The following is a 41,635-nucleotide window of genomic DNA, read 5'->3' on the forward strand; positions in this document are numbered from 1 at the left end:
GGGTGAGGGCGGGCGCCTTGCGCGAGCCGTCGGTCTGCCCGGCGGTGTCACGGGCGGCCTGGAAGCCGGAGCGCCCGGCCTGCTGGGCCTTCACGGCCCACGGCAGGGCCGGCGGCGCGGCCTTCAGCGGGCCGTGGCCCACGTTGTACGAGGGGCCCGCGCCGCTGGTCTGCGGTGCGCCGACCTGGGCGGGGCTCGGGGCGGCGTGTCCCGCGCCGTGCCCGGCGTGGGCGGACGGGTCCTGGTGCGCGGAGCCGTGCCCGGCGTGCGCCTGGGCGGCGGCGGCCGAGCGGCCGTTCTCCCAGCTGCGCTCCTCGATGGTCAGCTTCACCGTGGCGGGCTTGTCGGCGATGCCGAAGAGGTCGCGGTACTTCTTCGCGACCCCGACCTTGGCGGTGTAGGAGCCCGCGGCGAGCTTCACGGGCTCGGTGTAGGAGCCGCCGTAGGTGTTCGCGGCCCACCCCTTCTCGACGCCCCACACCGAGCCGAGGGTGAACGGGTTGGTGGGGCAGCTCTCCGGATACTTCGAGGTGGCGGGCGCGTCGGGGCGGACCCGGCCGCTGGCGTTGTTCGGGCAGAAGCTCTCGGCGCGGGTGACGACGACCTTGCCGTTCTTGTCCTTGATGGTGATCTCGGCGAAGCCGGGGAGCCCGGAGAAGTCCTTCACGGTGCCCGCGGGCAGCGCCTTCGCCTTGGTCTTGCCGCCCTCGAGGACGGTCTGGGTCACCGTGACCGGGTCCTTGTAGGACTTCCGGGTCACCTTCAGCTCCAGCGGCTGCCCTTCGGAGGTGAGGTACGTGCCCAGGTCCAGGTAGACGCCCGGCTCCTCCTTCCAGGAGGTGAGCGTGACCGAACCGGTCGCCGCGATGAGGCTCAGCTTCGGCCCGGTCGGGGCCGCCGTCGCCTTCTCCGGCGCCGCGGCCATGAAGCCGACCGTCACGGCCATGGCGGCGACGGCGGTGGTCCCCGCGAGCAGCGGCCGCCGGAGCCGGTGGGTGCGCGTGGTGCTCATCGTTCTCTCGTCCTCCGAATGCTGTGGAAAAGCAGATCGGCCGCGGCCCGGCGGGAGTTCCCCCTCCCGGGGCTGACGCGGTGCGGGGCGCTCGGTGCACCCGCGCAGTGAGAGGAGGGCAGTGGGCATCCGGTTGTCCCGGGAGTCGAAACACCCTGATGTTGGCCGGAAGAAGCTCCCCGGGCGCGGGCCCGACACGGCTGCCGGAAGGGCACTTCACCACGGGAAAGAGGAGGCGGTGCGAGAGAGGGCGGTCAGGTGACGGGTGGCCGAAAGGGCCGTACTCCGAACCGGTGTCCCGGCGCATGGCGAGGCCCCGGCGTCCCTGAGGACACCGGGGCCCGGCCGTGCTGCGTGGAGGTGTGCGCTCAGCCCGGGTTGCGGGCGCCGGCGCGGCGGCGCTTCCGGATGAGGACGCCCGCGGCGGCGCCGCCGACGAGCAGGGCGCCGAGGGCGTACGGGTGGGCGCTCTCGGTCTCCTCCGCGCCGGCCGCCCATCCGAAGCCCGCCTCGACGGCGCCGTTCGGCCGGCCGGAGATCTGGTAGGTGACGGTCTGCTTGATCCGCGGCGGGCACTTGAGGGTCACCGTGTCGGTGCCGGAGGCGGCGTCCTGCGGGAGGGTGAACGTGCCGACGAGGACGCCCGCGCGGTCACCGGGCAGCAGGTGGAACTTACCTCCCGCCACCGACTCGCCCTTGCCGTAGGTCTCCTTGCCGCAGGCGGTGGTGGTGACGGTGACGGTGCTTCCGGGGGCCGCCTTGCCGGGATTGACCCGGGCGTCGCCGCCGGGGGCCGCGACGGCGGAGGGCGCGGACAGGACGAGGGCTCCCAGGACCAGGGCGAGGGCTCCCAGGACCAGGGCGAGCGGGGGAACCGTACGAGCGAGACGCATGCTTCTTCTCTCCTTCGGCGGAGCTTTCCTGGCCGGCTGGGCCGCGCGGCGCCTGTGCTGTGCTCCGTGCACGAGGAGATCGCCGCCCGGGGGGCGACGCAACGGGAGGAGGGGGGCCGGTGTCCCCCGGTCGGGGGCTTGATCATCCGTACCGATGATCATCACCGCAGGTCACGGCGGCCCGTGCGGTGCGGGAGAGGAATCCGTGCTCTGCCCGCGAACGGGTGAGGGCCCCCGGCGACGAGCGCCGGGGGCCCCGGATCCGCGTCCTGCTCAGCGGGCGGAGAGCCGCCCGGGGGCGGTCCCGCGCGGCCTCCCGAGCAGGGAACTCCCGCGCCCGGCCGGCGAACGGACTCACCGTCCGGCGGCCGGGCTCTCGACGCATACCCGCCGCGCGGACGGCGGGCAAGCGGTCAGGGCCGGCTCAGGATCGTCGTGAGGGCCTCGCGCAGGGCCGCGGCGGGGTCCTCGGACGCTCCTTCGGACCGCCAGGCGACGAAGCCGTCGGGGCGGACCAGGACGGCGCCGTCCACGGTGACCCCGTGGGCCTCCGCCCAGTCCGCCCCGCCCTCGGGAACGAGGTCCGCCTCAGGCCCGTCACCGATGCGGTACGAGTCGAGGGGCACCGCCAGTCGCGGTCCGACCTGGCCGGCCGCCGCGTGCCACCCGCCGGCGCCGTCCGCGGAGCTGAGCAGCACCAGGGAACCCTCGTACAGGTCGAGGGTGGAGAGCCGGGTGCCGGCGCGGTCCAGCCACAGGTGGGGGGCGCGGCTGCCGGGTTCGCCGGTCAGGCTCAGTCCTTCGAGCACGACCGGGCGGGCGGGGTCGGTGCCCAGGACGGCGCCCCGCTGGTAGCGGTAGCCGAGCACCTCGTTGAGGATGCCGCCCTTCCTGCCCCTGGGGCCGCCGCCGGCGGAGGGGCCGGGGGTGTAGCCGGGGTGGCTGTGCTCGACCGACCGTGCCGCGGCCCGGGCGCTGGTCGTCTCCGCGACCGGGCGGCGCTCCGCGTCGTAGGACGCGAGGAGTTCGGGGCCGGCCCAGCCGTTCAGGACGGCGGCGAGCTTCCAGGCGAGGTTGTGGGCGTCCTGGATGCCGGTGTTGGAGCCGAACGCGCCGGTGGGCGGCATCTCGTGGGCGGAGTCGCCGACGAGGAACACCCGTCCGTCCGCGTACCGTTCGGCGATCCGCTCGGCCGCGTGCCAGGGGGCCCGCCCGGTGATCTCGATGTCGAGGTCGGGGACTCCGACGGCGCGCCGGATGTGCTCCCGGCACCGCTCGTCGGTGAACTCCTCCAGCGTCTCGCCGTTCTCGGGGTGCCAGGGGGCGTGGAACACCCAGCGCTCCTGGTTGTCGACCGGCAGCAGGGCGCCGTCGGCGTCCGGGCTGGTCAGGTAGCAGACGATGAAGTGCCGGTCGCCGACGACGTCGGCGAGGCCGCGGGAGACGAAGGTGATGCTGACGTTGTGGAACAGGTCGCCCTGACCGTTCTGCCGGATGCCGAGCTGTTCGCGGACCGGGCTGCGCGGGCCGTCCGCCGCGACGAGGTAGTCCGCGCGGATGGTGCTGTGCTCACCGGTGACGCGGCTCTTGACCTGTGCGGTCACCCCGTCGGCGTCCTGCTCGAAGGACATCAGCTCCGCCGAGAACCGGAGGTCTCCGCCGAGTTCGCCGGCGCGTCGGACCAGGACCGGTTCGAGGTCGTTCTGGCTGCACAGGCACCACGCGGAGGGGCTGAAGCGGGCGAGGCCGCCGCCGGGGTCGATCTCCTTGAAGAGCCACTCGCCTGCGTCTCCCACCAGGTCCGGGGCCTGGAGGATGCCGTTGTTGGGCGCCAGCACCGACGCGGCCTCCTGGATCGGGTCGACGACCCCGGCGCCGCGGAACAGCTCCATGGTGCGCACGTTGTTGCCGCGGCCCCGGGGGTGGATCGAGGTGCCCGCGTGGCGCTCGACCAGGATGTGCGGCACGCCGAGACGGCCCAGGAACAGCGCGGTGGACAGGCCCACCAGCGAGCCGCCGACGATGAGTACGGGCGTGCGGTGTCCGGTTGCTTCGCCGGCCACGTCGAATCGGTCCATGTTCGTCTCCGGCGTCACGTGCGACGCGAATCGGGGATGGGATGCAGATTCATGCCCTCCTGGGAAGCCTCCGCCTGCCCGAGGCACCCGGATGGCCCGCGTTTCACTCGTCCGATCCACGCGGACTCGCGCACTCTCGGCGCTGCTGTCAAGGATCGACACATGACGACCCCGGCGTGTCGTTCACGTCGGTCGTTCCCCCCTCCCCACCGAGAAGAGAAGAGGTGTGCCGGATGGCCCCCTCGGGACGCATCTCGCAGTCCGTTTTCGACGGCTCCAGGCTGCGGGTGATCCTGCTGCTCGACCTGTACGAGGGAGCTCAGCAGCAGTTCCTCGACGCGTACGAAGTGATGCACAAGCAGGTCGCCTCCATCCCCGGTCACATCAGCGACCAGCTCTGCCAGTCCATCGAGAACCCCTCGCAGTGGCTCATCACCAGCGAGTGGGAGAGCGCGCCGCCCTTCCTCGCCTGGGTGAACAGCGAGGAGCACGTCGAGATCGTCAAGCCGATGCACAGCTGCGTGCGGGACACCCGCTCGATGCGCTACAGCGTCCTCCGGGAGACCGGCGCGCCCCAGGCGGCGGTGACGACGACCCCGGCCGACGCGCAGCTCAGGGCCCGGGTGGGCGAGGGCGTGGCGCGTCACGCCCTCACCTTCACCGTCAAGCCGGGTTCCGAGTCCAAGGTGGCGGAGATCCTGGCCGGGTACGAGTCGCCGCGGGCCCAGGTCGACGAGACCACGCGGCTCCGCCGCACCTCCCTCTTCATGCACGGCAACCGCGTGGTGCGGGCCGTGGAGGTGGAGGGCGACCTCCTCGTGGCGCTGCGGCACGTCGCCCGGCAGCCCGAGGTGCGCGCGGTCGAGGAGGCCATCAACCCGTACCTGGAGCAGGACCGGGACCTCACCGACCCCGAGTCGGCGCGGGTGTTCTTCACCCGTGCGGCGCTGCCCGCCGTCCACCACGTGACGGCCGACCGGCCGGCCCCGGCGGACCTGAAGCGGCACGCGCTGTACTACCCGGCGAAGCAGGGCCTCGGCATGGACCTCGCCCGGCTGCTCGCCGACCAGGACCGGGCCGCCGCGGACGACCCGGAGAGCCCGGTGCACGCCAGCACCGTGTTCCAGCGCGACGACATCGTGGTGCGCCTCGTCGACGTCGCGGGCGAGCTCGACCTCGACCCGGTCGCCTCCCTCGGGCTCCGGGGTGCCGGGAGGGCCGCGGAACTGGAGCGACTGCTCGACGGCGCCGCCATCGGCGTCGAGGGGTCCCTGGAGACGGAGCGGAACGTCAACCGGCTCCTGTCGCACGCCGACATGCTGCCCGTCACGGACCGCTCGGCGCAGTCCTGACGCCGCTCGCGGCCCCCACCGCGGTCCCCCAGCACGTCACTGCCACATCTGGAGGTACACACCATGCTCAAGCCACGCATCGTGACCCTGAGCGAGACGGAACCCAACCGCAGGCGCGGGGGTGATCTGCGGGCCATGCTCACGCCGGCCACCGTGGGTTCCACCAGCGGCTTCATGGGTCTGGCCATCGTCCAGCCGGGCGAGCGCATCGGCGAGCACTACCACCCGTACTCCGAGGAGTTCGTCTACGTCGTCTCGGGTGCCCTGGAGGTGGACCTCGACGGCGAGACGTTCGCGCTCCGGCCCGACCAGGGCCTCCTGATCCCGATCGACGTGCGCCACCGGTTCCGCAACGTGGGCGACGTGGAGGCCCGGATGGTCTTCCACCTCGGCCCGTTGGCCCCCCGGCCGAGCCTCGGCCACGTCGACACCGAGGTCAGCGAGGAGGCGCAGCTGGCCGCCGCGGGCCCGCACCCGGCCGTGCACGCCCCGGGCCAGGTGTCCGAGCGCAGCGGGGCCATCGAGTGAACCGGCGCGTGGCCGTCACCGGCATCGGTGTGGTCGCTCCGGGTGGCACCGGGGCGGCGGCCTTCTGGGACCTCCTCTCCGCCGGCCGCACCGCGACCCGCGGCATCACCCTCTTCGACCCGGCCGGGCTGCGCTCGCGCATCGCCGCCGAGTGCGACTTCGACCCGCTGGAGCACGGGCTGGACCCGGAGCTGAGCAGCCACGCCGACCGGTACATCCAGTTCGCCGTCGTCGCGGCCGGGGAGGCCGTCCGCGACTCGGGGCTCGACACCGACGCCGAGGACCCCTGGCGCGTCGCCGTCTCCCTGGGCAGCGCGGTCGGCGGCACCACCCGCCTGGAGCACGACTACGTGCTGGTCAGCGAGCGGGGCCAGCGCTGGGACGTGGACCATCGCGCGGCCGCCCCCAAGCTGCACATGGCGTTCGCGCCGAGCACGCTGGCCTCGGTCGTGGCCGAGCGGTTCGGTGCCCGCGGCCCGGTGCAGACGGTCTCCACCGGCTGCACCTCCGGCCTGGACGCCGTGGGCTACGCCTTCCACACGATCGAGGAGGGCCGGGCGGACGTCTGCATCGCGGGCGCGTCGGACTCCCCCATCTCCCCCATCACCATGGCCTGCTTCGACGCCATCAAGGCCACGTCGCCCGACAACGACGACCCGGAGCACGCCTCCCGGCCCTTCGACAACAACCGGAACGGTTTCGTCATGGGCGAGGGCGCCGCGGTCCTCGTGCTGGAGGAGTACGAGCACGCCCGGGCCCGCGGTGCGCACATCTACTGCGAGATCGGCGGCTACGCCACCTTCGGGAACGCGTACCACATGACCGGTCTGACCGGCGAGGGACTGGAGATGTCCCGGGCGATCGACACCACGCTCGACCAGGCCCGGCTCGACCCCACGCTGATCGACTACGTCAACGCGCACGGCTCGGGCACCCGGCAGAACGACCGGCACGAGACGGCCGCGGTGAAGCGGTCCCTGGGCGCGCACGCCTACGACACCCCCATGAGCTCCATCAAGTCCATGGTGGGGCACTCGCTCGGGGCGATCGGGGCGATAGAGGTGGCCGCCTGCGTGCTGGCCCTGAAGCACCAGGTGGTGCCGCCCACCGCGAACTACGAGACCCCCGACCCCGAGTGCGACCTGGACTACGTGCCGCGCACCGCCCGCCCCCGGAAGCTGAGGAACGTGCTCTCCGTGGGCAGCGGGTTCGGCGGCTTCCAGTCCGCGGTGCTCCTGACGGGAACGGGCGGGAGGACACGATGAGCACTCAGCGTCCACGGCGCGCGGTCGTCACCGGCATCGGGGTGATCGCCCCCAACGGACTGCGGTCCGACGCGTACTGGAAGTCCGTCCGCGAAGGGCTCGGCGTCCTGGACCGGATCACCCGCGAGGGCTGCGGGGACCTGCCGCTGAAGGTGGCCGGCGAGGTGCGCGGCTTCGACGCCGCCGCCCTGATCGAGGAGCGTTTCCTCGTCCAGACCGACCGGTTCAGCCACTACGCGATGGCCGCCGCCCAGCTGGCCGTCGACGACGCCGGGCTCGGCCACGACGACCCGGAGGAGCCCTTCTCCATCGGTGTCGTCACCGCGGCCGGCTCCGGCGGCGGCGAGTTCGGCCAGCGGGAGCTCCAGAAGCTCTGGGGCCAGGGCTCCAAGTTCGTCGGCCCGTACCAGTCGATCGCCTGGTTCTACGCGGCGAGCACCGGCCAGATCTCCATCCGGGGCGGGTTCAAGGGCCCGTGCGGCGTCGTCGCGAGCGACGAGGCCGGCGGACTCGACGGGATCGCCCACGCCGCCCGGGCCGTACGGCGCGGGACCGGCGCGGTCATCGTCGGGGCCGCCGAGGCGCCCCTCGCCCCGTACTCGATGGTCTGCCAGCTCGGCTACCCGGAGCTGAGCACCGTCGAGGACCCGGACCGGGCCTATCGGCCCTTCACCGCCGGAGCCTGCGGCTTCGTCCCGGCGGAGGGCGGCGGGATGCTCGTCGTGGAGGACGAGTCCCGCGCCCGGGACCGAGGGGCGGTGGTCCGCGCCGTCGTCGCCGGGCACGGTGCCACGTTCACCGGCGCGTCCCGCTGGGAGGAGTCCCGGGAGGGGCTCGCCCGGGCGATCCGCGTCGCGCTGGACGAGGCCGGCTGCGCCCCGGAGGAGATCGACGTGGTCTTCGCCGACGCCCTGGGCGTACCGGACGCGGACCGCGCCGAGGCGCTGGCGATCGCCGACGCCCTCGGCTCCCACGCCGCCCGGGTACCCGTCACGGCCCCCAAGACGGGCATCGGCCGTGCCTACTGCGGCGCTCCCGTCCTGGACACCGCCGCGGCGGTGTTCGCGATGGAGCACGGTGTGGTCCCGCCCACCCCCAACGTGTTCGACATCTGCCACGACCTCGATCTGGTGATGTCCCGCGCTCGGCCCGCCGAGCTGCGCACGGCCCTCGTCCTCAGCCGGGGACTGATGGGATCCAACGCGGCGCTGGTCGTGCGCCGCGGCGACGACTCCGCCCGGTAGGACCGGGCGGGAAGGAGAGCACAGATGATCACCACCGCACTGACCTTCGACGAACTCGCCGCGCTGATGAAGCAGGCGGCCGGCGTGACGGTCGAGCCCCGGGAGCTGGAGAAGGCGCCGGACGCGCCGTTCACCACCCTGGGCCTCGACTCGCTCGGGCTGCTCGGGATCGTCGGTGAGGTCGAGAACCGGTACGGCGTGGCGCTGCCCACGGACGCCGAGCGCTGCAAGACGCCCGCCGAGTTCCTCGGCCTGGTCAACAACGCCCTCAAGACGGGAGTCTGACGTTGTCCGGTCACACTGACAACAGCATCACCATCGACGCGCCGCTCGACCTCGTCTGGGACATCACCAACGACATCGAGAACTGGCCGAGCCTGTTCAGCGAGTACGCCGCGCTGGAGGTGCTCTCGCGCGAGGGCGACTCGACCACCTTCCGTCTCACCATGCACCCGGACGAGTCCGGGAAGGTGTGGAGCTGGGTGTCGGAGCGGACCGTGGACCGCGCCGCGCGGACCGTCCGCGCCCGCCGGGTCGAGACCGGTCCGTTCGCCCACATGGACATCCGGTGGGAGTACGAGCAGACCCCGGCCGGCGTCCACATGCGCTGGGTGCAGGACTTCGCGATGAAGCCCGACGCCCCGGTCGACGACGCGTGGATGACGGACAACATCAACCGGAACTCGCGGACGCAGATGGCCCTCATCCGGGACCGCGTCGAGCAGGTCGCCCGGGACCGCCGCGGCGCCCCGGTCCTGCCCGGCTGACCGGCCGCGACAGCGTCCGGACCCCCTGTACTCCGAGGAAGGAAGCCCCATGCACCACGCTCTGATCGTCGCCCGGATGGCGCCCGGTTCGGCGCCGGCGATCGCGGACGTGTTCGCCGCGTCCGACCGTGGCGAACTCCCCCACCTGGTCGGCGTCAACCGGCGTCGCCTGTTCCAGTTCGGTGATGTGTACCTGCACCTCATCGAGTCGGAGCGGGACCCGGCCCCGGCCATCGCCAAGCTGACCGGCCACCCGGAGTTCCGGGACGCCAGCGAGCGGCTGTCGGCGTACGTCAGCGCCTACGACCCGGAGACCTGGCGGGGCCCCAAGGACGCCATGGCGCAGTGCTTCTACCGCTGGGAGCGCGACGGGGGTTCCTGATCCCGAGGCAGCACGGCGGAAACCCGAGGCCGCCCGCCCCGCGTACGACGCGGAGCGGGCGGCCTCGGGTGTGCCTGCCGGGTGCGGATCAGGCGGGCACGGTGCACTCGAAGGCGTGGAGGTACGCGTTGACCGGGCGGATCTCGCCGATGACGAGCCCGGCGTCGGTCAGCCGGTCGACCATGCTCTGCCGGGTGTGCTTCGCCCCGCCGACGTTGAGGAGCAGCAGCAGGTCCATCGCGGTGGTGAACCGCATGGACGGGGTGTCGTCCACCAGGTTCTCGATGACGACGACCCGGGCGCCGGGGCGGGCCGCCCGGCGGACGTTGGCGAGCGCCCTGCGGGTGCTGTCGTCGTCCCACTCCAGGATGTTCTTGATGATGTACACGTCCGCCTCGACCGGGATGTCCTCGCGGCAGTCGCCGGCGACGACGCGGACGCGGGAGCTCAGCCCGCCGCCGTCCCGGAGGCGCGGATCGGCGTTCTCGACCACGCCGGGGAGGTCGAGCAGGGTGCCCCTCAGGTCGGGGTGGCGCTCCAGCAGACTGGCCAGGACGTGGCCCTGGCCGCCGCCGATGTCGGCGACGGAGGAGGCCTCCCGCAGGTCGAGCAGGTCGGCGACGTCCTGGGCGGACTGCCGGCTCGACGTGGTCATGGCCCGGTTGAAGACGTACGCGGACTCGGGCGCCTCCTCGTTCAGGTAGGGGAAGAACTCCCTGCCGAACACGTTCTCGAAGACGTTGTCGCCGGAGCGGACGGCCTCGTCGAGCTTCGGCCACACGTCCCAGGTCCACGGCTCGGTGCACCACAGGGCGATGTAGCGGAGGCTGCGCGGGTCGTCCTCGCGCAGCAGCCGGGACATCTCCGTGTGGGCGAAGGTGCCGTCGGGGTTCTCCGTGAAGACGCCCTGGCAGGACAGTGCCCGCAGGAGGCGCAGCAGGGTCCGGGGCTGGGCCTGTACCGCGGTGGCCAGGTCCTCCGCGGTCATGGGGGTGTCGCCGAGGGCGTCCGCGACGCCGAGGCGGACGGCAGCGCGGACGGCGGCGGCGCAGGCCGCCCCGAACACGAGCTCCCTGAGCCGCATGGGCGGCGGAGGGGCCGGATCGACGGTCCGGGATACCGGGTCAACAGTGGTCATCTGTCGCCTTGTCTGTGCGGTGGTGCCGTGGATGGGGTGCGGGGGGGGGCAGTCGTCAGCAGAGGCCGGCGGGCTCGGAGACCCCGCAGGTGTTGCCGCGGAAGGTGTTGCCCTGGCCGGTGTCCCGGTTGGCGAGGTCGGCCGCGCCGTTGCGGAGCACGACGTTGTCGCGGATCTCGTTGCGCTCGTTGAGGGCGCCCACGAAGCTCTTGAAGAGGACGATGCCTCCGGACAGGGGGGAGGTGCCGACGTTGTCCTCGATCCGGTTCTCGGCCACCAGCGTCTCCTCGGCGCCGGTGAGGACGATGCCCGAGCCCTGCAGGAAGGGCAGGCGGGGCGTCTTGGGGCACAGCTTGTTGTTGGCGTGGACGTGGTTGCGGCGCAGGGTCATGGCGCCGGCGCGCGGGGTGGACTCGTCGCCCACGACGAACACGGCGGCGCAGTTGCCGGTCGCCTCGTTGCGTTCGACGGTGAGGTTCCGCAGGCGTCGGACGGTGACGCCGATGCGGTTGCCCGAGACGCGGTTGTGGCTGATCACCGTGCCGCGGGCGTCGACGGCGCCGGCCTCCGTGTCGGTGGTGTTGGAGACGAACAGTCCGGCGTCGGCGTTGTCACGGGCGGTGTTGTGGGTCAGGGAGCTGCGGACGGACCGCTCCAGGGCGATGCCCCAGTTGCCGTTCTTCTCGGCGGTGACCCGCTGGACCCTCAGCCGGTCGGTCCGCGAGGCCCACAGTCCGTTCTTGGTGAAGCCCTTGAGGGTGAGCGAGCGTACGGTGACGCCCTCGGCGGGCCGGTCGGCGGTGCCGGTCACACAGACGCCGTGGCCCGCCTTCGCGCAGGTGTCGGCGCCGTCGCCGGGCACGAGGACGGTGGGGAAGACGGTCGAGCCCCGCAGGGTCAGGTTCGACGTGGTGATGCGGACGCTCTCGCGATAGGTCCCGGGGGAGAGCACGACCGTGTCCCCGGGCTTCGCCGCGTCCACGGCTTTCTGAATCGATTCGCCGGGCTTGACCCGGTGCACCGTCCGGTGGTCGGCCGTCGGAACGGCGGCCCCCATCCCCGAGACCACGAGGGTCACGGTGCATGCCAGGTAGGCGATCTGTCGTCTGGTCATACGGGGAAGCTAAGAGCGGGTGCACGGCCCCGCCACCGCTGATCCTCCAGGCGGACCTAGGCATACCTCCCTGCGGTCCACGCGCCGGGCGTGGCGCGCGGCCGCGGGGCCGGATCGATGCTCCGGCGCGGAGCACGGTCGGCCGGGGGGCGCGTCCGGAGTGGAGGGGGTGGTCGGATGCGCTCGTGGTGGGTGGTGGTGGCGGTACGCCTGGGCACGGTGCCGACCGGAAGCGGAGACGGGCGGGGCGGGGAGATACAGCTTGTTGTGCCCCTGCGGCGCGTTCTCCGTGGCGCTCGTCGCTCTCGCGCAGGCGGCCGGGATCTCGCCGTCCATGCCGAACCCGGACGGTTCGCGGTCCGACGTCAACGGAGACTTCCGCTCCCAGGGATACGCCAACCTCCTCGGCGGCCTGTTCCAGGCCCTGCCCTCCGGCGGCTCGATGTCCCGCACCGGCGTCGCGGTCTCCGCCGGGGCCCGCACCCGCTGGGCCGGGGTGATCTCCGGCGTCTTCCTCGCCCTCGTCGTCCTGCTGTGCGGGTCACTCGCCGAACGCATCCCGATGCCGGTCATCGGCGGCCTGATCCTCGTCGTCGGCGGCGAGCTGATCTGGGGCAAGCTCCGGGACATCCGCCTCGTGCTCCGCACCTCCCGGATGTCGTCGGCGGCGATGCTCCTCACCTTCCTCGCCACCACCCAGCTCCCCCTCCAGCAGGCCATCGTCCTGGGCGCCGTCCTGTCCCTGCTGCTCTTCTGCGCCCAGGCAGCGCGCCAGGCCAAGGTCGTCGCCCTGGACCGGGGCGAGGACGGCGCCTGGCGCACCGCCGACCCGCCGAAGCTACTGCCGCCCGGCGAGGTCACCGTCCTCGACTACGCCGGCGTGTCCTTCTTCGCCGAGCTCCCCCGTATCGAAGCCCAACTGCCCGACCCGGCCGGAGCCCGCGACGCCGTCCTCGTGCTCGTCGTACGGACCGTGCCGGACGTGCCGTCCTCGGCCGTGATCAAGCTCCTCGACCGCTACGCCCGCACGCTCGCCGACGCCGGAGGCCGGCTCGTCCTGGCCGGGGCCACGCCCCCGCTCGTACGGGCCCTGGAAGCGTCCGGACTGAGCGAGCGGCTCGGTGAGGACGGAGTCGTACCCGCCCAGCCCGAGCTGTTCGCAGCCCTGCGCACGGCGGCCGCCTACGGGCACGCCTGGATCGCCGCGCGGCAGCGGGCGGGCCGCGACCCCGGAGCTGCCTCGGACAGCGAACCGACCGGACGTTCATAGCAAAGTGCGCATACCGTCATCCGGTGCTGAGATGGACCGAACGCCGCCGCAGAACGGAGCAAGAGATGAGCGCCCTGCCCTTCGAGGACACCACAGACTTCGACAACGCCGACCGCGGATTCATCGGTGCGCTGACCCCCGGCGTTGTCGAGTCGGCGCAGGGCCGCGTCGTCTATGACAGCGACGCCTACGGCTTCCTCCAGGGCGAGTGCCCCGACACAGCGAACCCGAGCCTGTGGCGACAGGCACAGCTTGCCTCGAAGCAGGGCCTGTATGAGGTCACCGACGGGATCTACCAGGTCCGAGGCCTCGACCTGTCCAACATGACGCTCGTCGAGGGCGAGCGCGGTGTGGTCGTCATCGACCCGCTGATCTCAGTCGAAACCGCTGCCTCCGCACTAGCCCTCTACCGCGAGCACCGCGGTGACCGACCGGTCACCGGGCTGATCTACACCCACTCGCACGGCGACCACTTCGGCGGCGCCCGCGGGGTGCTGCCGCGCGGCACCGAGGAAGGAGTGCCGGTCCTCGCCCCGGCCGGTTTCCTGGAGCACGCGGTCAGCGAGAACGTCTACGCGGGCAACGCCATGACCCGTCGCGCGGTCTTCATGTACGGCGACCGGCTGCCCAAGGCGCCCGACGGCCAGATCGGCGCCGGCCTCGGCATGACCACCTCCACCGGAACCATCACGCTCATCCCGCCCACCGTCGACATCACCGCAACCGGTCAGCAGGAGACGGTCGACGGCGTCCGCATCGTCTTCCAGCTCACCCCCGGCACCGAAGCCCCTGCGGAGATGAACTTCCTCTTCCCCGACCACCGCGCCCTGTGCCTGGCGGAGAACGCCACCCACAACATGCACAACATCCTGACCCTGCGCGGCGCCGTCGTGCGCGACTCCCGCATCTGGTCGCGCTACCTCGACGAGGCCGTCGACCTCTTCGACGGGCAGTACGACGTCGCCTTCGCCTCCCACCACTGGCCGACCTGGGGCCACGACAACGTGGTGCGGTTCCTCTCCGAACAGCGCGACCTCTACGCCTACATGCACGACCAGACCCTGCGCCTGCTCAACAGCGGCCTGACGGGACCCGAGATCGCCGAAGAGATCCAGCTCCCGCCCGCCCTGGAAAGCGCCTGGCACACCCGCGGCTACTACGGATCCCTCAGCCACAACGTCAAAGCGATCTACCAGCGCTACCTCGGCTGGTTCAACGGCAACGCCGCCACCCTCTGGGAGCACCCGCCCGTCGAACTCGCCAAGCGGTACATCGACCTCGCCGGCGGCCCCGAGCGGGCCCTGGCCAAGGCCCGCGACTACATCGAGCAGGGCGACCTCCGCTTCGCCGCCACCCTTCTCAACCACCTCGTCTTCGCCAACGGCGGCGACGAGGAGGCCAAGGAGACTCTCGCGCAGGTCTACACCCGGCTCGGCCACGGCGCCGAGAACGGCACCTGGCGCAACTTCTACCTCACCTCCGCCATGGAACTACGCCACGGCGAGAACACCGCACTGCTCGACGCCGCCAACCCCGAAATGCTGATGGCGCTCACTACCGGCATGCTCCTCGACTCCCTCGCCATCCGCATCGACGGCCCGCGCGCCTGGAACGAGGACCTCACCCTCGACCTCGTCCTCACCGACGAAGACGCCCGCCACCGCCTCACCCTCCACAACGGCGCCCTCACCCACCGCACACTGGGCCGCGCCCCCCGCAGCCCCGCCGGCCTCACCCTCACCCTCACCAAGCCCCAGCTCCTGGGCGTCCTCGCGGGCAAGGGCCTCGACGGCATCACCACCGGCGGCGACCCCGCCCTGCTCGACCGCCTCTTCTCCTACGTCACCCAGCCCGACCCCGGCTTCCCCATCGTCACCCCGTGAGAACACTTCCGCCGTAGCCTGACGACCGTTCGCGTAGAGCCCTGCGACCGGGTTGAAGTCGGCGATCGCCGCGTACGCACGGCCTTCCGGTCCAGAACGAGTTCCGTCACTGGCCCGGAACCCACCTCCGCAGGCTTCGGGCGGCTGGGACGGCGCCGGAGCCGACGGAGGGGAACGTGCACCCTCAGGCCGTCAGACCGCTCACCGCGTCGCCGATGTACTTGGCGCCGAGGACGATCAGGACCGTGGTCATGATGGCGGCGTTGTGGGTGGCCATCCATGCCTTCCACTCGCCGAGCACCTTCACCGACTTCTCGCCGCCGAGGAAGTAGACGCCGAGTGGCAGCAGGGTGCACAGGGACGCGATCAGCACCATCAGGGCGGCGGCGACAGTCTTGCCGCCGGCGGAGGCGGTGCTGGCGGCGATGGAGACGGCGCCGCCGACCGCCAGGACCAGGTTCTTGGGGTTGGCGACGGCGAGCGCGGCGGCGAGTCCGGCCGATTTGCCCGGGGTGAAGGTGTCGATCGCCTTCATCCAGCCAGGCGGCTCGGCCGCGCGGCCCTCCCGGGGCCGGTCCTTCCACTGCTTGACGCCCATGAGCAGGAACAGCACGCCAAGTCCCAGCTTCAGCCACAGCGTCCAGGAAGCCGGCCCGTCGTCGCCGCCCGAGGCGTCCCCGCCCGAGCCGGCGAGGACGACCACGGTGACGAGCGCCGCGAGCGAGACCACCCAGCCCGCCGTGAAGGCGACGCCGTTGCCCCGGCCCTTCGGGGTGGCCAGCATCAGGATCACGGCGATCAGCGGCAGGGGGCTGATGGCGATGCCGACCGCGGAGGCGAGCATCCCTCCGATGGCGTCTCCCATCGTTACCTCACTTCCTCGCGGTGATGGGCGGCAGCCTGTAGGTGCCGTCGAGGACGGACGGGCCGGGCGTGTAGAGGCGGATCATGGGGCGGAAGTCGCCGGCGGGGGCGGGCAGCCAGTTCGCCGCCTCGGCCGGGTCCTCGGGGCGCTCGCGCTGGATGACGACAGTGAGGGAGCCGTCCTCGCCGTACACCAGGCCGGGGGTGCGGTCTCCGAGCGAGTACCGGCCGGCCGGGTTGTCGACGAGGTAGTAGTCGGGGGTGTCGTACATGGTCACCGACCAGAACGACTCGACAGGCGGCGGCTGTTCGAAGCGCAGGGTGTAGGACCGGGATCCGTTCAGCTGCTCGCCGTCGGCGTCGGTGAAGGTGTGCGCGTACACCGCTTCGTAGCCGTGGTTGCCCCACAGCGCGGAGCGTGCCGCGCCGGCCCGGACGAGGTAGGACGCTGCCCGGTCCGCGATCCGCCACTGCGGGGTGTCCAGCGTTCCGACGCCGTGGTGGTCGAGGTTGTAGTCGAACAGGTGTGGGTTCATCACCCAGGCCCCCGGAGGGCGGTCCCCTTCGGCGGGCGGATTCGCCGCTGCCTCGACCCGTGCCTTGCCGGTCACGAGCCCTTCGGTGAGGGCTTTGACGAGGGCGGGTTCGGCGTTCACGTACGGCGAGGGTCCCTCTTCGAGGAGCCCCAGCGGCTGGAAGCGTTCCTGGTGGTCCTGGTCGGGGCCGGCGGGTGGGAAGTCGGCCATCCACACGCGCAGCTGCTCGTAGAAGCGCAGCTCTTCGGGTACGTCGGGATCCGGCGTCGGCAGACCGGTCCGGTGGGTCGCCTTGTCGAGCGGGGTGAGCGTGAGCTGTTGCTGGAGGGCGCGTACGCGGGGCATGTCCTCGGGGCCGTCGCAGGCGTTGCGGCCGACGACGGAGATCACCGCGGTCGGGGCCTCGATCACCCCGCGCACCCCGTCGGGTGCGGTGCCGGACCAACCGGGCGGAGCGATGAGCCAGTCGCCTTCCTCCGTCCCGGTGGCGCGCTTCCCGAGGTAGGCGAAGTTGTTGCTCCACACGTCCACGAACTGCAGGACGTAGTACGCACCGGCGGTGTCCGGGACATGAAGCAGGACGGGGCCGCCGGAGAGGTCGACCTGGGCGATCGAGTACACGGTGTCGTTGTTCACGGACACGAAGTGGGCGTCCGGGGTGGCCAGTTTCGTGGAGTGGCCGAACCGGTTGAAGGGGGTGGGAGGCAGCGAGCCGAAGCCCTTGTGCATGAAGGCGGAGATCATCGATACGTCGAAGACGAGGGGGTAGCCGTAGACGTACGCGTCTGCGGCCAGGTCGGCCAGGTTGCCGGTCGGGTGGGGCACGACGGGGTCCTCTCTCAGGTTTCGACGCTCAGGGCGGGCAGGGACCAGGAGCCGTCGAGCACGGAGGCGTCGGGGCCGTACACGCGGATGGCGATGGTGAAGGGGCCGTCGGGCGCGGGCAGCCAGTTCGCCGCCTGCTTCGGGTCGGTCGGGCGGTCCTTGCGTACGTACAGGGTGAGGCCGCCGTCGTCGTCGACCAGTCCGGGGGTGCGGTCACCGATGGAGTAGCGGTCGATCTCGTTGGCGACGAGGAGCCGCTCGGGCAGTCGGTACATCGTCGCCGACCAGAAGTAGCGTGCCGGCGGCAGCGCCCCGGGGGCGAAACGAATGACGTGGTCGTGCGTGGCGGCGTTCGGCGGCCGGTTGCCCTGGTCGTCCCGGGCCCAGCCCGCGTACCAGGCCTCCGCCGCCGGCAGTCCGTAGAGGCCCTTGTCGACGCCCACCGCGCGGGTCAGGTAGTCGGTGCCGTGCTCGGCGCGGGTGCCGAACCAGTGGGTCGAGTCGGCCGCGTCCTTCTTCGCCTCCTCCAGGCGGGCACGGGCGTCCTCGATGCCCTCCTCGACGGCGGCGCGGATCTCCGGCTTCAGCGCGGCGGGCTCGAACTCCCCGCTGCCCCGCACACCGAGCGCGGCCAGCCGGCCGCGCAGTTCCCGCTCGGCGCCGAGGATGGGGAAGAACTGGAGCAGGAAGTCCAGGAGGGTGAAGAACTCGACGGTGCCGAGGTCCTCCTCCCGCCAGACGGGCCACACCGGTTCGTCGACCGGCGGTGGTGCGCCGGTGCCGGTGAACTCCGACAGCGGACGCAGCCGGTACCGCTCCTGGATGTCCCGCAAGGCCGGTACGTCGTCGGGGCCGGCCACAGACGTACGGCCCAGGATCCCGACGAGGAAGGTTGCGGCGCGCAGCACGCCCGTGACGCCCTCGGGGGCCACGCCGTCCCACCCGGGCCCGGCGACCAGGTAGTCGCCCGCCTCCGAGCCGGTCGTACGGGCGCCGACGTAGCCGACGTACGAGGTGTCCAGGTCGTGCAAGGGCAGGACGTAGTACCGGTCCACGGCCGGAACCGAGACCACATAGGGCTCCGCCCTCAGGTCCAGCCACGCCCACGAGTACGGAGTGTCGTTGTTCGGGGTCACCACGTCCGTATTGGCCGGGGTGAACGGCTCCGCGTAGTGGCGGAAGCGCCCGAACCCGCCCACGTACCGGGGATCGTCCTGATCGACCGCCTGCGGATACATCGTCCGGTAGTTCTGCAGGAGCGCGTATCCCCAGGTCCAGCCCTCGGCCGCGGCGCTCCGCGCCTCCTCGACGGTCAGCTCCGGCACAACGCTCTCCTCACCTTTTTATGATGTTTTGCCGTAAACTTTCATACTTGCCCCCCGGCCGCATCCGGAGCTCGCCCCGCGCCCCGCCGCGCCACGCGCCGAGCCGACGGGGCGCACCCCTCAGCGGACGACGGGAGCCGCTCCCGGGGACCCCGCAACGCCAAGGCGCCGGGCGTCCCGGTCCGGGCGCACGAGGAAGGCCGCCAGGAGGCCGGGTGACGGCAGCGAGCACGATCCGAACTCTTCGTCCTCCTGGACGGGACCCCCGCCGGGTACGACCGCGTCGGCGACAGCCGGCCCGACTACTCGGCCAAGCACCGCCGGCACGGCGTGAACGTCCAGGTCGTCATCGACCCCGCCGGCGAGATCCTGTGGGTGTCGACCACGCTGCCCGGCCGCACCCATGATCTGACCGCGGCCCGCACCCATCGCATCATCCAGACCTGCGGGCGTCAGGGCGTGCGGTCCTCACCCACGGCGCATACCAGGGCGCCGGCCCCTGGGTCACCACCGGACTCAAACGACCACCGGGTGATGAGCTCATCCTCACCCAGCGCACCGTCAACCGGGCTCTGGCCGCAGCCCGGGCACCAGTCGAACGCGGCAGGGCACTGCCGAAGTCCTGGCAGATCCTCCGCAGATCCCGCGTCAGCCCGAACCGCATGACCGTCATCACCAAAGCCGTCCTCACCCTGGAGAGGCAACGCTGAGAACGCTCACTCTTTCGGGAGGAACGCCCCGAACGGAGCCTTTCGTGGCCCCCCTCAGGTCTATAGATTCACAACGTCCGCGGCAACCCGAATGGTCTGGGAGAAGCTATGCCTGAAGAGAGCGCTGGAGATCGAAACCCGAATCAGTATGCTCGGATCATCACATTGGCTGTGGCTCGCATGCAGATGGCCGATTTGCTCGGGCGTATCCAAGGGAGGCGCTCCGGGTTCGTGAGTGCAGAGCTGGACAGAATCATCGGTGATATGCAGCCGATGGGCGACAGTCTTCGAATCGGCAACGCGACCGGTCTCTTCGCCTACCCTGCCGCCTTCGGTCCGGGAGAGGCGAGCGAAGATGCTGCCGCCGACCTTGCTGCGTTCGGGGATATGCTCCGCGAGGCAGCCAGCGACTTCGCAGACTTCGTTACGGATGTTCTGGCAGCTGGCAAGATCCTTCCTGCGGAAGGGGCAGTACCCGAACTCGTGGCCCTGGCGCACTTGGCCGATGAAGTGAGCCGGGGGGCGAGTGTCGAGGATCTCGCGGAGATCAAGCAGCAGATCATTTCGTCCTATTCGTCGCGCCTCTCCGGAGAGGGAAAGTAGGTCCCTCGGGGCCACTGATTCGGTAGCGCAGGAGGCGGCCAGTGGTGACTTTCTGGGAACTCGCGGTGTGCGTCGTACTGGCGGTCTGGTGGACGGCTTCAGCTGTCGCTCAGCACAAGAGATCACGCATACTGCTGCTCTCCTGGTGGGACAACTGCTGGATCAGCCCGCTCCTTCCAGTGTTCACCTTCTTTGCGCCACGCCCAGCCTCTCGCGACCTCTACCTTCTGATCCGGTCGTGGAACGACGGGGAGGCCGGGCCGTGGCGCGAGGTCGAGGTGGGTTCCTCGTGGCGGTGGTTCCACTGTGTCTGGAACCCAGGCAAGCGCCAGGGTAAGGCCCTCTCCGACATCGTCAACAACCTGCTGGCCGACCCGCCGAAATCGGACGTGCAGTTTGTCCTGCACAACTCCTATCTGCAGCTGCTCTGCTTGGCTTCTTCATTCCATGAAGGAGCATCGTCCACGCATCTGCAGTTCCTCGTAATCGGCGCTGGCGGATACAACTCCGGTGCGGCTCCTGCGGTCACCCTGCTCTCAAATCTGCACCGGACGAATGCAAAAAGGGAGACGCGCGATGACAACCGAGTCCGCGCTTGATCTGACGCAACGCCTCATCGGCTTGGCCGCGTGCATCACAGCTCTCGAGGCTGCCGGCGCCCGAACACTGCTGCCCCAACAGGGGCTGCTGTCGTGGAGAATCTCAAAACTCCGCCGGGTCAGTACAGCCACCGGTTTCACAGGAGGCCTCCTTGGATTCTTCTTCGACGGCAACAGGGTCTGGGCAACCTTTCTCGCACGGGCCTCCCTCGGCTGCGCCCTCATGCTCACGGACCAGACCTCCGTCTCGGCGCTCCTCTGTGGCGCTCTCGTCACTCTGATCCTCCTGTCCCACCTGGCCACCCCCCAAGGGAACGACGGATCCGATCAGATCACCCTCATCGCCGCAACCGCACTATTCCTGGCTCGCCTTTCACCCGCAGACTCTCTAGCGCAGCAAGCATGTCTGGCCTTCATCGCTGCCCAACTGACACTGGCGTACTTTGCTGCCGGCGTGGCAAAGACATTCGGCCCATCCTGGCGCGCCGGGACCGCAGTGGCCGAAATCGTTTCCACACGGACCTATGGCGCCCAATGGATCTCCCAGATCGCCCGTCGTCGACCCGCGCCGTTCGTCTTCGCCACGTACGGCACCGTGATGTTCGAGGTGGCGTTTCCCCTACTCTTCCTGCTGCCGTCAAGCTCCATCCCCCTGTTTCTCGGCGTAGCGATGTCGTTCCATGTGTGTGTGGCCTTCCTCATGGGGCTCAACAGTTTCGTGTTCGCCTTCGCAGCGACCTACCCATCGATCATCTGGGCTCATGAGGCCTTGAACCCGTGAGCGTGCGCCCCGTGCGACCGTGGGACACCGAGGTCACAGACCACTGCACACGAACTTCCTGTGCGCCGCGCCCTGCGTGACGAAATCGACGAGGACGACACCGAGCATGACCGGCCGATGGTTGCTGCATCAGGAGCGTGCTGATGACCTCGACCGACCGCTGCTCCGTACCAGCGTCGACGCCGGGTCACGGCATGTTCTTCGAGCGTGAGGACACAATCCTCGAGCTCGTGACCGACTCGTCGTGTGAAAAGCCGAGATCGCGGCCGGGCTGCGGAGCCGGCCGGACGACTGCCAAGCCTGCCGCTGGACGACCATGGCCGACTCGGCCCAGGGGCTGGTCAGACAGAGCCGGGGTCTGTCCGACTTTCGGCGGGGACGTGGTGGTGGTACGCGGGGTAACGGGGCATCGCCGACGGTTCGAGAGCCGGCCGGAGGTGACGACGGCCTGTTGCCCTGAGATGGGAAGGGCAGTCAAAAGGATGTGCCGGAGGACGCTCTCTCGGCCTCGTCACATGCCGTGGTCCACGTGTTCACTGCATCGGCTGGGTGCCCGTCTGTGGTCCGGCGGTGTTCCAGGGCGTCCAGCCCGAACAGCATGAACGTGAACAGGGGCGGCAACGGCGCAATCACGACCACGACGCCTCCCGTTGAAGCTGTGCCGAACGGGCACAAGGGTCTCCCCGAGCGGTCGGGACCTTCGTACTGTCGGGCGCCGCCTCGTGCGGTCCCGGCCTTGGTGGGTGGACTGGTGGGCTGCCGGACCGGGGGCCAATCATGGTGACGGCCCGGCAGCTCCGGGAGCGCGGCGAGTGAATCGGGCTGGATCTCCTTGATCGTCTCGCCGACCGCGCTGCGGCGCAGGACGGTGTGGAGCATGTCGTCCGTGATGACCGGCGGCCGGCCATCCTGGGTGAGACACAGCCGATCCGATCGCGCTAGTCGTTGCAGCAGCTGCTGGACGACGCCGAACTCCGCAGCGGTTTCAGTGCGGCCGTGGCAAGCCTGCGAGCGGTGACGTGCGGTTCGGTGGCGGGCAGGATGAGATGGCTTATGGTCATGCGGACGATGATGTCCGCTGTCATCTCGAGAGTCTCCGTGTGCTGCTCCGGGTAGCGTGTGCCCAACCATTCCCGCACCAGGTGCTGGCCCGCGTCGAAGATCGGGTCCGCTCGGGCGGTGAGGTAGGGGAGCAGGCTGTCGGAGCCCTGGCGGGCGGCTGCTATGACAGCCCGTATGAGGGGCTGCGTGTGAGCTTCCTCGAGTACGTACCGAATGGCGACTTCGAGGCAGGCTTGGGAGTCGGGTAGGCCGGGATGGAGCGTGTCGGCCACCCCGGCGAGGAACTGCCGGGTCTCACGGATCACCAGTGCGCGTCCCAGACCGGCTCGATTGCCGAACTCCTTGTAGACGGAGGGGCGGGAGACCTGAGCTCGTGCTGCGACGGCCGCAAGGCTGACCTGGTCCCATCCGGCTTCGCAGGTCAGGTCGCGAGCGGCATCGAGGACGCTTATCCTCATCTGCTTGCGCCAGGCGATCCGTGGGGAGTCGGGTGCTTCTTCACCTGCGAGGGTGTTCTTCGTGCGTCGCTGTTCGGTTTCCATGGCACATGTCTGTTCGCGAGTAGAGCCGCCGGATCACGAGGAACTACGCGAGCACGCGGCCGGATGAGCATGCGGTGGTGTCGGCCCCTTGGTACGGGGGACGGGGCCGACACCACGCTAGGGAGTCCGGGTGAACCGGACTGTCAGGAACGCTTGCGACGGGCGACCAGGACGAGACCGCCGCCGAGGGCGAGAGCGGCCGCCGCCATGCCGACGGGTACCAGGGGATCGGAGCCGCCGGTCTCTGCGAGCGGAGCGTTCCCGCCGTCCGCTGCGAGGCCGGAACCGCCGTCGCCCGTACCGGCGCTCAGCCCTTCCGCATCGGGCGAGGCGGTGGTTCCGCTCGTGCCGGCCGAGGTTCCTGTGCCGGTCTCGCCGGGCTGCTCCTCCCTGGGCTGGGCCTCACCCGGTCGACCGTTGGAGCCGGAATCCTCGACGTCGGAGGCGGGAGCCTGCTGCGTTGCGCCATCGGTGCCGAACCCGTAGGCCCCACGGTCAGGCGCACCGCCGGCATGGCGGGTGCCGGTCGTGACGGCGGTGAACGGAGTGCCCGAACCGATGGCCGGGGAGTTGTCGCGCAGCCGGAAGGCCGCGTCCGCAGTGGTGCCGGCGTCGGTGAACTTCGGGTCGGCGACGATGTCGTGGGGACCCTTGACCTCGGGAGCCTTGCCGCCGAAGTAGACGTTGTAGTCGTAGGTCACGTCCACGTTGCGGGACTTGCTGTTCGTCGCCTGTCCGGGCCGGCCGTACGCGATGTTGTTGAGCAGCCGCACGTCGGTGCTGTCGTGGGCGTAGATGTTGGCGTAGCTCTGCATGCGCGGGCTTCGGCCGTTCAGGTACGCCGTGTTGTGCACGATGTCGACGTGCTGGCTCTTGTAGGAGTGAATTCCCGAGCCGCCGTTGTCGTAGGACAGGTTGCCGGCGACCAGGACCCGTCCTCCGTAGGCGGGGTGACCCGCGTCGCCCTTGAGCGTGTCGATGATGATGCCGTTGCCGTCGGAGTAGCAGCGGCATCTCTCCCACTTGATCTTGGTCTCGTTGTCGTGGACGCGGTTGCCGGTGATGCGGATCTTGTACGTCCTGGCGTCGGAGTTCCCCACATCGCGCGGAGTGAGGACGGAGATGCCGCTGGTGGCGTAGACCGTGTACCACGAGTTGGAGTACACGTGGTTCGCGGAGATGGTCACGTGGTCGGATTCGATCGCCGATATGCCGCCGCCCGCACACGCGTGCACCTGGTTGCCGGTCACCTCGACGTGGTGCGACGCGGCACCCGTGGACCTGTCTCGTTCGATCGAGATGCAGTTGGTGTTGTAGGTCGGGTCGCCCTTCTTCGATCCGCGTTCGGCCCCGGCCAGGTTCAGTGCGGCGTTGTTGCCCTTGATCTCCAGGTTCTTGATGGAGATGTAGGACGCGCCGTAGACGCTGATGCCGTTCCACGCCCGCACCGGGTGGATCACCGGCCGGTGGCCGGGGTGTGCGGTGAAGGTGATCGGTGCCCCCGGTCGTCCCGAGCGCTTGATGGTCAGCACGTTGGATCCTGCGGAGCGCTCCGAGTACGTGCCGCTCATGATCGAGACGGTGTCACCGGGGCCGGCGCTGTCGGCGGCCTTCTGGAGGGTGCGGAAGGGTGCTCCGACCGAGGTCCCCGGGTTGCCGTCGCTGCCTTCGGGGCTCACGAAGTAGGTGCGGCCTGCCGCGTGGGCCGTACCGGCTCCCACGGTGACCACGCCGAGTGGGGCGGACGACGCGAGCAGTGCTGCGGTCATGGCGAAGGTGCGCGTGCGTTTCATTGGTGCCTGGTCTCCGAAGTCGTCCGGACGGAAGCGGGCCGTGTCTCCCTCGGTCGAGAACCGCGCACAGGAAAGTGGGCGCCGGGAGCAACAGGGCGAGGCGTCACGCCGTGTAGGAGCGCTGCCCCGGGGCGGTGCGCGACACACGGGTGCGCTCCGAAGTCCGCTGTGGGGGTGGGGTGGTGCGTGAACGACAGTTACAGAAGTGGAAATTGAGCGCAACCCTGTACCGCCTGTAAACATTCTGACGGCAGGTCAGGCAAGCCGGGTCGGTGCCGATGACTGTCGCCGGGTCATTTCGAAGAACCTCTGCACGGGGGTTGCGAGTTGGCATGCTGGTATATCAGCATGCCGCCATGCCACAGATCGACTATCCAGTGAACAGCGCCGAAGCCCTGCCGCCCGGCTCGCTACCGCCACTGCGCCAGGCCGTCTCCCGAACCGACCGGGTGCGGGAGGCGCTGCGCCAGGCGATCCTCGAAGGTGCGCTTCAGCCCGGAAAGCCCTTGGTGGAGCGGGAACTCGCGGAGGTGTACGGGGTGTCCAAGACCCCGGTGCGCGAGGCCCTGAAGCAGCTCCACTCCACCGGCCTGGTGGAGATCAACGCCTACCAGGGAGTCAGTGTCCGCCGCCCCGACAACCGTCTCGTGCAAGAGCTGTACGCCGCCCGCTGTGCCGCGGAACCCGAGGCCGTTCGTCTGGGTGCGGTCCGTCTCGGTGCGGGCGCCCACGCGGCCGCGCGTCAGGCGCTCCAGGACGCGACCACGCTCATCGGCTCGGGCGAGACGCGCGGTCTGGGCATCGCCAACCGGCGTTTTCACCGCGAGCTCTACAGTGCCTGTGGTAACAGCTTCCTCTGCGGATTCCTGGACCAGCTCCAGGACCTCACGGCTTTCGTGGCCGGCCTCGGCTGGCGGCTGCGTGCCACCTGGGAGGAAGAGGCCGCCGAACACGCGGCCATCCTGGAGGCGATGGAGCAGGGCGACGGTCCGCTCGTCGAACGGCTGACCCGCGCTCACATCGAGAAGGCCAAACAGACCATCTCCCGCGCGCTCGGCGACGGCCCCGGCGACGCCCGGTGAACGTCGAGCTGTTCGCCCACCCGCTCTCCTTCCGCCGACACCCGCAGGTCCAGGCGGACCGACTGGCCGCCCATGGCGTCGACGGTGTCCACCTGGCGTTCAGCTATCACGGCGGGCGGTGGCTGTTGACGACCAGCGACCCGTGTGCCGTGGTCGACTTCAGGGCCGGGCAGTGGTTCCGCGACGAAGCCGTCCCCGTCGACGGGAACGACCTCGCGCTGCCGGCTCTCGGTGACGACGCGACCACCGCCACGACCGCCCTGCTGCGGGCCGGCCTCGGTGTGACCGCCTGGCTCGTCGGGCTCCACCAGTCCGGACCCGCCACCCGCCATCCCGAATCGGCCCTCCGTAACGCCTTCGGCCACCACTACCGGCACGCACTCTGCCCGGCACGGCCCGAGGTCCGCGCCTATGCCACCGATCTTGTCGCCCGAACCGCCCGACGGCCCGGTGTCACCGGCCTCGAACTCGAAGCCTTCGGCTACCTGGGCTGGCAGCACCAGAGTGCTCATGACAAACTCGGCGCGGCCCTGCGTCCGGTGGACCGCTGGCTGCTCTCCCTGTGCTTCTGCTCCGCCTGCGCGGAACTCTTCACCCACGCGGGCATCGACGTGCCCGCCCTGGCCGAAACCGTCCGCGCGGCACTGCTCGCCCAACTCGCCGAGCCGCGCGAAGCCGGCGACCTCGAAGTCGACGCGCGCACCGCCCTGGGTTCCGACCTGCACGACACCGTTCTCGCCGTGCGCTCGCGAACCACCGTGACCCTCGTGCGGGACGCCGTCGCCGCAGCCGACGGACTGCCCGTCTCCCTACGCAGCACCAGTGACCCGTATGCCTGCGACGGCAAGTCCGCCGCCGACACGAGCGCCCTCGCCGCAGCAGCGGGCGCCCTCACCGTCACCGACCTGTCAGGTAATCATGACGCGCTGCGCCGCGAGCTCGCATCGGCAGCCCGGACCGGCGCGCAGGTGACCGTCGGATGGAACCTGGCCGTCGGCCGGACCACCGGCGAGCAGCAACTCGCGGATGTCGCCCGGGACGCGTACGCGGCCGGAGCCCGCTCCCTGGCCCTCTACGCCTACGACCTGGCCCCAGCGCAGCGCCTCGCGTGGCTGAGTGGCCTCTCCCGCCCGATCGGCTGTCCTGACACGGCCAAGCCCGCACCCCCGCCCCCTCTACCGGAGCCGGTGAAATGACCGGATACCTCGTACGCAGACTCTTCCAACTGATTCCGGTCGCCCTCGTCGTCTCCCTGGTGCTCTTCATGCTCCTGCGGCTGATGCCGGGCGACCCCACGCTCGCCATCCTCGGCCAGGAGGCCACGGAGCAGGACCGAGCGGTACTCCGAGAGGATCTCGGCCTGGATGCACCTTTGTGGCAGCAGTTCACCCAGTGGCTCGGCGATCTGGTCCGCGGCGACCTGGGCAGCTCGTGGCTCACCGACGAGAGGGTGAGCACGGTCATCTCCGACCGGTTCGCCGCCACGGCCGAGCTCGGAGTCATCGCGCTGGTCTTCGCCGTTCTCATCGGGATCCCCGCCGGCCTTCTCGCCGCCGTCCGCCGTCGCACCCGTACGGACACCGCGCTGAACTCCGTCGGTCTGGTCGCCCTGTCCGCACCTCACTTCTACCTTGCCGCACTGCTCATCCTCGTCTTCGCCCTGTGGCTCAAGGCCCTCCCGCCCTCGGGATACGTTCCCTTCACCGAGGACCCCGTCGAGAACCTGCTACGCATGGTCCTCCCAGCCGTCACGATCGGCTCCACCATCGCCGCGGTCACCATGCGCCAGACCCGCGCCGCTCTCCTCGCCGCGTTCAACGAGGACTACATCCGCACCGCCGAGGCATCAGGTCTCTCACGCAGCCGGATCGTGGGCGTCTACGCCCTGCGGAACGCCATCGTGCCGGTCGTGACCGTGATCGCTCTCCAGATCGGGGCGCTGATGAGTGCCACCGTCGTCACCGAGACCGTCTTCACCGTTCCCGGCATGGGCACCTTGATCGTCAACGGCATCTTCAGCCGGGATCTCCCCGTCGTCCAGGGCGCCGTGCTGATGGTCGTGATCCTCGTCCTCATGGTGAACCTTCTGGCAGACCTGGTCTACGCCTGGCTCGACCCGCGCATCACGTACTGACTCGGCCTCGCCCACAGCGTCACCCGATCCGCGCCTCCCCGCGCGCCGATCAGCACATCCCGCACCGCACGTCCCGCACGTATCTCCTGGAGCGCCGATGGCCATAGACCTCGCGCCGAAAGTCTCCCGCAGACCGGTTCTGGACCGGCTGCGCCGTGACCGCCGCGCCCACATCGCCGTACCCCTGCTGTTCCTCCTGCTCGTGGCCGCTGCCGCCGCACCCTTCTTGTCGGACTCGGTCAGCGCCACGGACACCGGGCGGCTCCTGACCGGCCCCAGTTCCCAGCACCTGCTCGGCACCGACGAGATCGGACGGGACGTCCTGGCCCGGATCGTCGCCGGCGCCGCGGTCACCGTAGGGGTGGCCACCATCACCGTGGGCGCCGCCCTGATCGCCGGCACGGTGCTCGGTCTGATCGCCGGATACCGCGGCGGCTGGGTCGACACCCTCGTGATGCGCGTCTCCGACGGACTGCTCGCGTTCCCCCTTCTCGTCCTCGCCCTCACCGTGGTCGCGGCCCTCGGCCCCGGGCTGCGCAACGCCCTGATCGCCATCGCCGTCGTCACCACCCCGCGTTTCGCCCGCGTGGTCCGGGGCGAGGTGCTCTCCCTGCGCACCCGCGAATGGGTGTCCGCTGCACGTATCGTGGGCGTCACACGGACGACGATCATGCGCCGCCACCTGCTGCCCCACCTCGCCGGCACCCTGCTGGTGTTCGCCGCCCTCCAGGTGTCCACCGCGATCATGGCCGAGGCCGCGCTGAGCTTCCTCGGGCTGAGCGTCCAGCCACCGCAACCGAGTTGGGGCGCGATCGTCGCCAGTGGCACCGACCACCTGAGCGCGAGCTGGTCGCTCAGCGTCTTCCCCGGGCTTGCGATCCTCCTTACCGTCGCCGCGTTCAACCTGCTCGCCGACGCCCTGCGCGACGCGCTGGACGCCCACCGCCCGGACCTCGCACCCGCGCGCTGAGCGGTCTCGCAGCCCTCCACCCCCTTTCCCCGTACAGAGGAAGTACTTCGTCATGCCCAACTCCACGCCGCCCCGGATACCACGTCGCACCGTCCTGGCCGGTGCAGCGGCCACCGCGGCTCTCGCCACCCTGGCCGGATGCGGATCCTCGGACTCCTCCGACGGAACCTCCGGGGGAACGCTCACCGCCGGTTTCGACAACGAGCCCGTCACCCTCGACCCGGCGCTGAGCTCCGCCATCTCCTCCGACCGCAACGTCCTCAACCTGTTCTTCGACACCCTGTTGCGTCAGCGCCGCGACGGAACCTTCGAGCCGGCCCTCGCCACCCGATGGACCGACACGGGCACCGAGATCACCTTCGAGCTCCGCCAGAGCGTGAAGTTCCACGACGGCACCCCGTTCGACGCCGACGCGGTCGTCCTCAACCTGAAGCGGATCTTGGATCCCGCCACCCGCTCCACCAAGACGGCCGCACTGGCCTCCATCCGTGACGTGAAGGCAACCGGCCCTCGGACCGTCACGGTCACCCTGAAGGCGGCCGATCCGCTGCTGCTCACCCAGCTCGCCCACGAGCCCGGCATGATCGCCTCGCCCACCGCGCTCGCCAAGGGGGCCGACGAGTTCGGCCGCAGGCCGGTCGGGACCGGCCCCTTCACGTTCCGCCAGTGGCGGACCAAGGTCCAGCTCACCGCCGAGCGCAACAAGACGTACTGGGCCAAGACCGAGGAGGGCACCGCGCTGCCGCTCCTCGACAAGGTGGTCCTGCGCTTCGTCACCGAGGCCAAGGTCCTGCGCGCCGAACTGTCCACCGGAGGGGTGCAGCTGGTGCGCGCCCTCCCCCCGGAGGAGTACAAGCAGCTGGCCGACGCCCCGCGGGTCACGATCAAGGACGAGGGCGTACGCCGCAACTACTACGCCTCGCTCAACGTCACCAAGGGACCCTTCCGCGACCCGCGGGTACGCGCGGCCTTCGCGATGGCCGTCGAGCGCAGGTCCGTCGGCAAGGCCGCAGCCGGCGGAGACTTCGACATCGCCCCCTCCTTCGCCACCGCCGACGACTGGTTCTACGACGACTCCCTCGCCCCCCTGCCGTACGACACCGAAAAGGCCCGCGCCACCCTGGACAAGGCCGGACTGCGCGGAAAGGTACCCATCACCCTCGTCGCCCGCCGCCGCGCCCCCGACCCCACCGTCGGAGAACTGCTCCAGAGCCAGCTCACCGCGGCGGGATTCGCCCCCAAGGTGGAGATCCTCGAATTCCAGACCCAGCTGGAACGCATGCGGAATCAGGACTTCGACGCGGCGATCCTCGTCATCGACATCCCCCGCCTGGACCCCTCCCTCACCTTCGACCCGTACTTCGCCAGCGACGGCCCGAGCAACTGGTCGGGCCTGAAGGACTCCGCACTCGACGCCCTGCTCGACAAGGGACTGAGCACGGACGACCGCGCCGTGCGCAAGCAGGCGTACGTCGACGTGCAGCGCCGCATCCTGGAGAACAACTACTGGGTCTTCCTGCACCAGGCCAAGTCACCACTGATCCACAGCAGCGACCTCAAGGGCGTCGACCTCGACGTCGACGGCCAGTGGCGCCTCGAGCGTGCCCGGCTCGGCTCCTGAAGGGCCTGCGATGACCCTCCTCGACATCAGCCGACTCGGCGTCACCTTCCACACCGCTTCCGACGAGCCGCCCGTGCGCGCCGTGGACGAGGTCAGCCTGCACCTCGACACCGGTGAGACCCTCGCCATCGTGGGGGAGTCCGGTTCCGGCAAGACCGTCACCGCCCTGAGCCTGCTCGGCCTCAACCCGCCCCCGCCCCTGTGCGAGACCACCGGGTCGATCCTGTTGGACGGCGCCGACCTGCGAGGCCTGGACCGACGCTCCTGGCGGGAGGTACGCGGCAACCGGGTCGCCATGGTCTTCCAGGACCCCGGCACCGCCCTCAACCCGCTGCTGACCATCGGCACACAGATCCTGGACGCCGTCCGCGCGCACGAACGCATGAGCCGCGAGCAGGCGCGAAAGCGGGCGGTCGAGGCGTTGACCCAGGCCCGCATGCCCGAGCCCGAGAAGCGCCTGACCCAGTACGTCCACGAACTGTCCGGAGGCATGCGCCAGCGCGCCGCCATCGCCCTGGCGATCGCCGCCCGCCCACGACTCCTCATCGCCGACGAACCCACCACCGCCCTCGACGCCGCCGTCCAGGCCGAGATCATGACCATGCTCCGCTCGCTGTGCGACGACCTCGGCATGGGCCTGATCCTCATCACCCACGACCTCGGCGTGGTCGCCGAACAGGCCGACCGGGTCGCGGTCATGTACGCCGGGCGGATCGTCGAGAGCGGACCCACCGCCCAGGTCCTGGCCGATCCCCGCATGCCCTACACCCAGGCACTCCTGGCAGCGACCCCGCGTCTGGACGCACCCGCCCGCACCCGCCTCGCCTCCATCGAGGGCCGGCCACCCCGGCTCAGCGAACACCCTCCGGGCTGCTCCTTCGCACCACGCTGCCCGGTTCGCACGGAGAGCTGCGAAAGCGCCGTGCCCCCGCTGCTCACCGTCGGCGAAAGCCACGCGGCGGCATGCCTGTTCGCCGACGCACCACGCGAACGGTCCCTGGCGCTGCCCGTGACGACCTACGACCTGCCCCGGGATGCCGATCACGAGGGCGGCACGCCGCTCGTCGAGTTCGACGCCACCGACCTGCGCTATCCGGTCCGCACCGGAGCGCTGCGCCGTATCACCGGGCACGTCGACGCCGTCCAGCAGGTGAGCCTGAAGGTCGAGCCGGGACGGACGCTCGCTCTTGTGGGGGAGTCCGGCTCGGGCAAGACCAGCCTGACCAAGATGCTGCTGAGGCTGGAGACCCCCTCCGGGGGAACCGTCCGCTACGACGGCATCGACGTCCGACGGCCGTCCGCCTCGGAACTGCGGCGGCTCCAGCGGGAGGTCCAGGTCGTCTTCCAGAACCCGTACGCCAGCCTCGATCCCCGAATGACGGTCCGCGAGATCCTCGCCGAGCCGATGCGGGTCCACGGGCTGGACACCGCGGAACCCGAGCTCGTACGCCTCCTCCAGGACGTCGGCCTCGACGCGTACGCACTGGACCGCTTCCCCTCCGCCTTCTCCGGCGGACAGCGCCAGCGCATCGCGATCGCCCGGGCCCTGTCCCTGCAGCCGCGACTGATCGTCTGCGACGAGGCCGTCAGCGCCCTGGACGTCTCCGTCCAGGCCCAGATCCTCAACCTGCTCGCGGACCTCCAGGCCGCCCACGGCATGGCCTACCTCTTCATCACCCACGACCTCGCCGTCGTCAGATCGGTCGCCCATCGCATCGCCGTCATGCGGCAGGGCCGGATCGTCGAGGAAGGCCCAGCCGACCGGATCTACGAGACCCCCTCCCACCCGTACACCCGCGAACTGCTCTCGATGGCCCCGGGGCGCACCGCACCCCGCCTCGCTGGCGCGGAGAGCACTCCCGGCACCGACAAGGAACGGAGCATCACATGGCCGAAGTGACCCGAGTCCGCCTGACCTCGATCAACACGCCGCGGCACAACAGCATCACCTGCGGACACATCCTCGTCGAACTCCTCACCGACGACGACGCGCTGACGGGCCTCGGTGAGATGTCCGACCTCCAGCACCTTCCGCGCTACCACCTCGACGTACCGGAACTGGAAGCCACCCTCAACGAGATCCTCGTGGGCCTCGACGCACTCCAGATCACCGAGATGGAACACCGCCTGGAAGCGAACTTCCCCCAGGCCGGATACATCTACGACAAGAGCCGCGCCATCAAGTGCGGGGTCGACATCGCCTTCTGGGACCTGGCCGCGAAACAGCTCGGTCTCCGGGTGTGCGACCTGCTCGGCGGCGCGGTCCGAGAGTCCGTGCCCATCGCGTATCCGATCTTCCGCCAGCAGCACGAGGAGGACGTCGAACGCAATCTCGCCATGGTGGGACAGCGACTGGAAGAGGGCTTCACCTTCTTCCGCGTGTACGTCGGACGCCGCCTCGACCTGGACGAGCGATTCCTGCGCACCGCCCGCGAACGGTTCGGCGACCGCATCACCATCAAGTCCCTGGACTTCTCGAACCTCCTCGACGCCAAGGCGGCCTGCGCCTTCGCCGAGCGGGTGGCCGACGTCGGCTACGACCTCGTCGAGTCGCCCGCCCCGCACCATGACATCCGCGGTCTGGTCCGGGCCCGCGACCGGCTCGCCGTCCCGATCAGCGAGCACGTCTACGGCTTCCGGTGGGCACTGGACCTCGTCGCCGCGGACGCGGTGGACGTGTTCAACGTCAGCGTCATCGCCATCGGCGGGATCACACCGGCCCGCCGGATCTTCGCGATAGCCGACGCCGCCGGCAAGGCGTGCCTGGTCGGCACCACGCAGGAACTGTCCATCGGCACGGCGGCCGCCGCGCACATCGCGATGGCCATGTCGGCCGTCACCGTCCCGAGCGATCCGGTCGGACCGCTCCTCTACACGCGGGACGTCGTCACCGACCCCGTCCGTTACACCGGCGGCCTGCTGTCCGTGCCGCACGGCCCCGGCCTCGGCATGACGCTCGACCCCCAGCGGCTGTCGGCTTCCGCCGGACCGCTGACCTGGGCGGCCACCAGCGCCGCCGCTGTCGTCGACCGACAGGTGGCCGCCACGTGAGCGACGCACCACAGCCGACGAGCGACGCCCGTGCAGTAGGCCGCTTCACCGGACGGGTCGCGCTGGTCACCGGCGGCGCACGCAACATCGGCCTCGCCATCGCTTGGCGGCTCGCCGAGGAAGGCGCGGCGGTGGCCCTCAACGGCCCCGACCCGGCCGAGACCGAAGCCGCGGCCGCAGCCATGCGCGACAGGGGCATGTCCGCGGTGGCCTGCCCCGGCGACGTATCCGACGCCCGCCAGGTCGACGCCTGCCTCAGCCGTACGGTCGATGTCCTCGGCGGACTCGACCTGCTGGTCAACAACGCGGCCGCACCCATGCTGGGGCGTGGTCCGCTGCTCGACCTCGACGTCGCCGACTGGGACCGCAGCTTCGCCGTCAACGCGCGCGGGGTGTTCCTGTGCACGGTGGCAGCCGCCCGGGTGATGGCCGCCGGCTCCTCGATCGTGAACATCTCCTCGGTCGGGGCCACCCGCGCCCACCGGGCCGCCGTCGCCTACGACGCCAGCAAGGGCGCCGTCGACGCGGCGACCCGTGCGATGGCCCTGGAGCTCGCGCCCCGAGGGATCCGCGTCAACGCGGTCGCCCCCGGCCCGGTCATCAACGACCGCTTCGCCCTCCTCGATCCGGCCCAGCGGCAGACCCGCGCGCAGCCGGTCCCACTCGGCCGGGTCGGCGACGGATCCGATGTCGCCGGGGCCGTCGCGTTCCTCGCCTCGGCGGACGCGTCCTTCATCACCGGACAGGTGCTGAACGTCGACGGGGGACTGAGCGCGCAGCTCAGGCCGCCGGGGACCGACCCCGGTCTCGACCGTCCCGTCCCCTGACCTGCCGCATCACCGTCCCGCTCCGTACCCGCCAGCTGTTCTGCCGCACCGAAGGAAGCTCGACATGACCCAGACCCCCCGGCAGCCCCTCGACCCCGATGATCTGGCCGCCCTGGGCGAGGCCAGCACCGCCACCATCACCACCCAACTCTTCAAGCACGGCCTGCGCAACACCTTCCTGGCGGGCCTGACCTGTGCCACGCCCGACGCCAGGCGCATGGTCGGCGAAGCCTTCACCCTGCGCTACATCCCGGCCCGCGAGGACATCGACACCCTCGAGGTCTACGACGACTACGACCACCCGCAGCGCCTGGCGGTCGAGCAGGCCGGCCCCGGCCAGGTTCTCGTCGTGGACTGCCGCGGCCAGGGACGCGCCGCCGCCGCGGGCAACATCCTGCTGACCCGCATGGCGGTCAACGGCGCCGCCGGCGTGGTCACCGACGGCACCCTGCGCGACATCGAGGAGATCAGCCGCCTGCCCCTGCCCGTCTTCGCCACCGGGGCGGCCGCCATGACCAACCTCGCCCAGCACCACGCCGTCGACCTGCAAGTCCCCATCGGATGCGCCGGCGTCGCCGTCTACCCCGGGGACGTCATGGTCGGCGACGCCGACGGCGTGGTCTGCGTACCCCGCCACCTCGTCCCGGTCATCGCCAGGGCGGCCCGGGAACAGGAACTGCAGGAGGCGTTCATCGTCGCCCGCGTGGCAGGTGGCGCCCCCCTGCGCGGCACCTACCCCCCGGACGAGGCGACCCGCCGCGCCTACGACGAGTCGCGCGGCGCGCTGCCGGCGACCGACTGAACCCCGTCCGCCCGGCGCCCTCCGACCGCGCCGGCGGCGGAGCGCCGGCAACCGGCGCTCCGGCAGCACGCCCCGCATCCCGTTCACCGAACGATTCGCCCTCCCCCGCAGAAGGCAGGAATCATGGTCAACCCCGCTCCATCCGGCTCTGTACGTTCCCGTAACGGGAGCACCGTCCCGCTCCTCCTTTCCGCCGCTCTGGTCGGCGCCCTGATCTCCGTCGCATCGGCAGGCCCTGCCACCGCGGCAAACCTTTCCAGCACCTTCGACGCCGTCGCGCCCGGCTCTCCCGCTCCCGGCTGGACGACCGGCGGTGACGTCACAGTCCAGGACGTGACCGGCACCGTCGACCGAAGCCTTCGCCTGCGAGACGTCTCCACCACGGCCAACACCACCGCCGCCGTCACGTTCGGAACCACGACGTCGACCGTCGTCGCCGGATTCCGGCTGCGAGCCGCCCAGTCCACCGCCACGGTCGGCGTACACCTCGACAGCTCGGGCGGCCACAGCGTCACAGTCGGGATGAGCCCCACCGGCCGCCTCTACACCTACGACGGCGCGACCCGGATTGACCTCGGCACCTACGTCGCCGACCGCTGGTACGACATCCGTCTCGTCGCCCGCCCCGGCACCGCCACTGCCGACCTCCACATCGACGGCGAACGCCGCGCAGCCGGGCTGCGTTTTCGCACCACCACCACCGATCTGGCCAGCCTGCAGGCCGGGGTCTCCGTGGCCGACACCGGCACCGCCTACCTCGACGACGTCCGCACCACCGCCGAGGCATCCCCGACGGCCTGGCCGCACCTCGGCACGATCGCCCCCCGCACGGCCGCACAGGTGGGCACCTCCCAGCTCCTCGTCGGGGCCGAGACCCTCGACCGCGACTACACGAACTACCAGGCCTACGCCCCCTACCTGGGGCGGCTGGGCGCGACCGGGGTCCGCCTGCAGGGCGGCTGGGCCAAGACCGAGAAGACGAAGGGGGTCTACGACTGGACATGGCTCGACCGCATCGTCGACGACGCCACGGCCCGCGGCGTCAGGCCCTGGCTCCAGCTGTCCTACGGCAACGGCATCTACACGGGCGGCGGAGGCGCCGGTCTCGGCGGCCAGATCCCGACGTCCACCGAGGCCCTGGCCGCCTGGGACGCCTGGGTGACCGCCATGGTCAAGCGATACGAGAACCGGGTCACCGAGTGGGAGATCTGGAACGAGCCCAACCTCGCCGGCATCCCGGCAGCCACGTACGCCGACTTCTTCGCCCGCACCGCGGCCCGCGTGCGCGCCGAACAGCCCGACTCCGTCATCTACGGGCCGGGCGAGGCCGGCATCGACGTCCCGTACACCAACGACTTCCTCGTCCGGCTCTCCGGACAGGGCAAGAGCCACCTGCTCGACGGCATCAGCTACCACCCCTACAACCCCAACCCCGACGACGTCTGGACCTACCAGCAGGTCGACAGGATCCGGGCCCTGATCAACCAGTACGCACCCGGAGCCGTACTCAGGCAGGGCGAGAACGGAGCCCCCAGCGCACCCAACAGCTTCGGCGCGCTCGGCGACCTCGACTGGACCGAACTGAGCCAGACCAAGTGGTTCCTGCGCCGCCTCACGCACGACCTCGGCCAGGGCATCAGCACCAGCGCCTTCAGCATCTCCGACCTCCACTACCCCTCGAAGATCAACAGCAAGGGCCTGCTCCAGACCAACAGCGACAAGTCGATCCGCTACGCCAAGCCGTCCTACTACGCGGTCCAGACCCTCGCCGCCGTCATCGACAGCTCGGTGACGGCGCTGCCGGCCTACCCCTTCACCACCGACTCCGCCACCACCCTGACCGTCCAGGGCTTCGCGAAGCGCGACACCGGACGCCAGATCGTCGGCATCTGGAACGGCACCACCACCCCGGGCGACAGCACCACCCGCACCCCGGTCCGCCTGACCCTCCCCGACGGCGACTTCACCGACCCCGTCTACGTCGACGTACGGACCGGTGCCGTCTTCGACATCCCCGCCGCCGACTGGACGGTATCGGGGAGCACCCACACCTTCCGCAACGTGCCGGTGTACGACTCGCCCGTCCTCATCGCCGACCGCTCCGCGATCAGGCTCTAGAAACCGCCGGGTCCCGCCCCCTCCCCCGGGCGGGGCCCGGCTCCGAGGAGACCCCCATGCACGCCACCGCACGAGCGGCCCTGCGGTCGGTCGTCGGACCCGGTCACTTCCGGGAGACGGACGGCGAACTCGTCCCCTACAGCAGGGACGCGACCCCGCTGTTCCACGCCCGGCCCGACGCCGTCGTCTTCCCGGCCGACACCGCCGAGGTCGCCGCCGTCCTCGACATCGCCACCCGCTACGCCGTCCCCGTGATCCCACGCGGCGCCGGCTCCAACCTGTGCGCCGCCACCGTCGCCTCCCGAGGAGGCGTCGTCCTGGTCCTGACCCGTCTCAACCAGATCCTCGAGATCGCTCCGGCCGAACTCCTGGCCCGGGTCCAGCCCGGCGTCACCAGCGCGACCCTGGCCGAAGCAGCCTCCCGCGACGGCCTCTTGTGGGCCCCCGACCCCGGCAGCCGCACGGTGGCCACCATCGGCGGCACGATCGCCACCAACGCCGGCGGCCTGCGCGGCCTCAAGTACGGCGTCACCCGCGACTACGTCCTCGGTCTGGAGGCGGTCCTGCCCACGGGAGAGGTGATCCGCACCGGAGGCCGCCTCCACAAGGACGTCGCCGGGTACGACCTCACCCGGCTCCTCACCGGCTCCGAAGGCACCCTCGCCGTCATCACCGAAGCCACCCTCGCCCTGAGGACCGCCCCTGCGACTGCCGGTACGGGAGTCGCCTACTTCCCCGATCTGGCAGCCGCGGGCCGGGCCGTCACCGCGATCATCGCCGCCGGGATCCTCCCCGCCACCCTCGAATTCCTCGACCGTGCCTGCGTCCAGGCAGTTGAGGACTTCGCCCGACTCGGGCTGCGCACCGACGCGGGCGCACTGCTTCTCTTCGGCGACGACGGCACAAGCGACACGGTCGCCCGCGCCCTGGGGCGCATGAGTGACGTCTGCACGGCCCACGAAGCCCTCGACGTCACGACCGCGGCCGAAGTAGCCCAGGCCGAGGCCCTCCTCGCCGCTCGGCGATGCGCACTTCCCGCCCTCTCCCGGCTGGGTGAGCTGACCATCCTGGAGGACGCCACCGTGCCCCGGCCCCGCATCGCGGAGATGGTCGACCGCATCGACGCCATCGGAGCCCGACACGGCGTCACGATCGCCACCTTCGGCCACGCCGGCGACGGCAACCTCCACCCCACCTGTGTGGTGAAGTCCCAGGACGACACGGATGCCGTCGCCCGCGCGGAGAGCGCCTTCGCCGACATCTTCGCCGCCGCGATCGACCTGGGCGGCACCATCACCGGCGAACACGGCGTCGGCGCGGCCAAACTCCCCTACCTGACCACGCAGCTGGGCGCCGACCAGATCGCCCTCCTGCGCCGGCTGAAGACGGCCTTCGACCCGGCCGGCATCCTCAACCCCGGAAAGCTGGGTTCATGACCGACCGCACAGGCGCCCCCCTGCCGAAGCCCGTCTTCGACCCCGACCTCCTCTCCCGCTGTATCTCCTGCGGCTTCTGCCTCCCCGCCTGTCCCACCTACGCCGAGACCGGTGACGAGGCCTCCTCTCCCCGAGGCCGGATCAACCTGATGCGCGCCCTGCAGACCGGCGATCTCGCACCCGACGACCCCACGCTGAAGGAACAGTCCTCGCAGTGCCTGGGCTGCCGCGCCTGCGAACCGGTCTGCCCGGCCGGCGTCGAGTACGGGCAGCTGCTGGAGCAGTGGCGCGACCACCAGTGGCGCGGACGCCGGATGCCCGTTCTCGCCCGTGCCCTCATGCTGGCCGCCGGCCGGCGGGTCCTCTTCCGCTTGCTGGGACGACTGCGGGGCACCCCGCCCGCGACCGTCGCCGAGACCCCGGCCGCCGGGTCCGGCGGGACCTCCCTCATGCTCGGGTGCTTCGAGCGCGTCCTCTTCCCGCGCGTCGGCCGCGCGGCTCTCGCCCTCGTCCCCGGGCTGACCGCCCCCACCGGCCAGGGCTGCTGCGGCGCGCTGCACGCCCACAACGGCGACACCGCCACCGGTGAGCGCCTCGCGCACCGGATGGGCGAGGACCTTCCCGGCACCATCGTCACCACCTCCGGCGGCTGCGCCGCCCACCTCGCCTCGGTCCTCGGCAGGGACCGCGTCCGCGAGCTCTCCGAGCACCTGGCCAACGGCTCCGCGTACCGCCCCCTCGGCGAACTCCGGGTCGACGGCCGCCGGGCCCGTGTCGCGCTCCAGGACTCCTGCCACCTGCGCAACGGCCTCGGAGTGTGGACCGCCCCGCGTGATCTGCTCGCCGGAATCGCCGACTACGTCGAACTCCCCTCGGCCGGCACCTGCTGCGGTGCCGCCGGCACGTACTCCCTGCTGCGACCCCGTGAATCGCGCCGCATCCTCACCGCCGAGATCGACGAGATCGAGGCCGCCGGCGTCGACTTCGTCGCCGCGGTCAATCCGGGGTGTCTGCGCCAGCTCCGCACCGGCCTGCGCCGCAGACGCTCACGGATCAAGGCCGTGCACCTGGCCGAACTCCTGCTCATGGCAGGAGACAAGAGCCTTCCGAGCGCCTAGGGGCGTCCACCGATCCGCCCGGGAAACCGACTCCAGCCCTCCGTGACACAACTGAGAGAAGACATGCCCTCCCGCTCCCCGCTCGACCTGCCCATCAAAGCCGCCCGCGCCGCCGCTCCCACTCTCGCCGCACTCACCCCGTCCGAGGTCGGCTCACTCCTCCGAGACCTCGCCGACGTGATCCGCGAGCACACCGACGAACTGGTCGCCCTCGCGGAGGAGGAGACCCGCCTCGGCGACGTCAGGCTGCGGAGCGAGGTACTGCGTACCCGCGTACAACTGGAGATGTTCGCCGAGATCGCCGAAGAGGGCGCCCACCTCGATGTCATGATCGACCGGGCGGACGACACGGCCGTCCCCGCCCCGCGACCGGACGTACGCCGCATGCTCGTCCCGCTCGGCCCGGTCGCCGTCTTCACCGCTTCCAACTTCCCCTTCGCCTTCTCGGTCCTCGGCGGTGACACCGCCAGCGCGCTCGCCGCCGGCTGCCCGGTCGTCGTCAAGGCCCACGAGGGCCACCCCCGTCTCAGCGACCGGATCGCCGCCCTCGCGGCCGAAGTCCTGCCACCGGGGGCGCTTTCCGTCGTCCACGGCCGCGAGGCGGGCCGCGCCCTCGTCACCGACCCCGCCGTCCAGGCGGTGGGCTTCACCGGCTCCACCACCGGCGGCCGTACGCTCTTCGACCTCGCCTCCGCCCGCCCCGACCCGATCCCGTTCTACGGAGAACTGGGCTCGCTCAACCCGGTGGTGGTCACTCCCCACGCGCTCGCCGCACGCGGCCCCGTCCTCGTGAGCGAGTACATCGCGTCCGTCACCCGCAGCCAGGGCCAGCTGTGCACCAAGCCGGGCCTGCTCTTCCTGCCCGAACGGCACGACCTGGACGAACCTCTCCGCTTGGCCATCACCCAGACCTCTCCCGCGCCGATGCTGGGATCCTGGATCGCCGAGGCCTACCGCACGACCCTCGACGAGCTGGCCACCCACCCCGCCGTCCGGCGGATCGCGACCGCACCGACCGGCCCCCACCACGCCGACCGGCCGGCCGACGGCCCCTCGGCGGAGCTCCTCACCGTCACGGCCCGCGACCTGCGCGCCCATCCCGAACTCCTCCGGGAATGCTTCGGCCCGGCATCGACCGTCGTCACCTATGCCTCCACCGAGGATCTGCTCACCACCCTCCGTGAGCTCCCGGGCAGCCTCACGGCCACGGTGCACGGCCAGGAGGAAGCGGACGAGGAACTGTCCCGCGAGATCTGGTCCGCCCTGCGGGCAGGCCGCCTGATCTGGAACGACTGGCCGACGGGAGTGGCGGTCACCCGCGCCATGCACCACGGCGGCCCCTGGCCTGCCACGACCAACCCGCTGCACACCAGCGTGGGCGGCACAGCCGTCGCCCGGTGGCTGCGCCCGGTCGCCTACCAGAACACGCCCGAGGCGTTGCTGCCGTACCCGTTGCGGACCGCCAACCCATGGCAGGTACCGCAGCGCACAGGGGCGTGACAAGGCGGACCTCTCCTCACGGTCCACCGAACATGAAAGGTCTCGGAACCGAAGCGGAGAAGCACCTCGGTCGCTGCCGGGTCTGTGTTGAGCGGGGCCGGGTCGGTTCTAGGTAGCGCTAGCGTGTAGAAGGCCTGGTTGGTATTTGTCCTGGTCAGGGCTGTTTGCGCTGGTGGGGTGGGGGACCGCCAACCCATGGCAGGTACCGCAGCGCACAGGGGCGTGACAAGGCGGACCTCTCCTCACGGTCCACCGAACATGAAAGGTCTCGGAACCGAAGCGGAGAAGCACCTCGGTCGCTGCCGGGTCTGTGTTGAGCGGGGCCGGGTCGGTTCTAGGTAGCGCTAGCGTGTAGAAGGCCTGGTTGGTATTTGTCCTGGTCAGGGCTGTTTGCGCTGGTGGGGTGGGGG

Annotated in this window: 34 protein-coding genes and 2 pseudogenes; 26 read left to right on the top strand and 10 right to left on the bottom strand. The window is 70.8% G+C overall.

Annotated elements, in window-relative coordinates; translation table 11 throughout:
• The 3 genes and pseudogenes from EAO70_RS15050 to EAO70_RS15060 all read right to left on the bottom strand — a co-directional run.
• Positions 1 to 1,012, bottom strand: a pseudogene (locus EAO70_RS15050) (protein-lysine 6-oxidase); the annotation flags it as partial.
• A 368-nt stretch (positions 1,013 to 1,380) separates the two neighbouring features.
• Positions 1,381 to 1,905 carry a sortase gene (locus tag EAO70_RS15055; protein ID WP_148003499.1) on the bottom strand — a complete coding sequence of 175 codons (525 nt, stop codon included), beginning with the start codon at positions 1,903 to 1,905 and terminating at the stop codon, positions 1,381 to 1,383.
• A 413-nt stretch (positions 1,906 to 2,318) separates the two neighbouring features.
• Positions 2,319 to 3,983: an FAD-dependent oxidoreductase gene (locus tag EAO70_RS15060; protein WP_148003500.1), complete on the bottom strand. Its 1,665-nt coding sequence runs from the start codon at positions 3,981 to 3,983 to the stop codon at positions 2,319 to 2,321.
• 233 nt (positions 3,984 to 4,216) lie between these two features.
• On the opposite strand from EAO70_RS15060, the gene EAO70_RS15065 reads away from it, so the two are divergent.
• The 7 genes from EAO70_RS15065 to EAO70_RS15095 all read left to right on the top strand — a co-directional run bounded on the left by EAO70_RS15065 (position 4,217) and on the right by EAO70_RS15095 (position 9,521).
• A complete protein-coding gene (locus EAO70_RS15065; protein WP_148003501.1) occupies positions 4,217 to 5,335 on the top strand; it encodes a SchA/CurD-like domain-containing protein in 1,119 nt (372 codons plus the stop codon).
• A 63-nt stretch (positions 5,336 to 5,398) separates the two neighbouring features.
• A complete protein-coding gene (locus EAO70_RS15070; RefSeq protein WP_148003502.1) occupies positions 5,399 to 5,863 on the top strand; it encodes a cupin domain-containing protein in 465 nt (154 codons plus the stop codon).
• Complete coding sequence (locus EAO70_RS15075) at positions 5,860 to 7,128, top strand: beta-ketoacyl-[acyl-carrier-protein] synthase family protein (RefSeq protein ID WP_148003503.1); 1,269 nt, start codon at positions 5,860 to 5,862, stop codon at positions 7,126 to 7,128. The genes EAO70_RS15070 and EAO70_RS15075 overlap by 4 nt, the downstream gene beginning before the upstream one ends.
• On the top strand, positions 7,125 to 8,372 hold the full coding sequence (locus EAO70_RS15080) for a ketosynthase chain-length factor (RefSeq protein WP_148003504.1): 1,248 nt from the start codon (positions 7,125 to 7,127) through the stop codon (positions 8,370 to 8,372). Before EAO70_RS15075 ends, EAO70_RS15080 begins: the two co-directional genes overlap by 4 nt.
• A 24-nt stretch (positions 8,373 to 8,396) precedes the next feature.
• Positions 8,397 to 8,657 (top strand): phosphopantetheine-binding protein, encoded by a 261-nt coding sequence (locus EAO70_RS15085; RefSeq protein ID WP_148003505.1) that lies wholly within the window; start codon positions 8,397 to 8,399, stop codon positions 8,655 to 8,657.
• Positions 8,658 to 8,659: 2 nt separating this feature from the next.
• Positions 8,660 to 9,139 carry an SRPBCC family protein gene (locus EAO70_RS15090; protein WP_148003506.1) on the top strand — a complete coding sequence of 160 codons (480 nt, stop codon included), beginning with the start codon at positions 8,660 to 8,662 and terminating at the stop codon, positions 9,137 to 9,139.
• A 49-nt stretch (positions 9,140 to 9,188) separates the two neighbouring features.
• Positions 9,189 to 9,521, top strand: coding sequence for a TcmI family type II polyketide cyclase (locus tag EAO70_RS15095; protein ID WP_148003507.1), 333 nt, complete (start codon positions 9,189 to 9,191; stop codon positions 9,519 to 9,521).
• A gap of 88 nt (positions 9,522 to 9,609) precedes the next feature.
• Here EAO70_RS15095 and EAO70_RS15100 read toward each other — a convergent pair whose 3' ends face one another.
• Positions 9,610 to 10,659 carry a methyltransferase gene (locus EAO70_RS15100; protein WP_148003508.1) on the bottom strand — a complete coding sequence of 350 codons (1,050 nt, stop codon included), beginning with the start codon at positions 10,657 to 10,659 and terminating at the stop codon, positions 9,610 to 9,612.
• Between the two features lie 55 nt (positions 10,660 to 10,714).
• Entirely contained in the window at positions 10,715 to 11,773 is a 1,059-nt protein-coding gene (locus EAO70_RS15105) for a nitrous oxide reductase family maturation protein NosD (RefSeq protein ID WP_148003509.1), read from the bottom strand.
• 262 nt (positions 11,774 to 12,035) lie between these two features.
• Here EAO70_RS15105 and EAO70_RS15110 point away from each other — a divergent pair, with 262 nt between their 5' ends.
• Together EAO70_RS15110 and EAO70_RS15115 are read left to right on the top strand one after the other, a co-directional pair.
• Positions 12,036 to 13,043, top strand: coding sequence for a SulP family inorganic anion transporter (locus EAO70_RS15110; protein ID WP_261992868.1), 1,008 nt, complete (start codon positions 12,036 to 12,038; stop codon positions 13,041 to 13,043).
• 65 nt (positions 13,044 to 13,108) lie between these two features.
• Positions 13,109 to 14,926 (top strand): alkyl/aryl-sulfatase, encoded by a 1,818-nt coding sequence (locus EAO70_RS15115; RefSeq protein WP_148003510.1) that lies wholly within the window; start codon positions 13,109 to 13,111, stop codon positions 14,924 to 14,926.
• Between the two features lie 184 nt (positions 14,927 to 15,110).
• On the opposite strand, the gene EAO70_RS15120 is transcribed toward EAO70_RS15115, so the two are convergent.
• From EAO70_RS15120 to EAO70_RS15130, 3 genes are read right to left on the bottom strand one after another with little or no spacing between them, the layout of a single operon-like run.
• Complete coding sequence (locus EAO70_RS15120) at positions 15,111 to 15,791, bottom strand: GAP family protein (protein ID WP_148003511.1); 681 nt, start codon at positions 15,789 to 15,791, stop codon at positions 15,111 to 15,113.
• Positions 15,792 to 15,798: 7 nt separating this feature from the next.
• Positions 15,799 to 17,151, bottom strand: a complete 1,353-nt coding sequence (locus EAO70_RS15125) for a DUF1254 domain-containing protein (RefSeq protein WP_261992869.1) — start codon at positions 17,149 to 17,151, stop codon at positions 15,799 to 15,801.
• Between the two features lie 14 nt (positions 17,152 to 17,165).
• Positions 17,166 to 18,476, bottom strand: a complete 1,311-nt coding sequence (locus tag EAO70_RS15130; RefSeq protein WP_261992870.1) for a DUF1254 domain-containing protein — start codon at positions 18,474 to 18,476, stop codon at positions 17,166 to 17,168.
• Between the two features lie 240 nt (positions 18,477 to 18,716).
• Between EAO70_RS15130 and EAO70_RS15135 the strand changes: the two are divergent.
• The 4 genes and pseudogenes from EAO70_RS15135 to EAO70_RS15150 all read left to right on the top strand — a co-directional run.
• Positions 18,717 to 19,186: pseudogene (locus tag EAO70_RS15135) on the top strand (transposase family protein); the annotation flags it as partial.
• A gap of 108 nt (positions 19,187 to 19,294) precedes the next feature.
• Positions 19,295 to 19,789 carry a hypothetical protein gene (locus EAO70_RS15140; RefSeq protein WP_148003512.1) on the top strand — a complete coding sequence of 165 codons (495 nt, stop codon included), beginning with the start codon at positions 19,295 to 19,297 and terminating at the stop codon, positions 19,787 to 19,789.
• A gap of 41 nt (positions 19,790 to 19,830) precedes the next feature.
• Entirely contained in the window at positions 19,831 to 20,388 is a 558-nt protein-coding gene (locus EAO70_RS15145) for a hypothetical protein (protein ID WP_148003513.1), read from the top strand.
• Positions 20,366 to 21,169 (top strand): hypothetical protein, encoded by an 804-nt coding sequence (locus EAO70_RS15150; protein ID WP_148003514.1) that lies wholly within the window; start codon positions 20,366 to 20,368, stop codon positions 21,167 to 21,169. The genes EAO70_RS15145 and EAO70_RS15150 overlap by 23 nt, the downstream gene beginning before the upstream one ends.
• A gap of 938 nt (positions 21,170 to 22,107) precedes the next feature.
• Here the strand turns inward: EAO70_RS15150 and EAO70_RS15160 are convergent.
• Both EAO70_RS15160 and EAO70_RS15165 read right to left on the bottom strand, forming a co-directional pair.
• Complete coding sequence (locus tag EAO70_RS15160) at positions 22,108 to 22,773, bottom strand: TetR/AcrR family transcriptional regulator (protein ID WP_148003515.1); 666 nt, start codon at positions 22,771 to 22,773, stop codon at positions 22,108 to 22,110.
• A 143-nt stretch (positions 22,774 to 22,916) separates the two neighbouring features.
• Positions 22,917 to 24,566: a right-handed parallel beta-helix repeat-containing protein gene (locus EAO70_RS15165; RefSeq protein WP_187283892.1), complete on the bottom strand. Its 1,650-nt coding sequence runs from the start codon at positions 24,564 to 24,566 to the stop codon at positions 22,917 to 22,919.
• Positions 24,567 to 24,922: 356 nt separating this feature from the next.
• Here EAO70_RS15165 and EAO70_RS15170 point away from each other — a divergent pair, with 356 nt between their 5' ends.
• The 13 genes from EAO70_RS15170 to EAO70_RS15230 all read left to right on the top strand — a co-directional run bounded on the left by EAO70_RS15170 (position 24,923) and on the right by EAO70_RS15230 (position 41,225).
• Entirely contained in the window at positions 24,923 to 25,648 is a 726-nt protein-coding gene (locus EAO70_RS15170) for a GntR family transcriptional regulator (RefSeq protein WP_148003517.1), read from the top strand.
• A complete protein-coding gene (locus EAO70_RS15175) occupies positions 25,645 to 26,844 on the top strand; it encodes a hypothetical protein (protein ID WP_148003518.1) in 1,200 nt (399 codons plus the stop codon). The genes EAO70_RS15170 and EAO70_RS15175 overlap by 4 nt, the downstream gene beginning before the upstream one ends.
• Positions 26,841 to 27,782, top strand: coding sequence for an ABC transporter permease (locus EAO70_RS15180; protein ID WP_148003519.1), 942 nt, complete (start codon positions 26,841 to 26,843; stop codon positions 27,780 to 27,782). The genes EAO70_RS15175 and EAO70_RS15180 overlap by 4 nt, the downstream gene beginning before the upstream one ends.
• Positions 27,783 to 27,879: 97 nt before the next feature.
• Entirely contained in the window at positions 27,880 to 28,752 is an 873-nt protein-coding gene (locus EAO70_RS15185; protein ID WP_148003520.1) for an ABC transporter permease, read from the top strand.
• A gap of 52 nt (positions 28,753 to 28,804) precedes the next feature.
• On the top strand, positions 28,805 to 30,373 hold the full coding sequence (locus EAO70_RS15190; protein WP_148003521.1) for an ABC transporter substrate-binding protein: 1,569 nt from the start codon (positions 28,805 to 28,807) through the stop codon (positions 30,371 to 30,373).
• A gap of 10 nt (positions 30,374 to 30,383) precedes the next feature.
• Complete coding sequence (locus tag EAO70_RS15195; RefSeq protein WP_148003522.1) at positions 30,384 to 32,273, top strand: dipeptide ABC transporter ATP-binding protein; 1,890 nt, start codon at positions 30,384 to 30,386, stop codon at positions 32,271 to 32,273.
• Positions 32,261 to 33,424, top strand: a complete 1,164-nt coding sequence (locus tag EAO70_RS15200) for a mandelate racemase/muconate lactonizing enzyme family protein (RefSeq protein WP_148003523.1) — start codon at positions 32,261 to 32,263, stop codon at positions 33,422 to 33,424. Before EAO70_RS15195 ends, EAO70_RS15200 begins: the two co-directional genes overlap by 13 nt.
• The gene (locus EAO70_RS15205; protein WP_148003524.1) at positions 33,421 to 34,251 is read left to right on the top strand and encodes an SDR family NAD(P)-dependent oxidoreductase; all 831 of its coding nucleotides are present in this window, start codon (positions 33,421 to 33,423) and stop codon (positions 34,249 to 34,251) included. Before EAO70_RS15200 ends, EAO70_RS15205 begins: the two co-directional genes overlap by 4 nt.
• A gap of 64 nt (positions 34,252 to 34,315) precedes the next feature.
• Positions 34,316 to 35,053 carry a ribonuclease activity regulator RraA gene (locus EAO70_RS15210; protein ID WP_148003525.1) on the top strand — a complete coding sequence of 246 codons (738 nt, stop codon included), beginning with the start codon at positions 34,316 to 34,318 and terminating at the stop codon, positions 35,051 to 35,053.
• 333 nt (positions 35,054 to 35,386) lie between these two features.
• The gene (locus EAO70_RS15215; RefSeq protein ID WP_187283893.1) at positions 35,387 to 37,171 is read left to right on the top strand and encodes a GH39 family glycosyl hydrolase; all 1,785 of its coding nucleotides are present in this window, start codon (positions 35,387 to 35,389) and stop codon (positions 37,169 to 37,171) included.
• Positions 37,172 to 37,227: 56 nt separating this feature from the next.
• The gene (locus tag EAO70_RS15220; RefSeq protein ID WP_148003527.1) at positions 37,228 to 38,607 is read left to right on the top strand and encodes an FAD-binding oxidoreductase; all 1,380 of its coding nucleotides are present in this window, start codon (positions 37,228 to 37,230) and stop codon (positions 38,605 to 38,607) included.
• Positions 38,604 to 39,725 carry a (Fe-S)-binding protein gene (locus EAO70_RS15225; protein WP_148003528.1) on the top strand — a complete coding sequence of 374 codons (1,122 nt, stop codon included), beginning with the start codon at positions 38,604 to 38,606 and terminating at the stop codon, positions 39,723 to 39,725. Before EAO70_RS15220 ends, EAO70_RS15225 begins: the two co-directional genes overlap by 4 nt.
• Before the next feature lie 63 nt (positions 39,726 to 39,788).
• Positions 39,789 to 41,225: an aldehyde dehydrogenase (NADP(+)) gene (locus tag EAO70_RS15230; RefSeq protein WP_187283894.1), complete on the top strand. Its 1,437-nt coding sequence runs from the start codon at positions 39,789 to 39,791 to the stop codon at positions 41,223 to 41,225.
• Positions 41,226 to 41,635: the final 410 nt, after the last annotated feature.

The organism is Streptomyces sp. adm13(2018) (assembly GCF_008042145.1).
Classification (GTDB): Bacteria; Actinomycetota; Actinomycetes; order Streptomycetales; family Streptomycetaceae; genus Streptomyces.

What these genes read in the sequence shown, in the direction of transcription:
- EAO70_RS15200 (WP_148003523.1), top strand. Translation starts at nt 32,261, where the DNA reads ATGGCCGAAGTGACCCGAGTCCGCCTGACCTCGATCAACACGCCGCGG.
- EAO70_RS15230 (WP_187283894.1), top strand. Translation starts at nt 39,789, where the DNA reads ATGCCCTCCCGCTCCCCGCTCGACCTGCCCATCAAAGCCGCCCGCGCC.
- EAO70_RS15055 (WP_148003499.1), bottom strand. Translation starts at nt 1,905, where the DNA reads ATGCGTCTCGCTCGTACGGTTCCCCCGCTCGCCCTGGTCCTGGGAGCC.
- EAO70_RS15115 (WP_148003510.1), top strand. Translation starts at nt 13,109, where the DNA reads ATGAGCGCCCTGCCCTTCGAGGACACCACAGACTTCGACAACGCCGAC.
- EAO70_RS15120 (WP_148003511.1), bottom strand. Translation starts at nt 15,791, where the DNA reads ATGGGAGACGCCATCGGAGGGATGCTCGCCTCCGCGGTCGGCATCGCC.
- EAO70_RS15190 (WP_148003521.1), top strand. Translation starts at nt 28,805, where the DNA reads ATGCCCAACTCCACGCCGCCCCGGATACCACGTCGCACCGTCCTGGCC.
- EAO70_RS15100 (WP_148003508.1), bottom strand. Translation starts at nt 10,659, where the DNA reads ATGACCACTGTTGACCCGGTATCCCGGACCGTCGATCCGGCCCCTCCG.
- EAO70_RS15140 (WP_148003512.1), top strand. Translation starts at nt 19,295, where the DNA reads ATGCCTGAAGAGAGCGCTGGAGATCGAAACCCGAATCAGTATGCTCGG.
- EAO70_RS15185 (WP_148003520.1), top strand. Translation starts at nt 27,880, where the DNA reads ATGGCCATAGACCTCGCGCCGAAAGTCTCCCGCAGACCGGTTCTGGAC.
- EAO70_RS15150 (WP_148003514.1), top strand. Translation starts at nt 20,366, where the DNA reads ATGACAACCGAGTCCGCGCTTGATCTGACGCAACGCCTCATCGGCTTG.
- EAO70_RS15065 (WP_148003501.1), top strand. Translation starts at nt 4,217, where the DNA reads ATGGCCCCCTCGGGACGCATCTCGCAGTCCGTTTTCGACGGCTCCAGG.
- EAO70_RS15180 (WP_148003519.1), top strand. Translation starts at nt 26,841, where the DNA reads ATGACCGGATACCTCGTACGCAGACTCTTCCAACTGATTCCGGTCGCC.
- EAO70_RS15225 (WP_148003528.1), top strand. Translation starts at nt 38,604, where the DNA reads ATGACCGACCGCACAGGCGCCCCCCTGCCGAAGCCCGTCTTCGACCCC.
- EAO70_RS15080 (WP_148003504.1), top strand. Translation starts at nt 7,125, where the DNA reads ATGAGCACTCAGCGTCCACGGCGCGCGGTCGTCACCGGCATCGGGGTG.
- EAO70_RS15105 (WP_148003509.1), bottom strand. Translation starts at nt 11,773, where the DNA reads ATGACCAGACGACAGATCGCCTACCTGGCATGCACCGTGACCCTCGTG.
- EAO70_RS15165 (WP_187283892.1), bottom strand. Translation starts at nt 24,566, where the DNA reads ATGAAACGCACGCGCACCTTCGCCATGACCGCAGCACTGCTCGCGTCG.
- EAO70_RS15095 (WP_148003507.1), top strand. Translation starts at nt 9,189, where the DNA reads ATGCACCACGCTCTGATCGTCGCCCGGATGGCGCCCGGTTCGGCGCCG.
- EAO70_RS15170 (WP_148003517.1), top strand. Translation starts at nt 24,923, where the DNA reads ATGCCACAGATCGACTATCCAGTGAACAGCGCCGAAGCCCTGCCGCCC.
- EAO70_RS15160 (WP_148003515.1), bottom strand. Translation starts at nt 22,773, where the DNA reads ATGGAAACCGAACAGCGACGCACGAAGAACACCCTCGCAGGTGAAGAA.
- EAO70_RS15060 (WP_148003500.1), bottom strand. Translation starts at nt 3,983, where the DNA reads ATGGACCGATTCGACGTGGCCGGCGAAGCAACCGGACACCGCACGCCC.
- EAO70_RS15210 (WP_148003525.1), top strand. Translation starts at nt 34,316, where the DNA reads ATGACCCAGACCCCCCGGCAGCCCCTCGACCCCGATGATCTGGCCGCC.
- EAO70_RS15195 (WP_148003522.1), top strand. Translation starts at nt 30,384, where the DNA reads ATGACCCTCCTCGACATCAGCCGACTCGGCGTCACCTTCCACACCGCT.
- EAO70_RS15070 (WP_148003502.1), top strand. Translation starts at nt 5,399, where the DNA reads ATGCTCAAGCCACGCATCGTGACCCTGAGCGAGACGGAACCCAACCGC.
- EAO70_RS15085 (WP_148003505.1), top strand. Translation starts at nt 8,397, where the DNA reads ATGATCACCACCGCACTGACCTTCGACGAACTCGCCGCGCTGATGAAG.
- EAO70_RS15220 (WP_148003527.1), top strand. Translation starts at nt 37,228, where the DNA reads ATGCACGCCACCGCACGAGCGGCCCTGCGGTCGGTCGTCGGACCCGGT.